We start from the raw sequence: 56,119 nt of genomic DNA, 5'->3' as shown, positions 1-56,119 counted from the left end.
CCCGCGCTTCCCGTCTCGACGTTCGAACCGCCTGTCAGACGCCGCTGAGATCAAAGATCACGTGGACTTCCATTCCGGGGGCCACGGCATCGTAGTCAAACTCGCCCGGCAGCACGTAGCTGGTCCCGTCGGCGAAGGTCAGGAGCGCACTGTCCCGGTCGATCGCGGCGATGACGCCGCTCTTTTCTTCCGACCGGGCGGGGATGGTCAAAGCGACGCAGAGGAACGAGCTGGCGAAAAAAGCGATAATCTGTCTGGTCACGGAAAAGTCCCTGTCTTCATGTCTGCCGCAAGGCCGCGAATGCCCCCACATCCGACGGGCCGTCCCGTTCCCGGACACGAGGGTGTGACCCTCCCGTCCGGAAATTCAACTTCGCGTCGGATTGTGTCTTTTGCGCGCCGCCGGCTGGAACCATCGACCGGAAGGGTCTGCGTCTGACGATTTGACCCGGTACCGCACCGTGACATAAATCGCTGACGAATCCGATCCCTCCGGCGCCGCACGGACTGTTCATGTCGCATAATACTTACGGACATCTTTACCGTGTCACCAGTTGGGGCGAGAGCCATGGTCCGGCGATCGGCTGTGTCGTCGACGGCACACCGCCGGGCATCCGCTTTTCCGAGGCCGGCATCCAGTCTTTTCTCGACAAGCGCCGGCCGGGCCAGTCGCGCTTCACCACGCAGCGCCAGGAGCCGGACGCGGTGCGCATCCTCTCGGGGGTGATGCCGGGCGAGGTCGAGGGCGAACTGATCTCCACCGGCACGCCGATCGCCATGGAAATCCAGAACGTCGACCAGCGCTCGAAGGACTATTCCGACATCGCCCGGCGCTACCGCCCGGGACACGCCGACATCGCCTACGACATGAAATATGGCGTTCGCGACTATCGAGGCGGCGGCCGCTCCTCGGCGCGCGAGACGGCGACGCGCGTCGCCGCCGGAGCGCTGGCCCGGCTGATCGTTCCCGGCCTGAAGATCCGCGGCGCCTTGGTGCGGATCGGCGAGATCGAGATCGACCGCTCGCGCTGGGACGACGCGGCGATCGACGCCAACGCCTTCTTCTGCCCGGACGCCGAGACGGCGCTCCTGTGGGAGGACTATCTCGACGCCATCCGCAAGCGCGGCTCCTCCGTCGGCGCCGTCGTCGAGATCACCGCGACGGGCGTGCCGGCCGGGCTCGGCGCGCCGGTCTACGCCAAGCTCGACCAGGACATCGCGTCCAACCTGATGTCGATCAACGCGGTGAAGGGCGTCGAGATCGGCGACGGCTTTGCCTCCGCCATGCTGTCTGGCGAGGAGAATGCCGACGAGATCCGCATCGGCGCCGACGGAAAACCCGAATTCCTGTCCAACCATGCCGGCGGCATTCTCGGCGGCATCTCCACCGGCCAGCCGATCACCGCCCGCTTCGCCGTAAAGCCGACGTCGTCCATCCTCACGCCGAAGCGCTCGATCGACGCCGCGGGCCAGGAGGTCGACGTGATGACCAAGGGCCGTCACGACCCCTGCGTCGGCATCCGCGCCGTGCCGATCGGCGAGGCCATGGTCGCCTGCGCCATCGCCGACCACTATCTGCGCCATCGCGGCCAGACCGGACGCGGCTGACCTGTGCGGCGCGAATTGACCTTCCCTCTGGCAACGCTAGGTCGGCTGGCATGAGCACGCGCCTCTACCACCATCCCATCTTCGCCGAACACCTGACCGGGCCCGGCCATCCCGAGCGGCCGGAACGGATGCAGGCCGTGGCGGCGGCGCTGGAGGCCGAGGCGTTCCAGCATCTCGACCGGCAGGAAGCGCCGGAGGGGCTGCTGGAGGCCATCATCCGCTGCCATCCCGAGCAGCATGTGCGCCGCATCGCCAAGGCGGTCCCGGCCGACGGCATCGTGCGCATCGAAAGCGACACGGTGATCAGCCCGCGCAGTTTCTCCGCCGCCTTCCACGCCGTCGGCGCGGCCTGCGCGGCGGTCGACGACGTGGTCTCCGGCGAGGCCGCCAACGTCTTCGTCGCCGCCCGGCCGCCCGGCCATCACGCCGAGCGCGAGACGGCGATGGGCTTCTGCCTGTTCAACACCGCCGCCATCGCCGCCCGGCACGCGCAGGCGGTGCACGGGCTGGAGCGGGTGGCGATCGTCGATTGGGACGTGCACCACGGCAACGGCACGCAGGACATCTTCCTCGCCGATCGAAGCGTGCTCTACGCCTCGACGCACCAGATGCCGCTCTATCCCGGCACCGGCGCGAAGAACGAGACCGGCGCCGGCAACATCGTCAACGCGCCGCTGTCCTCGGGCGACGGCAGCGAGGCGTTCCGCGAGGCCTTTACCAGCCGCATCATGCCGGCGCTGAGGGCGTTCCGCCCCGACCTCGTCATTATTTCCGCCGGTTTCGACGCGCACTGGCGCGATCCCCTCGCCGGCCTGCAGCTCGTCGAGGACGATTTCGACTGGGCGACGGGCGAGCTGATGGACATCGCCGACCGCTTCAGCGCCGGCCGTCTGATCAGCCTGCTCGAAGGCGGCTACGATCTCGTCGGCCTGAGCACCTCGGTCGCCGCCCACGTCAAGCGCCTGATGACCGGCTGACCGGTAGAGGCTATAGGAAAAGCATGGCCATCGAATCCACCCAATCCGCCCCCGCCGACGATTCCGACATCAAGCGCATGAGCTTCGAGGAGGCGCTGGCGGCCCTCGAGAAGATCGTCTCGGACCTCGAGCACGGCGATGTCGCGCTGGACGTGTCGATCCGCATCTACGAGCGCGGCGAGAAGCTGAAGAACCATTGCGAGAGACTGCTGTCGTCGGCGGAGGACAAGGTCGAGAAGATCAAGCTGTCGCGGGCGGGAAAGCCGGTGGGAACCGAGCCGCTCGACCCTGCTTGATGCCGCGCCCGGTGGATTTTCACCGGCGTCGGGCGCAGCGATTGTGCGCAACAGGCTTGCACATCTGCCACATTATCCAATTTAAAGGCATGCGCGCCGGCCCTCAGCAGGGTCTGGCCGCATGCTCGCACGGCGTGCCCCCGCATGGGGACGCTGACCAGACAGCCTGAAAGGTGTGGGATTTCGTGTCAGACCAGCCCAAGACGCCCCTGCTCGACCTGATCGAATCCCCGGCGGATCTCAGGCGCCTGCGCGAGAGCGAGCTGCGCCAGGTCGCTGACGAGCTGCGCACCGACTTGATCGACGCGGTGTCGCGGACCGGCGGGCATCTCGGCGCCGGCCTCGGCGTCGTCGAGTTGACGGTGGCGCTGCACTACGTCTTCGACACCCCCGCCGACCGCATCATCTGGGACGTCGGCCACCAGGCCTATCCGCACAAGATCCTGACCGGCCGGCGTGCGCGCATGCGCACCGTGCGACAGGAGGGCGGGTTGTCGGGCTTTGCCAAGCGTACCGAGAGCGACTTCGACCCGTTCGGCGCCGGCCATTCCTCGACCTCGATCTCGGCCGGCCTCGGAATGGCCGTCGCCCGCGACCTTTCCGGGGGCAAGAACAACATCGTCGCGGTGATCGGCGACGGCGCGATGTCGGCCGGCATGGCCTATGAGGCGATGAACAATGCCGGCGCGCTCGACGCCCGGCTGATCGTCATCCTCAACGACAACGACATGTCTATCGCCCCGCCGACCGGGGCGATGAGCGCCTATCTCGCGCGCCTCGTCTCCGGCAAGACCTATCGCGGCCTCCGCGACCGGGCGAAGACCCTGTCGAAGATCCTGCCGGACTTCATGCGCGAGGGCGCCCGCAAGACCGAGGAGTTCACCCGCGGCTTCTTCACCGGCGGCACTTTGTTCGAGGAGCTCGGCTTCTACTATGTCGGCCCGATCGACGGCCACGACCTCGACCATTTGCTGCCCGTCCTGAAAAATGTCCGCGACGCCCAGAACGGGCCGATCCTCGTCCATGTCGTCACCCGCAAAGGCAAGGGCTATGCGCCGGCGGAAAGCTCGGCCGACAAGTATCACGGCGTCGCCAAGTTCGACGTCGTCACCGGCACGCAGGCGAAAGCCAGCTCCAAGGGCAACGCGCCGAGCTACACCACGGTCTTCGCCGAGAGCCTGATCCAGGAAGCGCGGGACGACGACAAGATCGTCGCCATCAATGCCGCCATGCCGAGCGGCACCGGTCTCGATCTCTTCGGCGAGGCGTTCCCGACCCGCACCTTCGACGTCGGCATCGCCGAGCAGCATGCCGTGACCTTTGCCGCGGGCCTCGCCTCGGAGGGCTACAAGCCATTCGTCGCGATCTACTCGACCTTCCTGCAGCGCGCCTACGACCAGATCGTCCACGACGTCGCCATCCAGCACCTGCCGGTGCGCTTCGCCATCGACCGGGCCGGCTTCGTCGGCGCCGACGGCCCGACGCATGCCGGCTCCTTCGACACCGGCTTCCTCGTGCCGCTGCCGGGCATGGTGGTGATGGCGGCGGCCGACGAGGCGGAACTGCGCCACATGGTGCGCACCGCCGCCCTCTACGAGGACGGGCCGATCTCCTTCCGCTATCCCCGCGGCAACGGCGTCGGCGTCGAGATGCCCGCGCGCGGCGAGGCGCTTGCCATCGGCAAGGGCCGCGTCCTCGTCGAGGGCACGAAGGTCGCCATCCTCTCCTTCGGCTCGCGCCTCGCCGACAGCCTCGCGGCCGCCGAGGAGTTGGAGACCTTCGGCCTGTCGACGACGGTCGCCGACGCCCGCTTCGCCAAGCCGCTCGATGCCGAGCTCATCACCCGCCTCGCCCGCGAACACGAAGTGCTGCTCCTCGTCGAGGAAGGCGCCACCGGCGGCTTCGCCAGCCAAGTTCTGCATCTGCTCTCCGAACGTGGCCTGATGGAGCACGGCTTGAAGGTCCGCTCGCTGATCATGCCCGACCTCTTCGTCGACCACGCCAGCCCCGACGCCATGATCAAATCCTCCGGCCTCGACAAGGCCGGCATCGTCGACGCCGTGTTCAAGGCGCTCGGCAAGGGCGCGACGCGGGTGATGCAGGCTTAAGGCGCCACAGAGCGAGGCGCCATTCTTCTCCCCTCCGGGGAGAAGGTGGCCGCGAAGCGGCCGGAAGAGGGGAGCGCTCCCCTGTCACGGTTGCCGCCTTCGGCGCCCCTCATCCCGCTGCCGCGACCTTCTCCCCGGAGGGGAGAAGAAACCTCGCCGCGACCGTCTGGGACACACGTCCCCACCGATCCCGCTTGCCATTTGCGCGCCGTACCCGCATGACCTGCCGATGGCCGCTACCGAAGAACAACACCTGTCGCGCATCAGGCTCGATATCCTCGTCGCCGACCGCGGCCTCGCCGCAAGCCGGGCGCGCGCCCGCGACGCGATTTTGCGCGGGCACGTCAAGGTCGACGGCCTCACCGTCACCAAGCCGAGCCTCAACGTGCCGCCGGAGAGCGAGATCACCCTCGACGATCCCGCTGCCGATTATGTCTCGCGCGCCGGGCTGAAGCTCGAGGCGGCGCTCGACGCGTTCAAGATCGACGTGACGGGGCGCACCGCGCTCGACGTCGGCGCCTCGACGGGCGGTTTCACCGAAGTGCTGCTCCGGCGCGGCGCAGCGCATGTCGTCGCCATCGATGTTGGCCACGGCCAGATCCACCCGCGCATCGAAGCCGACGAAAGGGTCACCTCGATCGAGGGGCTGAACGCCCGCGACCTCGAGGAAGAGAATCTTGAAGGCCGCGCCTTCGACGTCCTCGTCTGCGATGTCAGCTTCATCTCGATGAAGCTGGCGCTGCCGCCGGCGCTGGAGCTGGCCGAGCCCGGCACCGACGGCATTTTTCTGATCAAGCCGCAGTTCGAGGCGGGGCGCCTCGCCATCGCCAAGAACGGCCTCCTGCGCGATCCCGAGTCCGCCCCCGCCGTCGCCGCCGACCTCTGCGCCTGGCTGAACGCGCAGCCGGGCTGGACGGCTGGTGACCCGATCCCCTCGCCGATCGACGGCGGGGACGGCAATCACGAATTTCTGATGGCGGGGAAGAAGGCATGAGCCTCTCCCTCACCATCGAGGCGCTCGGCGCCAAGGGCGACGGCGTCGCCCGCCCCGATCACGGCGAGCCGCTGTTCGTGCCCTTCACCCTGCCGGGCGAGCGCGTGTCGGTCGAGCGCATCGGATCGCACTATGCGGCCGAGGAGATCCTCATCGCCTCGCCGGAGCGCCAGGTGCCCCCCTGCCCGCATTTCGGCGTCTGCGGCGGCTGCGACCTGCAGCATGCGAGCGAGCCGCTGTACCGCAGCTTCAAGCGCAACCTCGTCGTCGAGGCTTTTGCGCATGCCGGGCTCGAACCCGAAGTCGGCGACCTCATCCCCTGCGCCCCCGCCTCCCGCCGCCGCGCCGTCTTCTCCGGCCTGCGCGAGGGCAACAAGGTCGTCTTCGGCTTCTTCGAGAGCCAGACGAACCGCATCGCCGACATCGACGTCTGCCTGATCGTCGTGCCGGCCATCGCCAGCCGCCTCGCCGACCTGAAGGCGCTGGCGCTGATCGTCGCCGACCGCAAGCGGCCGATGCGCATGAGCGTGACGGCGACCGATGCCGGGCTCGACATCGCGCTGTCGGAAACCGCCAAGCTCACCGACAGCCTGCGCCAGTCGCTGACCGCCTTCGCGCTTCGGCGCGATATCGCGCGGCTGACGCTCGACGGCGAAATCATCCTCGAATCGCGCCGGCCGACGATTCAGGTCGGCGGCATCCAGGTCGGCCCGCCGCCCGGCGCCTTCCTGCAGGCGGTCGCCTCCGCCGAAGGCGCGATGGCGGCGCTGGTCGCCGAGCATCTCGCCCCCTGCAAGGCGACGATGGACCTGTTCTGCGGCATCGGCACCTTCGCCCTCAGGCTCGCCTCGACCGGTGCCGTGCATGCCGTGGAGACCGAGGCCTCGGCGCTCGCCGCGCTCGATCTCGCCCGCCGCGGCGTCGACGGGCTGAAGCCGATCACGCTGGAAAAGCGCGACCTCTTCCGCCGCCCGGTCATGGCCAAGGACCTGTCGAAATTCGCCGGCGTCGTCTTCGACCCGCCCCGCGCCGGCGCCGAGACGCAGGCCCGCGAACTCGCCGCCTCCAAGGTCAAGCGCATCGCCGCCGTCTCCTGCAATCCGGCGACCCTCGCCCGCGACGCCCGCATCCTCGTCGACGGCGGCTACAAGCTCCTCTCCGTCACCCCCATCGACCAGTTCCTCTGGTCGCACCATGTCGAGGCCGTGGCGCTGTTCCAGCGGTAGGCTTTTCGGCCGTCTTGCACTCTGCGGGACGTTTGACGGTCGTCATCCTCGCGCGAAGCGCGGACCCGGGCCCAGGGCCCCGAGGATGACGAAGGAAAGGCATCGTTCTGAGGCCGAGCGTCCACAGCGCGACCGCCACACCCCTCGCATTGCCGCCGACGGGGCGCGTTGCTAGAAGGGCCGGCCGCAGCCCTCCCGAAAGCCCCGATGCTCGACCAGCTGATGAACTTTCTCGCCGACTACGGCGTCGTGGTGGTCTTTGTCGGCATCCTGATCGAGTCCTCCGGCCTGCCGGTGCCGGGGGAAAGCCTGCTGGTGGCGGCCGGGGTGCTGGCGAGCCAGGGGCGGCTCGGCTTTCTCGAAGTGTTCCTGGCGGCCTGGGCCGGCGGCGTCCTCGGCGACAATGTCGGCTATGTCATCGGCTACCGCTACGGCCGCGGCTTCGTCTATCGCTGGGGCATGAAGATGGGGCTGTCGCGCCAGCAGATCGCGCGGATGGAGCAGCGCTTTCTCGACCGCGGCCCGCCGATCGTGCTCATCGCCCGCTTCATCCTGATCCTGCGCCAGCTCTGCGGCTTCATCGCCGGCACGACGCGCATGCCCTGGCTGAAATTCTCGTTCTACAACGTTTTGGGCGCCGCCCTGTGGACCGGCGCCTACAGCGGCGGCGCCTATCTCCTCGGCACGGCGGTCGAGCGCTATCTCTCGGCGGGGCGCTGGGTGTTCGGCGCCGTGGCGCTCGTCTTCGTCATCGCCAGTGCGACGACCATCCTCGGCTTCATCCGCGAGGCGCGCCGCGACGGCGAGGATGCCGGCGACGCCGAGCCGCCGACGCGCTGATGCGTCTCAGCGCGTCATGAAGGCCTGGAAGGCGGCGCGTGCCTCCTTCGACGACAGCCGCGCCTTGAACTGGCGCAGCTCTTCCTCGATCCGCTCGATCACCGGCGCGCGCGGCCCCCGCACGAAATCACGCGCGATCGCCATCGCCTCCCGCGGCTTGGCCGCCAGGGTTTTCGCCGCCTTGGTCGCGGTCTCTTCCAGATCGGCGCTGTCGACGATGCGGTAGACGAGGTTGGCCTCGCGCGCGGCCTCCACGTCGAAGCTTTCTCCCATCGCCAGCAGCGCGAAGGCCCGCTGCTGTCCCATCAACTGCGGCGCGAGCAGGCTGGAGCCGGCCTCCGGCACGAGGCCGAGATCAAGGAAGGGCGTGCGGAAGATCGAGCCGGGGGCGGCGAAGACGAGGTCGCAGTGCATCAGCAGCGTCGTGCCGATGCCGATGGCGAGGCCATCCACCGCGGCGACCAGCGGCTTCTGCGACCGCGCCAGCGCGTAGAGAAAGGATTCCACCTCGTCGCCCTCCCCGCCGCTGGCGGCGAAGGCGATGAAGTCGGCGATGTCGTTGCCGGCGGAAAACGCGCCGGGAACGCCGAGGATCAACGTCGCGCCGATCGTGTCGTCGCCGTCGGCTCGCTCGAGCGCGGCCGTCAGCGCCCGGTACATCGGCCGGTCGATGGCGTTCTTCTTCTGCGGCCGATTCATCCGGACGGTGAGGACGCCGTCGTCGACGGAAGTGGCGATGAAGTCGCTCATGGCAGCTTTCCCGAAAAAGATGTCATGCCGGCACCGCGGCGGATGCCGGCCAGAGGTGATCAGGCCAGCACGATGCGCGCCGCGGCAAGACTGGCGGCACCGTTCGTCACCCGGCTCTTCAGCGCCGCCGTCTCGCCAAGGAGATTCTCCGCCATGAAGCGGGCGAGCGCCATGCGGTCCTCGCGGGCGGGATCGGCGAGCGCGCCCTTGGCGAGATAGACGGCGCCGGCGGCGAGGCCCGCGAGCCGGAGATAGGGCGTCGCCCCGGCGAGCGCCGTTTCGCTGTCCTTGCCGGCCAGCGCGGCCAGCAGGAAGTCGGTGGCGGCGACGAGATCGGCGAGCGCTTCGGTGAGTGCCTCGGCGGTGCGGCCGAAACCGGGATGGTTGGCGCCGCGAACCGCCTCGACCACCGTTGCGAGCTCGGTGACATACGAGCCCATCGCGGTCCCGCCGGCCAGCGGCAGCTTGCGCAGGACGAGGTCGATGGCCTGGATGCCGTTGGTGCCCTCGTAGATCGGCGCGATACGGGCGTCGCGCAGGAGTTGGGCGGCGCCGGTCTCCTCGATGAAACCCATGCCGCCGTGGACCTGGATGCCGAGCGAGGCGACGTCGACGCCGACATCGGTGCCGAAAGCCTTGGCGATCGGCGTCAGCAGATGCGCCCGGTCGCTCCAGGTGCGCTGGGCCTCGTCCTCGCCATGCGCGCGGTCGATGGCGTGACCGCAGGCGAAGGTGATGGCGCGGGCAGCGCCGGTCAGCGCCTTCATGGTCAGGAGGGTGCGGGCGACATCGGGATGCTCGACGATCGGGCTCATGCCCTGCGGCGCCGCCTCACCCTGGCCGAGGCGCGTGGCGCGGCCCTGGCGGCGCTCGCGCGCATAGGCGAGCGCTTTCTGGTACGCCGCCTCGGCGACGCCGACGCCCTGCGTGCCGACGTGCAGGCGGGCATTGTTCATCATCGTGAACATGCAGGCGAGGCCCTTGTTTTCCTCGCCGACCACCCAGCCGATGGCGCCGGCTTCCCCCGTCTCGCCGGTGCCGTCGCCATAGATCATGGTGCAGGTCGGCGAGCCGTGGATGCCGAGCTTGTGCTCGAGCGCATGGCATTTCACGTCGTTGCGGGGCCCGAGGCTTCCGTCTTCCTGCACCAGGAATTTCGGCACGAGGAAGAGCGAGATGCCCTTCACCCCGGCCGGCGCGTCCGGCAGGCGGGCGAGGACGAGGTGCACGATGTTGTCGGTGAAATCGTGCTCGCCATAGGTGATGTAGATCTTGGTGCCGAAAATTCGGTAGCTGCCGTCGTCGCGGCGTTCGGCACGGGTGGTCAACGCCGAAAGGTCCGAGCCGGCCTGCGGCTCGGTGAGGTTCATCGTCCCCATCCAGGCGCCGGAGACGAGCTTTTCGAGATAGATCCGCTTCATCGTGTCCGAGCCGTGAGCGGCGATCGCCTCGACGGCGCCGACGGTCAGCATCGGCCCGAGCGCAAAGGCCATCGACGCGCCGTTCCAGATCTCGAAGACCGCCGCCGACAGCGCCACCGGCAGGCCCTGGCCGCCGAAATCGGCCGGGCCGGTCAGCGCGTTCCAGCCGCCGTCGATCCAGGCGGCATAGAGGTCGCGCCAGCCTTCCGGCGTGGTGACGACGCCGTTCTGGGCGGTTGCGCCCTGGCGGTCGCCGACGGCCGCCAGCGGCGCCATCTCCTCGCTCGCGAAGCGCCCCGCTTCCGTCAGGATGGCATCGAGCAGATCGAGCGTCAGGTCGCCGCTCTCCCCCGTCCGCATCGCCTCTCCGAGTCCGGAAACGGCGGTCAGGGCAAAGACAATATCCTCGACCGGTGCAGTGTACATTCGACTCTCCTCCCCGATGTCGAACCCTTTCCCCGCAGCGCGCGGGAGCAAGGACGGCTACGCACTATTTACGTAATCGTCAATCGCGCTATCCTTCGCGATGGTCCTGGAGCGTTGCGTCGCCTCCCATCCCAGCGCCCGTCCCATCCCAGGTGAATGATCAGCCAAGCTTCCAGTTTTAGGAACGATTTCCGGATCGGGACATTTCTGCTGATCTGTTCAGGAGGAGTTCAGCATGCGCCTGGTGCGCTTTGGTGACCGTGGCTCGGAGAAGCCCGGACTTGTCGATGCGCTTGGCGCGATCAGAGACCTCTCACGTCACGTCCCGAGCCTTTCGGGCACGGCTCTCGAGCCCGAGAGGCTCGCCGCCCTGCGGGATCTGGATGTCGACGACCTGCCTTTGGCGCCGCGCGGTGCACGGCTGTGCGCTCCCGTGTCGCGGATCAACAAGATCATCGGCGTCGGCCCGAATTTCCAGGAAAGCGCCGCGCTGGCCGGGTTCAAGATCAACCCGGAGCCGACCGTCTTCATGAAGGCGCCGTCGGCCGTCAGCGGCCCGAACGATCCGATCGAGATCCCTCGCCTGGCCACCCGCACCGACTGGGGCGTGGAACTGGCGGTGGTGATCGGGCGCACGGCGAAATACGTCCGTGTCGAGGATGCGATGAGCCATGTCGCCGGCTTCACCCTGGCCAACGACATCACCGAGCGCGCTCTGCAGCTGCAGCGCGGCGGACAATGGTTCAAGGGCAAGTCGCACGATACCTTCGCGCCTCTCGGTCCCTGGCTGGTGACGCCGGACGAGTTGAAAAACTACGATGACCTGACCCTCTGGCTCGAGGTCAACGGCGTGCGGCAGCAGCAGGGCAGCACCGCCGACATGATCTTCAAGGTGCCCTATCTCGTCTCCTACATCTCCCGCTTCGCGCGACTGGAACCGGGCGACGTGATCCTCACGGGAACGCCCGGCGGCGTCGGGCTGTCCTACGATCCGCCGCGCTTTCTCGGCGTGGGCGACCGCATGCGGGTCGGGGGCGACGGCCTCGGCGTCCAGGAATATGTCTGCGTGAACTGCTGACAGAGACGCTGCGGCGCGGAGCCGCAGCGTCCCTCCCCTCTTGCGGGTGCCGGACTATTCGGCGGCGTCCGCCCGGCGCTCATCGCCGTCTCTTCCGTCATCGCGCTGGTGCTGCCCCGAAATCGGCGAGACCCTCGCCATCGCGAACGCGTCGACGGCGACGACCCGCGCCACCGCCTGGCGGATCTCGGCGAGCTCGCCGAAATCGGCAGCCGTGATGATGCCCTGATCGAGGGCCGCCTGCGGGTCTCGGAGCTTTGCCTCGCGCATCTTCCGGTCGATCGAGGCGGCAGCGCTGAGGCGTTCGAAAGCCGCCTCGAGATCGGCGACGGCATGATCCTCGCGCCCCTCGCCGAGATAGAGATCGGGTGTCAGCCGGTCGCGCTGACTGGAGGGCCGCATCAGGATCTCGGCGAGTTCCGTGATGACGTCGTCGGTCGGCGCGGGAAGCGGAATGCCATAGGGGAAGCACAGAAGCCGCACCGTCAGCGCCGCCCAGCGGGCGGGCAGGTTTTCCAGGACGCCGTTGAAGGCGACGCCCATCCGGTAGAGGCCCTTGGCGAAGATGTAGTCGATGATCGGCCTGTCGGCTTCCGGCCGTCCCTCGTCCTCGAAGCGCTTGAGCGCCGCGGCCAGCAGATACAGCTCGGCCAGGATGTCGCCGAGCCGCGCCGACAGCATCTCCTTGCGTTTCAGCCCGCCGCCGAGCGTCAGCAGAGCCAGATCGGACAGGAGCGCGAAGGCGGCGGAATAGCGCGACAGCTGGCGCCAGTGGCCGGTGAAGGCGGCGCCATCCGGCGCCGGCGCGGCCAGCCCGCCGCTCCAGCCCCGGAGCGTCGCCCGCGCCGCATTGACCACGGCATGCCGGGCATGCGCCCAGAAATGCCGGTCGAAAGCGTCGAGGCCCTTTTCCGCATCCGGATCGGCGAGGGCCTGCATCTCCTTCAGCAGGTAGGGATGCGCCCGGATCGCGCCCTGGCCGTAGATCATCAGATTGCGCGTCAGGATATTGGCGCCCTCGACGGTGATGCCGATCGGCACCGACTTGTAGAGATTGCCGAGATAGTTCTTCGGCCCGTCCATGATCGCCTTGCCGCCATGCACGTCCATGGCGAGATCGACCGATTCGCGCATGCGGTATGTCGCATGCGCCTTCATAATGGCCGAGATCACCGAGGGACGGTGCCCCTCGTCGAGGGCGGCGACCGTCAGGCGCCGCGCGGCGTCGATCTGGTAGGCATGGGCGGCGAGCTGCGCCAGCGGCTCCTGGATGCCCTCGAACTGGCCAATCGGCAGGTTGAACTGCTGGCGCACGCGCGCATAAGCGCCGGTGACGCGGGCGCAATAGGCCGCGCCCGCGGCCGACTGCGAGGGCAGCGAGATCGAGCGGCCGGCGGCGAGCGCCGTCATCAGCATGGTCCAGCCCTGGCCGATCTGCGCCTCGCCGCCGAGAATCCAGTCCATCGGAATGAAAACGTCCTCGCCGACGAGCGGACCGTTCTGGAAATAGGTGGAGAGCGGCACGTGCCGGTCGCCGACGGTGACGCCCGGCGTCGTCGTCGGGATCAGCGCCACGGTGATGCCGAGCGAAGCGCCCCGCTTCAGGTGGTTTTCGGGGTCGAACAGCTTGAAGGCGAGGCCCATGACGGTCGCGATAGGGCCGAGGGTGATGTAGCGCTTGGCAAAATTCAGGCGGATGCCGAGGACTTCCTGTCCCTCGTGCTGGCCGTAGGCGACGACGCCGCGATCGGTCATCGCCGCGGCGTCCGAGCCGGCTTCCGCCGAGGTCAGGCCGAAACAGGGGATCTCGCGCCCGTCGGCGAGACGCGGCAGCCAGTGGTCGCGCTGCGCCTGGGTGCCGAAATGCACCATCAACTCGCCTGGCCCGAGCGAGTTCGGCACCATGACGGTGACGCCGGCGGCGACGCTGGCGGAGGAGACCTTGCGCACGACCTCGGAATGGGCGGTGTGCGAGAAGCCGAGGCCGCCATATTCCTTCGGGATGATCATGCCGAAGAATTTCTGGCTGCGCATGAAATCCCAGACCTCGCGGGAGAGGTCGTGGTCTTCGGCGGACAGCTTCCAGTCATCGATCATGGCGCAGAGCGTATTGACCGGCCCGTCCATGAAGGCCTGCTCGTCCGGCGAGAGTCGCGCCGGCTTCATCGCCAGAAGCCTTGCCCAGTCCGGGTTGCCGGAGAACAGCTCGCCGTCCCACCACACGGTGCCCGCGCCGATCGCCTCGGACTCCGTCGCCGACAGCTGTGGCAGGACGCCCTTGGCCCATTTGAAGATCGGCCGCGTCAGTTTCTCCCGGCGAAAAGACATGTGCTCAGCTCCCATCCGTCCCATGACAAGGATATGTATGGCAGAGATCGCCGATGTCCTGCGACCAAGGGAAGCCGCAGCGACCGTTCCCGCCGGCCGGCCTCAGCCTTCCTCGCGCTCGATCGCGCGCCGGCCGATGTCGGTGCGCCAGAAACCCTCGGGCCAGTCGATCTCCGCCGTAGCGGCATAGGCCTTCACCGCGGCTTCGCCGACGCTGGCGCCCGAGGCGGTGACGCCGAGGACGCGCCCGCCATCGGCCACAAGTTTCTCGCCCGCGCGCCGCGTGCCTGCGTGAAAGACAATGGCGCGGTCGTCGTCCGCGGGCAGCGCCCGGATCTCGCTGCCCTTGGGATAGCTGCCGGGATAGCCGGAGGTCGCGACGACGACGCAGAGCGCCGGATCCTCGTGCCATTCGGGCCGGCAGCCCGAAAGATCGCCCTCGGCCGCCTGTCGGAGGATCGGCAGGAGGTCGCTCTTCAGGCGAAGCATCAGCACCTGGCACTCCGGATCGCCGAAGCGGGCATTGTATTCGATCAGCTTCGGCCCCTCCGTCGTCAGGATCAGGCCGGCATAGAGGACGCCCTGGAAGGGGGTGCCGGCCGCGCGCATGCCGGCGAGCGTCGGCTCGATGATCTCCGCCATCGCGCGCTCGGTCAGGGCCTCGGTCATCACCGTCGCCGGCGAATAGGCACCCATGCCGCCGGTGTTCGGGCCGACATCGCCGTCGAAGGCGCGCTTGTGGTCCTGCGCGGTGCCGAAGAACACGGCCCTGTCGCCGTCTGCGAGGCAGAAGAGGCTCGCCTCCTCGCCCTCCATGAATTCCTCGATCACCACCTCGCTGCCGGCAGGCGCCCCGGCAAAGCAGTCGTCGACGGCGGCGAGCGCCTGCTCGACGGTCTCCGCCACGGTGACGCCCTTGCCGGCGGCCAGCCCGTCGGCCTTGACGACGATCGGCGCGCCCTCGCGGCGCACATGGTCCTTGGCGGCCTCGGCGTCGGAGAAGCGGGCATAATCGGCCGTCGGGATCCCCATCTTCCGGCAGAGATCCTTGGTGAAGCCTTTCGAGCCTTCCAGCTGGGCTGCCGCGGCGGAGGGGCCGAAGACGGCGATGCCGTGCGCCCGCAGCGCGTCGGCGATGCCATCGACGAGCGGCGCCTCCGGTCCGACGACGACGAGATCGACGCCCCTGTCGGTGCAGAAGGCAGCGACCGCCACATGGTCTGATATGTCGAGATCGGCGAGTTGCGCATGCGCGGCGATGCCGGGATTGCCCGGCGCGGCGTACAGCGTTCCGAGCTCGGGCGACTGGGCGATCTTCCAGGCCAGAGCATGCTCGCGGCCACCGGCGCCAATCAGGAGAACATTCGTCGTCATCGGGCACCCGTCCATTTCCATTGTTGCGGCGATTACGGGGGCGGAGGGCGCCGGGTCAAGGGCGCGGCGAGCGAAGCCACCGGTTTCATCTTGACGGCGGCGGCTTTCGGGTCAACTTGGCATCTATGCCGCATTCGAGAGACAGCCTTGCCGGCGATCCAGCGCAGGATCGCGTTTCGGACGCTCCGTCCGACAACTGGGTCTACAGGATCCTGCCGGCACGGCTATGGCCGCATGCGCAGCTGGCCCGCTGGGACCGGCCGATCGGCTGGCAGCTGCTCCTGTGGCCATGCTGGTGGTCCGCGGCGCTGGCACCGCAGGCGATGCTGCCGGGCGCGGCGACCACGGGCCTGCCCAATCTCTGGCACCTGATCCTGTTCCTGGTCGGCGCCGTGGCGATGCGCGGCGCCGGCTGCACCTACAACGACCTCGTCGACCAGACGATCGACGCCAAGGTGGCGCGCACGCGCTCGCGGCCCTTGCCGTCCGGGCGCATCAGCCGCGCCAGCGCCCGGCGTTTCCTCGTCGCGCAAGCGCTGGTCGGCCTGCTCGTGCTGTTGCAGTTCAACACCTTCGCCATCCTGCTCGGAATGGCCTCGCTTGGAGTCGTCGCCGTCTACCCCTTCCTGAAGCGGGTGACCGACTGGCCGCAGCTCGGGCTCGGCTTCGCCTTTTCCTGGGGCGCGCTGATGGGCTGGGCTGCGGTCTGGGGCTCGCTGGCCCTGGCGCCGGTGCTGCTCTATGCCGGCAGCGTGCTGTGGACGATCGGCTACGACACGATCTACGCGCATCAGGACAAGGACGACGACGCCCTGGTCGGCGTGCGCTCGACCGCCCGGCTGTTCGGCGACAAGACCAGGCCGGCGCTGGTCGTCCTCTATGGCGCGGCGTTGGCCTGCTTCGCTCTCGCCTATCTCACCACCGGCCCGGTCACCGGCCCGCACTGGCCGGCCTATCTCGGGCTCGCCATCGGCGCCGCGCACATGCTGTGGCAGATCCTGATGCTCGACATCGATGATCCCGACCAGTGCCTGTCGCTGTTCAAGTCGAACAATCTGTTCGGCTGGATCCTGTTCTTCGGCCTGGTGTTTTCCGGCCTCTGGTCGCTGCTGTTTCCCTTGGCGGCCTGACCGCGGGAGCCGGACGGACGAGACCGGCGGACCCGCGAGGGATCAGTGGCGGGCGATGATCTCGGTGCCGGAGATGACCATTCGCATGCCGAGGCCACCCGGCTTGCGGCGGGCGAGGAAGCGCGGCCGGCGGGCCCGGTGGGCGCTGGCGCTGGCCCGGCGCGGCGCAGTGCGGGCGGCGCGCAGCTGGCCGAGCGTCTCCTCCAGTGGCGTCACGGCGCCACTGGCCTCCACCATCAGCATCGGCAGGTTGAACAGGTCCGCCCAGCCGCGCCAGTCGGCGGCGACGTCGAAGAGGTCGGAGGCGACGAGCAGGGGAACGCAGAGCTTGGCGTCCTCGTGGAACAGCTCGAGCGTGACCGTGACCTCGCCGGCCTCGTTCTCCATCGCCCGGGCGGCGACGCCCTTGAAGGCCCGGGGCGGCAGCGCGATCGACATCGGCAGGCCGGACTTCTGCAGAACCCGGCCGATGACGGCGCCACGGCGGTCGACGCGGTAGCTGACCCGCTCGCCGTCGTCGACGAGCTCGTAGCTCTGCTTGCGGTCGGCGGCCGCCGGGTCGAGGCGGATCGGCATTTTCGCCCATTCCGGCTTGGAAGAAGCGGCGTTGATGGCAGTGTTCATGATGGGCGCCTCTGTGTGTCTGTCGCGACCTCGAACCGGGTCGCCTTGACCGATGTCTCCCGGCCTTTTGATAAGCTGACACTACAGCTCCCTTCTTGCAGTCGGGCTAAGAAAGGCAGTTAAGTGATTGTCACTATTCACAGGGCTAATGAATTGAAGACTTGAATAGAGTTTTAAACGACCTTTCCAGGGTTGAGGATCTGGTAAGGATCAAGGGCCTGCTTGAGGCTGCGCATCAGCGCCATTTCGACCGAATTCTTGGTGCGGGCGAGCTCCAGCCGCTTCAACTGGCCGATGCCGTGTTCGGCGGAGAAGGTGCCGTCCATCCCGTCGACGATGCCGTGGACGATGGCGTTGATTTCCGTCCAGCGGGCGAGGAAGGCCGCCTTGTCGGCGCCCAGCGGCTGCGAGATGTTGTAGTGGATGTTGCCGTCGCCGAGATGCCCGAAGGCGACGATGCGCGCCTCGGGAATCGCGGTCAGGACGGCGGCGTCGGCCGCCGCCAGGAATTCGGCCACGCGGGCGACGGGCACGGCGACGTCGTGCTTGATCGAGCCGCCCTCCGGCTTCTGTGCCCAGCTCATCGCCTCCCGCATCTTCCAGAAGGTGGCGGCGTCGGCGAGCGACTGCGCGATCGCGGCATCCTCGATCAGCGCCTCTTCCAGCGCGGCGGCAAGGATCGCCTCCATCGTCTCGCGGGCATCCTCGGCCGAGCGCTGCGAGGAGATTTCGACGAGGAGATACCAGGCATGGGCAGAGGACAGCGGATCGCGCGCGCCCGGCGTGTGGCGAAGGGTGAACTCCATCCCGCGCCGGCCCATCAACTCGAAGGCGGTCAGCTGCCGCCCGGCCCGCGCCTCGGCGCGGCCGAGGAGGCGCAGCGCCTTTTCCGGTGATCTCAGGCCGACATAGGCGACCTCGCGCCCGGCGGGTTTGGGGAAAAGCTTCAGCACGGCGCCGGTGATCACCGCGAGCGTGCCCTCGGCACCGATCAGCAGGTCCTTCCAGTCGTAGCCGCGATTGTCCTTCTTCAGGCGCCTGAGGCCCGGCAGGATCTCGCCGGAAGGCAGCACCGCCTCGAGGCCGAGGCACAGGTCCCGAGCATTGCCGTAGGCCAGCACCGACGTGCCACCGGCATTGGAGGAGAGATTGCCGCCGATCTCGCAGGACCCTTCCGACCCCAGCGACAGCGGAAACAGAAGGCCCGCCTCGTCGGCCGCCGCCTGGACATTCGCCAGGATCGTCCCGGCCTCGACCACCATGGTGCGGCCGACCGCGTCGACATCGCGGATCCGGTTCATGCGCGACAGCGACAGGACGATCTCGGCCTCGGAGCGCGGCGACTGGCCGCCGACGAGGCCGGTATTGCCACCCTGCGGCACGATCGGCGTGCGCGTCTCACTGGCGAGCTTCATGATCGCGGCAACTTCCGCCGTCGAATCCGGGCGCAGCACGAGGCGCGTGCGGCCCTTGAACAGGTCGCGCGGCTCGGTGAGGTAGGGGGCGAGGAGGTCGGGCGCGCGGAGCGCATGGGTTTCGCCGACGATTGTCGCAAAACGCGCGATGGTCTCGTCGGTGGCGGGGAGAGGGGGAGCGTGGTTCATGCGGCTAGAATAGACGCAGGCGCCGGGTTCCGTCGAGGTCGCCCGGGATCAGCCGCGCGGGGCCGCCGCCCGGCGCAGGCGGTCGTTGATCGCCTCGCCGAGGCCGGTTTCGGGAATCGGCATCACGGCGATCTCGGCAACATCGGGCCGGTCGAGCAGCGTCAGCGCGGCGAAAAGGTTCGAGGCCGCTTCACGAAGGTCGCCCGCGGGGCTGAGGTCGATGATGCCGGCGGCGGCGCCCTCCCCTTCCACCGCCCGGCGTCCGAACTTCAGGAGCCACTCCCCGGGCCGGACCGACAGCGCGTCGAGCCGAACTTGTCCATGCGGCGCGTAGTGCGAGGCCAGTTGCCCCGGAGACTGGATGGCGGCGCCGGCCTCCGGCCGGACGACGGCGAGCCCCAGGGCGGCCTCGATGTCGTCCGCGGTGATGCCGCCGGCGCGGAGCAGTACGATCTTTCCCGGCACCGGCATGACGATCGTCGATTCCAGCCCGACCACGGCCGGCCCTGCATCCAGGATGAGATCGATCCGGTCGCCGAGGCTGCGTGCGACATGGGCCGCCGTCGTCGGGCTGACCTTGCCCGAGCGGTTGGCGCTCGGCGCGGCGACCGGGCGGCCGACGCCGGCGATGACGTCGCGGGCGATTCCCTGCGGCATGCGCAAGGCCACCGTCGTCAGGCCGCCGAGTGTCAGGGGGTGGATACCGCTTTCCGCCGCCAGGGGCAGCACGATGGTCAGGGGGCCGGGCCAGAACGCGTCGGCCAGCCGGCGCGCCACTGGATCAAAGACGCCCGTGGCCTCGGCCATCGCCCTGTCGCAGACGTGGCAGATGAGCGGATTGAAGCGCGGCCGGCCCTTGGCCTCGAAGATCGCGGCAACGGCGGCGCCCTGGGTCGCGTCGGCGCCGAGGCCATAGACGGTTTCGGTGGGAATCGCGACAAGACCGCCGGCCAGAAGCACGGCTACGGCGTCAGCGACGGCTTCGGGTGATTGGGAGGAAACGAGACGGGCCATGCCGCCTTGTGCCGACATCGGCCCGAAAATGCAAAAAGGAGCAGCGGCCCGAGGGGGGGGTGGCCGCTGCTCCTCTTTATGATGACGTCCAGAGGGGAACTGGACGCTCTCTCGGCGCCGGCGCACGAAAGATCCGAGGGGAGCAGATCTTTGGTGCGGCAGTGAATGCTGGGCGCTCAGTTCATCAAAGCGCTCGACGCGGTCGATGGTTCCGTGCCAGCGGAAAATAATTCTTGCGACCCGAATTTCCCATCGGGCTGCGGCGTCACGCCTGGCCGGACGGAGCGAAGACGGTCCTACGGCTGTTCCGCCTCGGCGGACGCGGCAAAGGCGCCGGCCTGCGCACCGCTGGCACGCGCTCGGCCGGCCGGCATCGGCGCCTTCAGCGCGTGGACAGGAAGGCCGTCGCGATCCGCTGATCGAGGGCCGGTCCGACCGGGAGGCCCGCTGGCCGTGAGGCGACCAGGCGCGGCCCGCGGCCGGCGGCCGGCGCGGCCGAGGCGACCTCTTCCGCCGGTGCGGCCTGCGAGGCCTGCGAGGCCTTGAGATCGTCATTGGCCTGCCGCAACCACAGGCGCAGGCGCGACTTCCCGGTCTCGCCGAGCGCCGGCGCGGGGGGAATGGCGGTCACGGCGTCGCCCGCCTCGGGGACGATGGCTGCCACGCGCTGCATTTCGTCTTTCAGCCCACCAAAAACCCCCAGCCCGGCAGCCTGGGCCGGCTGGCCAGGCGAAATCGTGCGGAGGGCAGCCCGCGGCGATGCGGCGTGACTAGGCGCCTCCGGATGGCGCGCCAGTTCAGTGAGGAGCTGCAAGGGATCGATCCGGGCGGCGGGGTGGCCGGAAGGGCCGTAGGCTGCCAGAAGCGTGGCATCGCCGCCGATCGCGGCCGATCGGGTAGCAGGCTTGGCGTCGGCATCGGCGACTTTCGCCGCCGCTGCCGGCGGCGTCGGCGCCGGCGCGGCCGACTTCGCCGTGCGCGTCTCGCCGATCAGCGACAGGTCGCCGACGAGCGAGCCGATTGCCCGTCCGGCCTTCTGCTTCAGCTCGGCCAGGAGCGTCGGCGCCTCCGGCTCGTCCAGCGGGCGGACCAGTTCGTTGAAGGGCCAGGCGGCGCGCAGGCTGTCGACGTCCATCGAGGCGACGTTCACGTCGATGTCGTTCTTGGCGCCCTTCACCCGGTAGGGGCACTCGGACTTCGAGCAGTTGTGCATCGAGGAGAACTGCCAGAGCGCGTAACTCGGCCAGGTCGTCTCGGGGAAGAGGCCGGTGATGTCCTCGCGGTAGCGGGCGTACCAGAGCGGCAGGCGCGACAGCAGCGGGTAGGTCTCCTTGTAGTCGGAGATCCATTTGGCGGTGGAGCCGTTGGTGTAGAGGACGGGATAGCGGCCGGTGCGGATGAAAATCTGGTTGGAAAAGATCTCGGCATCTTCGAGCGACATCCACTCGTCGGTGTTGTCCTCGATGTCGATGGCGATGAGGTCGTCCGCCTCCGGCTCGGCGAAATCGATGAAGTGATCGGCCTGCTCGCGCGGATTACCGGGGCGGGCGAGATGGTAGGCGCCCCACTTCAGACCCAGCGTCTTCGCCATCAGGCGACGGGTGAGGTAGAGTTCCTTGGTGACGGTGTATTTCCACCAGCGGTTCTTGCAGAGCAGCGCCTCGTCGCCCGATTTGCCGCTGCAGTCCCATTCCGGCGGCAGGCCGTCGGACGCCTTGTTGATGAAGCCGGCGATGCGCTTGTCGGAGGTGAGTTCCTTCCAGTCGATCGGATTGAACTCGTAGGCGTCGATGACCAGAGCCCGGTCCTCGTCCTTCCATGGCTTGTCCCAGGCGGCGTTGGCCTCGTCGGCAGAGATCAGGATCAGCCCGGCAGTCAGTGCACAGGCGAGCGTGATGGCTGCCGCAAAGGCGGCGCGCATGACCGGCATTCAGAACTTCCCCTCGTCGTCGCTGTCGTCTTGCGGGTCTCGCGAACGAGCCCGTTACCCCTTGGCGGCTGGAGACTTCATGACGGTGCAATCGGGCAGGTTCCGGGCAGAGTTGATCACATCACGCAACAATTCGAAATATTACGTGATAATTTCTGCGATTGGATGGTTAATCAACTGAAAAGGATAGCTGTTTCCCATCTTGCGTGAAACTGACCTCGCGCCCGAAAAAACGTTTGGACGGGAAAATTTCGCGTCTCTGCCGCGCAGTTTTGGTGCGATTTCGCCACATTGGGGCAGAAAACGGGCGATCGGCCCGATGGCGAGACGACAGCCGGAGCGGCCGTCTCGCCCGGATGGGGTGGATCGTCTTGCCGCCGTCAGCCGGCGATCTTCGAAAAGTCCGCCACCTGCCGGGTCGCGGCGCGGATGCGGGTGAGGAGCGCCAGACGGTTGGCACGCAATCCCTCGTCCTCGGCATTGACCAGCACCTTTTCGAAGAAGGCGTCGACGGGGATGCGCAGGCTCGCCAGCGCGCCCATGGCCTGGCCGTAGTGCTCGGCGCGGAGCGCGGCGGCCAGTTCCAGCTCGGCGCGGTCGATGGCGGCGGCGAGCAGCTTCTCCTCCGGCTCGGCGAGCAGCGCGAGGTCGACGTTTCCGGCGATGCGCGTGCCCTTCTTCTCCTCGGCGGCGAGGATGTTCGCGGCGCGGCGCGTGCCGGCGAGCAGGTTGGTGCCGTCCTCGCTGGCGAGGAAGGCGCCGAGGGCTTCGACGCGGCGGGTGATGTCGAGGAGGTCGTCATTGACGGCATCAGATTGGCCGATCTCCCCCCTTGAGGGGGAGATGGTCGGCAGACCAGAGGGGGGTGTCGTGGCACCAAGCGTTGCAGACGAAACGGAAGCGTCGCTACCCCCCTCTGCCTTGCCAGGCATCTCCCCCTCAAGGGGGGAGATCGATGCTTTCCCGTCCTGCACACCAGACAGCACCGCATCGACGAGATCGTGCCGCGCGCCCTGGTCGCGCAGCTGGCCCTTCAGGCGGTCGTGGAAGAAGGCGAGAAGGTCGGCATCCGCAACGACCTGGCCAAGATGGAACTCGAGCGCACGATCCAGCACGATCCGGATCACGCCCAAGGCCGCGCGCCGCAGCGCATAGGGGTCCTTCGACCCCGTCGGCTTCTCGTCGATCGCCCAGAACCCCACCAGCGTGTCCAGCTTGTCCGCCAAAGCCACCGTAACCGCGACCGGATCGGTCGGCACCGCATCGCCCGGTCCCTGCGGGCGATAATGCTCCTCGATCGCCGCCTGCACGGACGGGTGCTCGCCCTGCAGCGCCGCGTAGTAGCGGCCCATCAGGCCCTGCAGCTCGGGGAACTCGCCGACGGCCTCGCTGGTGAGGTCGGCCTTGGCGAGGAGTGCGGCGCGCTTCGCCAGCGCCGGGTCGGCGCCGACCATCAGCGCGATCGTCTGGGCCAAAGCGGCGATGCGCTGGACGCGGGCGCCCTGCGTGCCGAGCTTGGCGTGGAAGGTGACGCCGAGGGCGTCGAGTTTCGCCATGCGCTGGTCGAGCGGCTTCGACAGGTCGAGGCCGAGCTTTTCCGCGGAGGCCTGCAGACCGGCGATGTCAGGGAGGTCCGCCTGGTCGGTCTGCCAGAAATACAAAGCGTCGGAGAGCCGGGCGCGGACGACCTTGCCGTTGCCGCGGGCGATCTCGGCGCCGCCGTCGGAGGCCTCGATATTGGCGACGAGGACGAACTTGTTCGACAGGCCCGTGGCGCCGGGCGCGCGGGTGACAAAACATTTCTGGTTGGTCTTGATGGTGAGGCGCACGACTTCCGGCGGGATGGCGAGAAACGCTTCCTCAAAAGTGCCCATCAGGACGACGGGCCATTCGACGAGGCCCGAAACCTCCTCCAGCAGCGCCTCGTCCGGCACGACTTCCAGCCCCTGCGCGAAGGCGAGGTGCTCGGCGTCGGTGCGGATGATGTCCTTGCGGCGGTCGGCGTCGAGGACGACGTAGGCGCGCTCGAGGCTCGAGACATAATCGTCGAAGCGCCGCACCTTGATCGCGTCCGGCGCGTGGAAACGGTGGCCGTAGGTGAGATTGCCGGAGCGGATGCCGCCGACCTCGAAGTCGACGACGACCGGCTCGGAGGTCTCGGGGCCGAAGGTGCAGAGGATCGACTGCAGCGGGCGCACCCAGCGCAAGCTTCCCGGCTCGCGCGAGGCCTTGCCCCAGCGCATGGATTTCGGCCAGGGGAACTCGCGGATGATTTTGGGCATCAGTTCGGCGACGATGTCCTCCGCCGCCTGGCCGGGCTTGCGCATATGCGCGACGTAGAAATCGCCCTTCTTCGGATCGGAGTGGACATGCGCCTCCTCGATCGACGAAAGGCCCGCGCCCTTCAGGAATCCCTCGATCGCCTTGGCCGGCGCGTCGGTGCGCGGGCCCTTGCGGTCCTCGACCTGGTCCTTGGAGCGGGCGTCGACGCCGCGGATGTCGAGGGTGAGGCGGCGCGGCGTCCAGTACTCTCGCGCGCCCTCATAGGTGAGGCCGGCGGCAACGAGACCGTCGGTGACCAGCTTCTTCAGGTCGCCCGCCGCCTTGCGCTGCATGCGGGCGGGGATCTCCTCGGAGCGCAGTTCGATCAGAAGGTCGGGCATCGGTCTCTCCACCCTTCAGAAAAGGGCTTTCCGGCCGGCGGACGGCCTCATCGTTTCGGTCGCGGGCAGCGCTTGCCCGGCGCGGGCGCCGGCTCCGGCACATCGCGGCGCGGCAGCCTGCGCCGCTCTTCGACCACGGCGCGGATGCTGTCAAGAACGGCGGCCGGATCGGCGCGCACCGCGGCGTTGGCGAAGCGCAGCACGTGAATTCCTTGTGCGGCCAGCCAGTCATCGCGCGCCGCATCCTTGGCGAGTTGGTGCGGGGTGTGGTGCTGGGCCCCGTCGAGCTCGACGATCAGGCCGAGCGGCTGCGAGACGAAGTCGCAGAGATAGGCGCCGATGCGGACCTGGCGGCGGAAATGCTGGCCTTCGCCGGGAATGGCTCGGAGAGAAGGCCAGAGCAGGTCTTCCAGACCCGTCGAGGTGCTGTCGACGGCGCGCCGCGCGCGCTGCGCCTTCAACTGCAGGCGAGTCAGCGCCATGGAGAAGCTGTCTGCCGGCTGTTGGAAAAGTCGAGGGTGTCGCGCCCCCCTCTGCCTGCCGGCATCTCCCCCTCAAGGGGGGAGATCAGGAGCGTCACCCTTTGCGACAAGCCGATCTCCCCCCTCGAGGGGGAGATGGCCGGCAGGCCAGAGGGGGGCGAGCGCCGCCGCCCTACCAGGACTGCCATTTTCGTCATGCCTCAGATGTCGCCCTGCGACGTATCGCAGGCTGCGACGCTGCCCTCTTCGAAGCCGCGCCTGAACCAGGTCTGGCGCTGCGCCGAGGTGCCGTGGTTAAAACTGTCGGGCACGACATAGCCCTGGCTCGCCTTCTGCAGCGTGTCGTCGCCGATCTGCTCGGCGGCGTTCAGCGCTTCGTCGATGTCGCCCGCTTCGACATAGCCCGCGGCCTGCGTGTCGTGCGCCCAGATGCCGGCATAGCAGTCGGCCTGCAGCTCGATGCGGACCGACAGGGCGTTGGCCTCGGCCTCGCCGACGCCCCGCCGAGCCTGGTCAAAGGCCGGCAGGATGCCGGTGATGTTCTGGATGTGGTGGCCGACCTCGTGCGCCACGACATAGGCCTGGGCGAAATCGCCGCCGGCATTCAGCTGATCCTTCAGCTGCCGGAAGAAGGACAGGTCGATGTAGAGCTTCTGGTCCGAGGGACAGTAGAACGGCCCGCTCGCCGAACTCGCATTGCCGCAAGCCGAGGCGATGGAATTGTTGAACAGGACAAGGGTCGGCGCCGGATACTGCTCGCCGGCATCGGCGAAGCGCTTGGTCCAGACGTCCTCGGTGTCGGCAAGGACAGTGGCGACGAAATCGTCCGTCTTGTCAGACGTGCCCTGCACGCCAGGGCCGCTCGCTGTCTGCGACTGCTGGGTCTGGCTGCCGCCGTCCATGCCGAACAGGAACATCGGGTTGACGCCGAAGCCAAACCACAGGACCGCGCCGACGATGATCAAGCCGACGAGGCCCAGGCCGCCGCCGCGCCCGGCGCGGATCGGCGTCCGCATGCCACCGCCGCCGAAGCCGCCGCCACCGCCGCGACGGTCCTCGATATTGTCGCTCTGCCGCCGACCTGTCCAACGCATGGATGCATGCTCCTCATGATGTCCCGCACCGCAACGCGGCTGGCAGGCTTTGGTGCCGTGGCGGCAGTAATAAGAGCGAGCTTAGTTCAGGCAGCCTGCGTCGGCATCCGATAATCAAAGCCGCCGCCCTCGGTGGCCAGGAACGCCTCGCCACAGGCCTTCGCCAGCGTGCGGACGCGAAAAATGTAGCTCTGGCGTTCGGTGACGGAGATCACGCCGCGGGCGTCGAGCAGGTTGAAGACGTGGCTCGCCTTGATCGCCTGGTCATAGGCGGGCTGCGCCATCAGGTGCCGCCCTTCCCGGGCGTCCGGCCTCGCCGCGCCGGCGGCGAGCAGCGCCCGGCATTCGGCCTCGGCCTCGTCGAAATGGCGCAGCAGGACGGCGGTGTCGGCGTGCTCGAAATTGTAGCGGGAATATTCCTGCTCGGCCTGCAGGAAGACGTCGCCATAGGTGACCTTCTCCTCGCCCTCGCGGCCGTTGAAGTTGAGGTCATAGATGGAGTCGACGTTCTGCACGTACATCGCCAGACGCTCGAGGCCGTAGGTCAGTTCACCCGCGACGGGCGCGCATTCGATGCCGCAGATCTGCTGGAAATAGGTGAACTGCGAGACTTCCATGCCGTCGCACCAGCACTCCCAGCCGAGACCCCAGGCGCCGAGCGTCGGGCTCTCCCAGTCGTCCTCGACGAAGCGGATGTCGTGGAGGGCGGTGTCGATGCCGATGGCCTTCAGGGAACCGAGATAGAGCTCCTGCAGGTTCGGTGGGTTCGGCTTCAGGATCACCTGGTACTGGTAGTAGTGCTGCAGCCGGTTCGGGTTCTCGCCGTAGCGGCCGTCCTTGGGGCGGCGCGAGGGCTGGGCATAGGCGGCGTTCCAGGGTTTTGGCCCGAGCGCGCGCAGCGTCGTGCCGGGATGGAAGGTGCCGGCGCCGACCTCCATGTCGTAGGGCTGCAGGATCACGCAGCCATAGTCGGCCCAGTAGCGGTGCAGCGTCAGGATCAGCGCCTGGAAGGAGCGCTCGGGGCGCATATGCGGCGGCAGGTCGGACATATCGGGGCTCTCGGTGCGGGCGCCGGCCGGCGCCACGGATGCGGGCGAGGTGCCATGACGGGCCGGGAGCGTCAAGCGCGGGGGCGGACGCGCCAGTCCCGGGGTGGCCGGATCAGTCCTTCTTGACGCGGTAGATTCCGTCGTCGCCGCGCACCAGGGTCCCCTGTGCGCCGGTGCGCTGCTCGGCCTCGGCTCTGCGGCTGCGCTCGGATAGGCGCAGCGCGTCATCCTTCAGCCGCTTGAAGCCGTAGTAGGCCGCAGCCCCGACGAAGCCGAGAAGCAGGAATTGGGGCATCAGATCGACCATCGTAACGGAGTGCAATCAATGGGGCCGCGGGAAGGAGCCAGTAGAGCACAGGTGCTGCGTCTTCGATACGCCGGATCCGGGCGGACGGTTCCCGCGTGCGGCGATATACCCCAAGCCGCATAGCCCGACCGGGATGCCCGTTTGCGGTGCCGGAGGCCTGGCGGCAAGGGCACCGCGTGCGGCGCCTGCGCCACCGATCAGAGACCGAAGCGCGCCCAGGCGAGTCTCTCCTCGGCCATCACGGCGAGCTGCTCGGCAGCCCCCGCGCCGATGCGGGCGGGATCGAGCATGCCGCCCGCGGTGCCGATGCCGGTCGCCGGCCGTCGGCCGAAGAGGCCGCGGTTCGGCTGCACCAGGGTCGGCTTCACCTTCACGCCATAGCGCTCGCGCAGGACCGCGCGCAGATCGCCGAGACCATCGACGAGACCGAGCGAGAGGCCGCGTTTGCCCGACCAGAACTGGCCGGTGAAGAGATCGGGATCGTCGACGAGGCGATCGCCGCGGCTCGCCTTGACGAGGTCGATGAAGGTCTCGTGCACTTCGGCCTGCAGCGCCAGGAGATGGGCGATGTCCTCCGGCCGCTCCGGCTGGAAGGGATCGAGCCGCGCCTTGTTCTCGCCGGTCGAGTGCACGCGGCGCTCGATGCCGAGCTTGTGGATCATGTCGACGAAGCCGAAGCCGCCGGAGACGACGCCGATCGAGCCGACGATCGAGGAGGGATCGGCGATGATCTCGTCGCCGGCGCAGGCGATCATGTAGCCGCCGGAGGCCGCGACATCCTCGACGAAGACGAGCACGGTCTTGTTCTTTTCGGCGGCGAGATCGCGGATGCGCTGGTAGATCAAGCGCGACTGCACGGGCGAGCCGCCGGGCGAATTGACCAGGATCGCCACCGCCGGCGCCTTCTTCACGGCAAAGGCCTTGTCCAGCGCACCGGCGACGCCCGCCAGCGACAGGCTCTGCCGCAACGGCCCGGACGAGGCCATGATCGTGCCGCTCAGCCGCACCACCGGGACGATGATCGCATCCGAGCGGAAGCGCTTGGGGAGATATTTCTGCAGCGGAAAGGCCAAGGCGTCTGCTTTCGGGAAGAGGATCCGGAGCCTCCATGTAGGCACCCGCCGCGTCCGCGCAATTGCCCGGCGAGGCGGAAGCGGTGTCACCGCGGGAACTGCCGGCGAGGACGCGGCCTCAGGCGAGGCCGAGATCGATCGTGGCGTCTCCCGTTCCGATGCCGGTTCCCGCCGCCGTCAGGCCGCCGTCCGCGCCGTGCAGCACCAGGCCCGGCAGCAGCGACAGCGGCGCCCGCGAGCCCTTGCGGGCGTGCAAGAGCAGGCGCATCGCCGGAGCGCCGGCATGGGCGTGCACCGGCAGGAGGCGGATGTCGCCGAGGCGCCGCTCGCAGGCGTTCAGGATATCGGCCAGGCTGTCGGGCCGGGCGATCATCGCAAACAGGCCGCCATGGGCGAGCAGGGCCGCGCCGGAACGGATCCAGCGGATGAGAAAGTCTTCGTTCGTCGCCGCCCGCGCCGCGTGGCGCAGCGCATCGGGCGAGGCGCGGCCGCCGGGGGGATGGAAGGGCGGGTTGGTCACGACCGTGGCATAGTCGCCATCGGCGAGCCCCGCCGCTTCGCGCGCCGCCCGTCGTCCGAGGACGTCGGCCTCGACGACGCGGAGCCGCGGCGCCAGCGCCGCATTGCCGGGGAGCGCCACCGACCGGCGCGCGAGCGCCGCCATCACGTCATTGTTTTCGACCAGCGTCATCGCCAGGGCCGGACAGCGCGCCACCGCGGCAAAGCCGACGGCCCCGGCCCCGGCACCAAGATCCACGGCGGTGCCGCCTCGGCCCGCCGGCAGGCTCGCGGCCAGGAGCAGCGCGTCGAGCCCGGCGCGAAAACCCTGCCCCTGCGGCTGCACGAGGTGGAAACGGCCGGCATAGAAACTGTCGACCGAGGTCTCGGCCGCAGGCTCCGCCGACGCCGCCCGCCCCTCACCGACCGCATCGGGTGCCAGGTCCGGCAGCGGCACGGCCCCCTCCCCGCTTAGCGCGACAGCTCGTGGCCGAGCTCGGCGTCGCGCAGCAGGCGGCGCGCCTGGTCCAGCCGGTCGGCCTCCACCATGATCCGACGCGGCAGGACGCCGATCGAGCCGTCGAGAATGCTCATATGCGCGTCCGCGACGAAATGGCCGATCTCGGCATCCTTCAGGAGCGCGTCGACAAAGGAAATCAGGACCGCGTCATTGGAGCGCATCAGTTCGATCATCGGGCTTACCAACCTTCCAGTCTTCCGGCCTTGCGGGCAGAGGCCGCGCCGGATGCGGCCCCTCCACAGACGGGCCGCCGAACCGCGATCATCGCATCTTGGCCGGCGCCGCAGCAATCCCTGCTCCGTCCGCGGCGCCACGGCGTGTCCCGATGCGGCCCGCGTCGAGACGGGCGAGGACCCCTCGACCCTTCCACTCGGCGTCCGGCGCGCCATCTTCCGGCTTGCCGCCCACGCGTCCCCGTGTTTAGTCCCGACCATTGAACGGAGTGAATCTCGTGAGTGTTGCCAGTCCCGTCCGGGAGACATCCTCGAAGGCCTCGATCGACGCCATCGTCGCGCTGACGGCGCCGGCCATGGGCGAGGTCAATGCTATGATCCTGGCGATGGCCGGTTCGAACGTGGCGCTGATCCCCGAGATCGCCGAGCATCTGATCTCCTCGGGGGGCAAGCGCCTCAGGCCGATGCTGACCATCGCCTCGGCGCTGGCCTATGGCTATCGCGGTAGCGATCATGTGAAGCTCGCCGCCAGCGTCGAATTCATGCACACCGCGACGCTCCTGCACGACGATGTCGTCGACGAGAGCGATCTGAGGCGCGGCAAGCAGTCGGCGCGGATGATCTGGGGCAACCAGGCGAGCGTCCTCGTCGGCGATTTCCTGCTCGGCCAGGCCTTTCGGATGATGGTCGACGTCGGAGAGCTGTCGGCGCTGCGCATTCTCTCCACCGCCTCCGTCGTCATCGCCGAGGGCGAAGTCTGGCAGCTTTCGGCGGCCAAGCGGATGACGACCGGCGAGGCGGACTATCTCAAGGTGATCGAGGCGAAGACGGCGGCGCTGTTCGCCGCGGCGACGGAGGTGGGCCCCGTGCTCGCCGAGGCCGGCCCCGAGGCGCAGGCGCAGATGCGCGCCTATGGCCTCAACCTCGGTCTCGCCTTCCAGCTCGTCGACGACGTCCTCGACTATCGCGGCACCGCCCAGGCGCTCGGCAAGAACACCGGCGACGATTTCCGCGAGGGCAAGCTGACCCTGCCGGTGATCCTCGCGCACCAGCGCGGCAGCGAGGCGGAAAAGGCGTTCTGGCGCGGTGCGCTGGAGGGTGGCGAGAACGACGATGCGGCGCTGCTCGAGGCCAAACGCCTGCTGGAACGGCACGGCGCACTGGAGGCGACGGTGGCGCGGGCGCGCGGGTTCGGCGAAAAGGCGTTCGGCGCGGCCAGCGCGCTGCCGGCCTCGCCCAGTCGCACGGCGCTGCTCGACGTCGTCGCCTTCTGCATCGACCGGGTGAACTGACGACAGCGGAGCCGGCGCAATCTGGCGCCGTGGCCGCAATCTGGTCATTCTGGCAAGACATTGAGAAACTAAGAGCGATTGCGGCCTGGCGGCACCCGTCGCCGCCATCGCTCCGCCCGTGCGTCGACCTTTCCGGACGCACCGGTCGGGGCGAGCGCCGCAGAAGAGAGGATTTCATCGTGCAGACTCAGCGGATTTTCCCGATCGCGTTCCTCCTGGCCCTGTCGGGCGCGGCGATGATGCCGTCGGCGGGCCTGGCGGCTGGGACCGAGGCGGCCGCGCCGCAGCCTCTGCCGCCGCTCATCCAGTCGCTCTCGGGCGCCTATCTCGCCGCCAAGTCGGCCCAGCTCGACGGTGACCTGAAGGCGTCCACCAGCTATTTCGGCCAGGCGCTCGACATCGACCCGACCTCGGAAATGCTGCAGCAGGAGGCGATGTTCGCCTATCTCGCCGCCGGCCAGTTCGAAGACGGCGTCGACCTCGCCGCCAAGCTTCGCGAATCGCCCGATGCCGGCAAGGTCGCGCGGATCGCGCTCGGCGTCGACATGCTGCGCAAGGGACAGTACGCGCCGGCCATCGCCGAGTTCGACATCCTCGATCCGAGCGACCTCGACGGGCTGCTGCTCGCCCATCTTTCTGCCTGGGCGGATGCCGGCGACAAGCGGGTCGACGACGCGCTGTCGCGGATCCGGGAACTCGACGGGGCGGAATGGTACCCGATCTTCAACAACCTCCAGGCCGGCCTGATCGCCAGCCTTGCCGGCCGCAACGACGTGGCCCGCGGCTTCTTCGGCAACATTCTGGCCGACAAGGCCAATGCCCAGACCTCGCCCGACGCCTATCTCGCCGCCGCCGAGGCGCTGGCGCGGCTGGAATCGCAGGCGGGCGACAAGGATGCGGCGCTGGCGGCGCTCGACACCGGCCTCGAACTGGCCGCCAATTACGATCCGCTGACCTTCCTGAAGGCCAAGCTCGAAAAGGGCGAGACGCTCAGCCCCGCGATCGCCGACGTGCGCGAGGGCGCGGCCGAGACGCTCTACATTCTCGGCCAGGCGATCAACCGCGGCGACGGGCAGCAGGTCGCCATGCTCTATTTCCAGCTGGCGCGTGCCCTTGCGCCGAAGGATCCGAGCCTCCTGACGGCCCTTGCCGGCATTGCCGAACGCAGCAAGCGTTTCGACGACGCCATCGCCTACTACCGCGACATCCCCGCAGATTCCGCGCTGCGGCGCACGGCGGATCTGCAGACCGGGCTCGACCTCTGGTATTCCGAGAAGAAGGACGCGGCCAAGCAGCACCTGCGCCGGGCCGTGGCCGACTATCCGGACAATCTCCAGTCCTATCTGGCGCTCGCCGACGTGCTGTCTGCCGACAAGGACTATGCCGAGGCGGCCAAGGCGCTCGACAAGGCCGTGGAGATCGCCGTCCCGACGAAGCAGGAGACCTGGAACCTCTACTACCAGCGCGGCATCGCGCACGAGCGGCTGAAGCAGTGGGACAAGGCCGAGCCCGACTTCAACAAGGCGCTCGAGCTCTCGCCGAACCAGCCGCAGGTGCTGAACTATCTCGGCTATTCCTGGGTCGACATGAACCGGAACCTCGAAAAGGGGCTCGGCATGATCAAGACCGCCGTCGATCTCCGGCCGAACGACGGCTACATCATCGATTCGCTCGGCTGGGCCTATTTCCGCCTGGCGCGCTATGACGACGCCGTGGAGCAGCTGGAGCGGGCGGTGCTGATCAATCCCGTCGACCCGACGATCAACGACCATCTCGGCGACGCCTACTGGCGCGTCGGCCGCACCCGCGAGGCGGAGTTCCAGTGGAGCCGGGCCCTGGTCGGCATTCCCAAGCCCGAGGCGGCCGAGGTGGAGAAGATCGAGGCCAAGCTGAAGAACGGGCTGCCGGAGGACGACCGCAAGGCGGAGATGAAGAACGGCGAGCCGACCAAGGCGGGCGTCGCCGCGGCAGACCCGGCAGGCGACGGTGCGCCCACCGCCGCGCCCACTGCACCGGCCGTGACCCCGAACTGACGATGGACGGCGCGTCCCGCTTTGTTCCGGTGAGCACGCCGGAATGGCACGCGACGGCGCCGGCCAAGCTCAATCTCGCTTTGCACGTAACCGGGCAGCGCGCCGACGGCTATCACACGCTCTCCAGCCTCGTCGCCTTCACCGAGGCGGGCGATGGCCTGACCGTCCGCCCGGCCGAGCTCGACGGCCTGACGCTTTCCGGCCGCTTCGCAAACGCGCTGAGCGACGGCGCGGCGGAGGAAAACATTCTCGTCAAGGCGGGGCGCATGGCCCGCGCGATCGTCGATGCGTCCGGCGAAGAGCTTCCGCCGCTCGCTCTGCATCTGGAAAAATCACTGCCGGTGGCCTCCGGCATCGGGGGCGGCTCGGCCGATGCCGCTGCGCTGCTGCGCATCGTCGCCGACCTCTTCCCCCGCTGCCGCGAAAGCCTGCGCTCCGCGGCACTGGCGCTGGGGGCCGACGTGCCGATGTGCTTCGACGGCTGCCCCGCGCTGGTGGAAGGGCTCGGCGAGATCTCCTCGCCGCTCCGCCGCCTCCCCGCCGTGGACTGCCTGCTCGTCAATCCCGGTCTCGCCGTTTCGACGCCCGCGGTGTTCCGGCAGCTTTCGTGCCGGAGCAACCCGCCGCTGCCGCCGGTACCGGCCGCGGGCTTTGCCTCGCTCGCGGCGCTCGTCGACTATCTCCAGGCAAGCCGCAACGATCTGGCCGCGCCGGCAGGACAGCTCGCGCCGCCGATCGCGGCGATCGAAGCGGCGCTCGCCCAAGCCGGCGCCGCCTTCGCCCGGATGTCGGGATCGGGGGCGACGGTCTTCGGCCTGTTCGCCTCGTCGGCCGCGGCAAGCCGAGCGGCCGAGATCATGGCCCGGCAGCATCCGGACTACTGGGTGATGCAGACCCGGCTGAGGCCGGCAGACCCCGAGGATTTCCAGACATGACCGACCGTGCCTTCGTTCCCCTGTCGATCGCAGTGCTGACCGTGTCCGATACCCGCAGCCTCGACGACGACAAGTCCGGGGCGACCCTCTCCGAGCGGCTGACGGCGGCCGGCCACCATCTGGCCGATCGGGCGATCGTCGCCGACGACATCGAGGCGATCCGGGCGACGGTGCTGGGATGGACGGGCGATCCCGGCATCGACGTGGTGATCACCACCGGCGGCACCGGCTTCACCGGCCGCGACGTCACGCCGGAGGCGCTGGAACCGCTGTTCGACAAGCGCATGGAGGGGTTTTCGGCGATCTTCCACCGCGTCTCGTTCGAGAAGATCGGCGTCTCGACGATCCAGTCGCGCGCGACCGGCGGGCTGATCCAGACGACCTTCGTCTTCGTCCTGCCGGGCTCGCCGGGCGCCTGCCGCGACGCCTGGGACCTGATCCTCGCCGCGCAGCTCGACTATCGTCACCGCCCCTGCAATTTCGTCGAGATCATGCCGCGGCTGGACGAGCACCTGCGCCGCGGCGCCAAGGCGGTCTGAGCCGGTTTAGCCGCGCGAAGCGGGAAGCCGCGGCCGGACGGTCGCGGCCAGGCGCGTCGTCGCGAGGCCCTTGGCCATCTCCTCCAGCGTGCCGGCGCCCTTCGCCAGCCCGATGGCCTGCGGCTTCGGCACCAGGAGACCCTCCACCAGCGCCGTGCGCCTTCCGGTGAAGCGGGCGAAGAACCCCGGCTGATCGCGCTTGGCGCGCGAGAAGCGGGCCGCCCGCGGCGTCAGCGCCCGGCCCTCGACATCGCCGATATGGGTCGCTACCGCTTCCGTCCAGTCGATCGACAGCCGCGCGCCTGCCTCCAGGAGCAGCAGCCAGTTGCCGCGCGACAGACCGATGATGGCAGCAAGGCTCTCGCCCGCCGCGATCCGGCAGCCGGCATGATCGGCGACCTTGCGGGTGGCGGCGTCCAGCCCGCGGTCGATGACCACGACCTCGCGCACCATGCCCTCGACGGCGCCGGAGACCAGCGTCGACAGGCTGGCAGCCAGGGCATGCGGGTCTTCCCCAGCTTCGATGATTACCGACACCATGGTCTGGCTCTAGCCGATGCAACCGGCGCCCGCCAGTGCGACCAAAGTTCCGCCATGTTTGTTCTTGTAATGTTCTCATCACGACATTAGGTTTTCGTTCATACACGGGTCGGACGAGATCGGAAGGACACCAGCATGCAGGACGTCAGCATCGCCGACCGGGCCGCGTTTTCCGGCCCCAACGGCATCGACATCGCCCAGCACGTCATCGCCGAATCCGGCCTGCGCATCGGTTTCGAGCGGCGGCGGGGTCGCGGCTCGGGCGTCAACCCGACGGGTCGGTTCGAGCCATTCGCGCGCAGTGCCTATGACGACGGCTGGAACTCGCTCGACGAACTGCCGGCGTTCAAGACCGACGTCCAGGTCGAGAAGCCGAAGACGATCATCTCGCGCAACGCCTCGCCGGACATCTCCTTCGACCGCTCGGTCAATCCCTATCGCGGCTGCGAGCACGGCTGCGTCTACTGCTTCGCGCGGCCGAGCCATGCCTATATGGGCATGTCGCCCGGCCTCGATTTTGAGACAAAACTCTTCGCCAAGCCGAACGCCGCGGAACTCCTGGAACGCGAGCTGTCGAAGCCCGGCTATGTGCCGAAATCGATCGCCATCGGCACGAACACCGATCCCTATCAGCCGATCGAGAAGAGCTGGCGGATCATGCGCGAAGTGCTGGAAGTGCTGGAGGCGGCGAACCACCCGGTCGGCATCGTCACCAAGTCGGCGCTGGTCACCCGCGACATCGACATTCTCGCGCGCATGGCGGCCAAGGGCCTCGCCAAGGTGGCGCTGTCGGTGACGACGCTCGACCGCACGCTGGCGCGGGCGATGGAGCCGCGGGCGGCGACGCCCGCCAAGCGGCTCGAGGCGGTGAAGGCGCTCTCGGAGGCCGGCATCCCGACCATGGTGATGACGGCGCCGATCATTCCCGGCCTCACAGACCACGAGATCGAGCGGCTGCTCGATGCCGCCCATGCGGCGGGCGCGCGCGAGGCGGGCTGGGTGCTGCTGCGGCTGCCGCTGGAGGTGAGCCCGATCTTCAAGGAATGGCTGCTCCGGCATTATCCCGGCCGCTACCGCCACGTCCTGTCGCTCTTGCGTTCGATGCGTGACGGCAAGGACTACGACGCGGAATGGGGAAAGCGCATGCGCGGCACGGGCCCCTACGCCTTTCAGATCCGCAAGCGCTTCGAGCTGGCGGCGCGGCGGCTCGGCCTCAACGCCGAACGCGCCGTTCTGCGCACCGATCTGTTCACGCCGCCGCGGCAGGACGGGGTGCAGCTCTCGCTGCTTTAGTCCCCGCTGGCGAAAGCGACGGCGTGACGCCTTGTTATGACTGCCTTCCTATCGCCGGTTTTGCTCCGCAGACCGGTGTGGTGTCGGTCACTCTCCCCCCGGAGTGATTCGGTGCCTTGTGGAGAATCGGAGAATGCGCGAGTCTGGCCGCACCATGGCTCGTCATTCCTCCGATTCTCCCTCCCCTTTCGCCGACGGCGCGTCCGTCTCGATCGCCAGCGTGTCGGTGCCGGATTTCGGCATCGAAGCCGCGCGGTTCGAGCGTGGCGCGCTGCTGGTCGCCGGCATCGACGAGGCGGGTCGCGGACCGCTGGCGGGGCCGGTGGTGGCCGCGGCGGTGATCCTCGATCCCGCGCGCCTTCCCGATGGCCTGAACGATTCCAAGAAGCTGACGGCGGCAGACCGCGAGCGGTTGTTTGTGGAAATCCTCGCTCTGGCGACGGTCTCCGTCGCCTCCGCCAGCGCCGCCGAGATCGACCGCATCAACATCCGCCAGGCGACGCTGCTGGCCATGCGCCGCGCCGCGCATGGCCTCGCGCAGACCCCCTGCCACCTCCTGATCGACGGCAACGACGTCCCGCCGCTCCTGCGCGACCGGGCGACCGCCGTGGTCCAGGGCGACGCGCGCTCGCTGTCGATCGCCGCCGCCTCGATCATCGCCAAGGTGACGCGCGACCGGATGATGACGCGGCTCTGCCAGGTCCATCCGCATTACGGTTTCGGCCAACACATGGGCTATGCCACGCGCCAGCATCTGGCCGCGATCACGCTGCACGGCCCCTGCCCCCACCACCGCCTGAGTTTCAGCCCGATGCGACAGGGCGAGCTGCTGCTCGTCTGAGAACACGGTCCTTGGCGCCGGCGGCGCACCGGGTGGCGGCGGAGTGATCAAAGGAAAGGTGGGGCTTCGACGCTGCTTCTTCTCCCCTCCGGGGAGAAGGTCGCGGCAGCGGGATGAGGGGGGCTCCGACAGGAGCGACCACGCGCCGCTGCGCGGCTCCCCTCTTCGGCCTGCCGGCCACTTCTCCCCGGAGGGGAGAAGAACGCGCGTCCTCAATGGCTCGGCGGAATGATCGCCCGTACCAGCGTCAGTTCGGTACTGCTGGAATGGCGATAGCGGTGCACGCGGCTCACGAGCGATCCGCAGCGTTCTTCCACTGACAGGTTCCGGTGCATCTGCTGGGTCTTAAAGCCCAAACGAAAGCGCCGCCTCGTTTCCGGGCGGCGCTTTCATTGTCTCGGTGATGGATCGGTCAGTTCAGGCGGCTGCGCACTTCGCCGATGGACTGGTCGATGAGACCGGCATTGCCGTCGCTCGCATTGCGCTCGCCGAGGATCTTGGCGGCCGCGGCGACGGCGATGTCGACGGCGGAGGAGCGGACGGCGGCGATGGCGTCGTTCTCGGCCTGCGCGATCTTCTGCTCGGCCATGGCGGTCCGGCGGGCGACGTATTCCTCGCTCTTGGCCTTGGCGTCCTGCAGAAGCGCGGCAGCTTCGCGCTCGGCGCCGGCGACGATGTCCTTGGCTTCGACCTCGGCCTCGCGGCGGCGGCGCTGATACTCGGCGAGCTGCTGCTTGGCCTCTTCCTTCAGCGCGCGCGCCTCGTCGAGTTCACGCCGGATCCGCGCGCTGCGGGCGTCCAGCGCCTTGTTGATCATGCCAGGCACTTTGAAATAAGCGACGATGGCGAAGAAGATGATGAGGCCGATCAGGGCCCAGAACGTGTTGTCCATGACGGTCGTCCTCAGCTGCGCACGGCGCGAACGGCACCGGCGATGTCCTCACGCGGCAGGTCGAGGCCGGCGATGGCCGACAGCATCTCCGCGGTCGCGGCTTCGGCGATCTGCCCGACATCGGCCAGGGCCGCCTGCTTGATCTCGGCAATGCGCGCCTGTGCCGTCTCGAGCTGGCGGTCGAGACCGGCTTCGACCTCGGCCCGCTCGGCGTCGGCATCGGCCTTGGCGGCGTCGCGGGCTTCGGTGGCGATCTGGTGCGAGCGCGCGCGTGCCGCGGCCAGGTCCTGCTCGTAGGCGGCCAGCGCCTCGTCGGCGTCGTGCTTCATCCGCTCGGCGGCATCGAGATCGAGCGCGATGCGATCGCGGCGGTTCTCGAGGATCCCGCCGATACGCGGCAGGATGGCCTTCTGCAGCACCCAGTAGAAGAGGCCGAAAGTGATCGCGAGCCAGAGCAGCTGCGAGGGGAAAAATTGGGTATCCATCGGCGGGAAGACGCCGGTATGGGCTTCGCCGGGAACGCCGACGGCCGTGCCGTGAGCGGCGTCGCCGTGAACCGGGACAGTCTCGCCCGCAACCGGCGCCACGTCCGTTGCCGGGGTCTCGGTCTGGGCATGGGCTTCAGTGACGAACATCGTTCTCTCCGGCAGAAGGAACCGGCCGCCCTCGGGCGAGGGCGACCGGCGACAGGATCGTCGTCGCGGGTCTTAGACCGCGAAGAGGAGCAGCAGCGCGACCAGCAGCGAGAAGATGCCGAGCGCTTCCGTCACGGCGAAGCCGAAGATCAGGCGACCGAACTGGCCGTCGGCGGCCGACGGGTTGCGCAGCGCGCCCGAGAGGTAGGCGGCGAACATGTTGCCGAGGCCGAGGGCCGTTCCGGCCATGCCGAAGCAAGCGAGGCCGGCACCAATGTACTTTGCAGCTTCCGCGTCCATGGTAATCTCCTTTGGTGGAACGTGCGGTGGGGAGATCGCGACCCCTGGGGGAAGCGACGTCGGGGATTCAATGATGAGGATGGACCGCATCGTTGAGGTACATGCAGGTCAAGACCGCGAAGACGTAGGCCTGCAGGAAGGCGACCAGGAATTCAAGCCCGGTCAGGGCGACGGTCATGAACAGCGGCAGGATCGCACCGCCGATGCCGACGGCGCCGAGCGCGCTCAAGGACACGATGAAGCCCGCGAACACCTTCAGGGTGATGTGGCCGGCCAGCATGTTGGCGAAGAGACGAACGGAGAGCGAGATCGGCCGCGACAGGAACGAGATCACCTCGATCAAGACGACGAAGGGCAGGATCACCATCGGCACGCCCGAGGGCACGAACAGCTTGAACCAGGAAAGGCCATGCTTGGAGATGCCGTAGATCACCACGGTCGCGATGACGATGATGGCCAGCGCGAAGGTGACGATGATGTGGCTCGTCACCGTGAAGAAATAGGGGAACATGCCGAGGAGATTGGCCACCAGCACGAACATGAACAGCGAGAACACCAGCGGAAAGAAGCGCATGCCGCTGGTACCGGCCGAATCGCGCAACATGTTGGCGATGAACTCGTAGGACATTTCCGAGACCGACTGCAGCCGTCCCGGCACCAGGCTCTTGGCGCTGGTGGTCCAGTACAGGAAGGCCGAGGCGACCGCGACCGTCAGCAGCATGAACAGCGCCGAATTGGTGAAATCGAAATGCAGGCCGGCAACCTCGATCGGTACCAGCGGCTGGATTACGAATTGGTGCAGCGGATCGTTCGCCAAACTCTGAAGCCCTTCAACATAGCCTGCCCTTTTGGAGGGGCCGCCTTGCCATAGCGGCTGGAAATCAGGATCGCAACAGCTGTTCGCTCATTCTTCCGGCGGATTCTCGCCCTTTATGGCATCTTTCGGCGCAGGGACGACCGGAGTGCTGGTCTTGCCCACGGAGCGCAGGACGTTGAGGACGCCGGCGACGAAGCCGAGGATCAGGAAAACCACGAGGCCGAAGGGGCTGGTGCCGAGGATGCGGTCGAAGAGATAGCCGATTCCGGCGCCGGCCAGGATGCCTGCGACAAATTCGCTGGCCAGCTTCATGCCGTCGGCCGCCCCGGTGAGGCCGTTGCGCCCGCCCGCCGACGCGGCGGGAGTGGACCGTTCACGCTGGGCGAGTTTCTCCGCGAGCGCCTCGCGCCGTCGCCGCCATTCCTCGGGCGAGACGTCGGCCTTGGCCGCGTCCGCGTCGTCCCGATCTCTGTCCGTCATGCCCACTTCTCCCGATTGGCCGCATCAAGACCCGATGCGGGGGATCGAGGCAAGGAGGCATGCACAGCGCGTTAGTTCCAGCCACCGCCGAAGGTGCGGTAGAAGATGTGACGGCCGATCTTGTCGACCTTGCTCATCGCATTCGCCCAACGCGGCGCGACATAGGTCGCATGGTAGTGCGTGGCCGAGCCGACTTCCGCGATCCAGGTGTCGCCGCGCGTCACTTCGCCGGCGATGCGCTTGGCCGTGGAATAGGAGCGCTTGTTGGTGATCTTGTCCTTCTGGCCGTCGCAGGCGAAGGAGAATTGGCAACGGTTGCGCCAGTTCTTGTTCTGGTAGACGACGCCGCAGATGGATTTGGGATAAGAGGGCGCGCGCACGCGGTTGAGGATGACCTGGGCCACTGCGGCCTGGCCGAGCTCGGGCTCGCCCCGCGCCTCGAAATAGATGCCGGTGGCCAGGCACGTCTGTTCCTTGGCGGTGTAGGCCGAGATCGGCAGCGGCGTCGCCGCCCAACCGTGATCCTTCTCGCCGAGCGGCGGGATGAAGCTTTTCGGCACCGCCTTCAGGATCTTGCCGAAGAGCGTCGCGGCACGGCTTTCGAGGCCGGATTCGGCGGGCGCATAGCCGAGGGCGGTCGCGCCGGCGGCAGACGCGCCGACGGCGGCGTCGGCATCGAGCGAGGCCAGCATCACCGTCGCCTCGGCGTCCGGCACGTGGTCGGGCCGCTTCGGCGCGAAATTCATCGCCACCTCGATCGCCTTTTCCGGCGCGGCCGGGCGGGCGAAGGCCGAGCGGACGTCGGCGCCGCCGATATTGGCGCCGGGCCTGAGCAGGCTCTGGCGTTCCAGGATCGAGCCGGCGCTGAAAGCCTTCGGCGGTGCCTGCGGCGTCACGGCGATGACCCGCCCGCTTTTCTGGCTGCGCGTCACGCGGGCTTCGTCGGGGCTGTCGCTGACCGGACGGCCGTTGTCCATGGTGTAGATGGTGCCGTCGGCGCCGTGCAGGCCGGCGCCGCGCGGTAGCCTGGACCGGGCGGACGGCTCGACAAAGGCCAGTTCGGCCTTCTCGATCGACCCGGCGGGAGAGGGAATGAAGAAGGCCTGCCAGCGCGCCTGCGCCTTGCCGCCCTCGAGCAGGCTGGTCATGTCCTGGAGCGCCACTTCGCTCGACAGAGCGGGCAGAAGGCAGAGGCCGGCCAAGAGAGTCAGCGACAGATGCCGGAGCCGACGCGACATGCGTGAGGGGGGCCCAGCGGCGCCGCGTCTCGTCCTCTCGGTCATACTCTCTACCCGCCTCATTCATCCAATGAGGAGGATCATCGATCATTAACCTTGTTTCTTGGTTAACGACCCTTGAATTCGTTCAGAAATTCCGGCGAGAGCTTGGGGCGGCCGGGACGGGCCGAAGTCCCCGCCCCGCCGGCGCCGGCCTCAGGTGTACTTCTTCGCCCGTCCGGCAAAGGGATTGTCGGTCTTGCGCAGGTTCAGCCGGATCGGCACGCCGCCGAGCTTGAACGCCTCGCGCAGGCCGTTGGTGAGGTAGCGCGTGTAGGAGGCGCCGAGCGCCTCGGGGCGCGACACGGACAGGACGAAGGTCGGCGGCCGGCTCTTCACCTGCGTCATGTACTTGATGTTGACGCGGCGACCGGCGACGGCCGGCGGCGGGTGATGGCCGGTGACCTTGGCCAGCCACTGGTTCAGCTTGGCGGTCGAGATGCGCTTGTTCCAGGTCTCGTGCGTCTCGGTGATCGCCTGCATCAGCCGGTCCAGGCCGTCGCCGGTCTCGCCGGACACCGGCACGGCGCGGATGCCGCGGGCCTGCGGCAGCAGACGCTCGGTCTTCTCGCGCAGATCGGCCAGCACTTCCTGCCGGTCCTCGATCAGGTCCCACTTGTTGAAGGCGATGACCGGCGCCCGGCCCTCGCGCATGATGAGGTCGGCGAGCGTCAGGTCCTGGCGCTCGAAGGGGATGGTGGAATCGAAGACCACCACCACCACTTCGGCAAACCGGATGGCGCGCAGCGCATCGGCGACCGAGAGACGCTCGAGCTTTTCCTGAACCTTGGCCTTGCGGCGCATGCCGGCGGTGTCGAACATCTTGATGCGGCGGCCGCGCCACTCCCATTCGACCGAGATGGAATCGCGGGTGATGCCGGCCTCGGGCCCGGTCAGGAGCCGCTCCTCGCCGAGAAAACGGTTGATGAGGGTCGACTTCCCGGCGTTCGGGCGGCCAACGATGGCGATGCGCAGCGGCTTGGTGGCGTCGTAGAGCTCGATCGGCTCCTCTTCCTCGTCGTCCCCTTCGCCCGGCGCCAGAATGGTCACGTCCGGATCGCGGGCGAAGACGTCTTCCTCTGCTTCCACCGGATCGGCGAAGGCCGCCTCGCCGAGGGCGGCGACGATGGCGTCGCGGAGGTCCCCCATGCCCTCGCCGTGCTCGGCCGAGATCGGCACGGGCTCGCCGAGGCCGAGCGTGTAGGCATCGTAGAAGCCGGCCGAGGAGTTCTTCGCCTCGGCCTTGTTGGAGACGAGCACCACCGGCTTGTTCTTGCGGCGGAGAACCTCGCAGAAAAAACTGTCCTGCGGCGTCAGGCCGGACTTGGCGTCGACCATGAACAGCGACAGGTCGGCCTCGTCGATCGCCGTCTCGGTCTGTTGGCGCATGCGGCCTTCCAGACTGTCGGCCGCCGCCTCTTCGAGGCCGGCGGTATCGATGATCTCGAATTCGATGTCGAGGAGGCGCGCGTCGCCGTTGCGGCGATCGCGGGTGACGCCCGGGCGGTCGTCGACAAGGGCGAGCTTCTTGCCGACCAGCCGGTTGAACAGCGTCGACTTGCCGACATTGGGGCGGCCGATGATGGCGATGGTGACCATGGAAACGAAAATCCGGTCCGGACTTGGAAAAGACAAGGCCCTCGGACCGGCGCCGAAGGCTCTACGCCGACACTATACGGCAATTCAGGCGCAAACCGTCAGCCCCCTCTCACGCGGGGCATGGCGACAGGCGGAAGGGCGCGCGCTCAGTTCGCGGGAGCGGCAGTTCCGGCGGGAGCGGCCGGGCTGGCCGGAGCCGGCGTTACGGGCGCGGCGTCGCTCGCCGGCGGCGCGGCGGCATCGGCCGCCGGTGGCACGGCGACCGGAGCCGCGGCTTCGGGCGCTTGATCGGCGGGCGCCGTCGCCTCCGGCGCAACGGGCTCAGACGGCGCGATGGGAGCGGCTGGCGCGATGGTCTCAGCCGGCGCAGTCGTCTCTGCGGGCGCAGCGGGAGCGGCCGGCGCTGCGGGAGCAGCTGGTGCAGACGCGGCCGGCGCGCTCGTCGCGGTGGGCGCCGCCGGGGCGGCGGTGGCCGGCGCAGGAGCGGCCGGATCGACCGCGATCGGACGGCTGCCCGCCTCGATCAGTTCCAGCATCAGCCGGGCGCGGATGGCGATGCCGCTCGGCGTGCTCTGGTCGTCGCGCAACTGGCCGAAATAGCGTTTGGCGTCCTCGGCGTCGCCGGCCTTCCAGGCCGCCAGGCCGAGCACTTCGCGCGCGGGGTGGCGCAGCGGCTGGTCGTCACCCGACAGCTGCACGACGCGCTGGCTGACATCGTCGAGGCTGCCGGTATCGACCAGGATATAGGCGGCACGGATCGCCGCCATGTCACGGATCGGCCGCGGGACGCTGCTGTCGCCGGCCACCGCGTCGAAGCCGGCAATGGCGTCGGCCTTGGCGCCCTGCTTATCCTGCAGCGCTGCGACGCGCATGCGGGCGAGATCGCGATAGACGCCATGCCCCTCCTCGACCATGGCACCCAGGGCGGCCAGCGCCTCGTCGGGCTTGCCGGTGGCGGCCAGATCGAGCGCGGCGATGAAGCGGTCGCCGGACTGGTTGGCCTGGCTGATCGAATATTCGCGCCAGGCGACGTAGCCGCCGGTGGCGATGACGGCGAGAACGGCCAGCGCGATGATGACCCGGCCGTAGCGCGCCCAGATCTGCCGCGTGCGATCCTGGCGGATCTCTTCGTTCACTTCACGAAAGAAACTCTCGTCACTCATCCCGGGCGTCACCTTGGCGTGCGAGCGGGCGCACAAGGGCAGGCACCGGCGCAAAAACAGCTGTGAGGTCGCTTTCTAACGATTTTTGCCGGAAGCGAAAGGCCCCGCGCCCGAATGCGGCATCCGGGACCGGCCTCAGCCGAGGGGCGAGACGCCGATCAGCCAGCGGTGCAGCCCTCCCAGAAAGGCGAGCGCGGCGGCCAGACCGATCGCGACGGCCAGGATGTCGCCCTTGCCGCCGAGGCTGCGGCGAACGACGCCGTCACGCCGGTCACGGGCCAGCGAGGCGGCGTAGTCCAGAGCCGCCCAGACCAGGAAGGCGCCGAAAAGCAGGACATTGGCGGTCTCGCCATTGGCCAGGATGTGACCGAGCGCCCAGAGCGCGACGCCCAGAACCATGGGGTGGCCGACCATCGCCTTGATCCGCCCCGTCGGCACATAGGCGGCGACCACGAGGACGAAGCCGGCGGGCACGAGCAGCAGTGCCAGATGCGCGGCCGCGGCCGGCGGCTGCCAGAGGGTACCGGCGCCGGCGAGGGCATCGCCATAGCCCCGGCCGACCAGCACCAGGCCGAGAAGCGACAGCAGCGAGTAGACGCCCTTGTAGGCGTTCTCGCCCATCCGTCCGACGAGGGCGGAGCGCGTGCCATTGGCGACGATGCGCACCGAATGCAGGCCGAGGAAAAGCACCAATCCCAGGATCAGAAGCGTCATGCGGTCCTCCGGCTGGTCGTTGGCGGCTTGCGGTGTCGCCGCGGGGCCAGACTAGCGCAGCTTTCCCGGCAAATCTTGTCCTTCGCAGGCCGTCCATGGTTTTCTCGGCTGCGGCGAAATCCCTCGCCCGGACCGAAGGACGCGTTGATGACATCCTCTGCAGTGGCGGCGCTGTCTCTCTATGCCGGGCTGAACGCCCTCATCCTGTTCTGGCTGATGGTCGAGACCGGCCGGACGCGGATGCGCGAGAGGGTAGCCATGGGCGACGGCGGCAATCCGAGACTGATCCGGGTGATGCGCGGCCATGCCAACGCCATCGAGATCGTGCCCGTGGCGCTGATCCTGCTGCTGGTACTCGCCCTCCTCGGCGCGCCGGCCTGGGCGATCCACCTCCTCGGCCTCGTCCTCACACTCGGCCGGCTGTTCCACGCCATGCATTTCATCGCCGCCGATGCGCCGCGCTGGCAGCGGGCCGCCGGCGCCCTGTCCTCGGCCGTGCTCCTCGTCGTCGGCGGCCTCTGGGCGATCGTGGCGGGACTGGCGCACACGTTCTGATCCGCGCCGCGCCTGCCTCCTGACGCGGCAACGTTCAGCGGAAGGCTCGGCAACCGGGGCCTTTTGGGCAGCGCCGAATGCAGCTCGCTTGACACCCTCCGACTTCTATGTTCACGTTATGTTCTGACGCGAACATGCCGGTAAAGCGCAGCTGACACGGGGCGCGCGCAAGGTCGCCCCGATCTTGGGGAGGCATGCATGCATTTCTCGCCCACGCCATCCTTCTTTCCCGTCTTATGCCGGTGGCTCTGGCTGCTCGTCCTTCTGGCCGTCGATGTGGCGCCCGCCCGGGCGCAGGCGCCGCCCTTTTCGGATGGCTTCGACGAGCCGGCGCTGGTGGGGCGCGTGGCGGCTGCGCTGGAGAACATCACCCGCCGCATCAGGCCGGGACAGATCGGCTATGCGACCCTCTGGGACGGCAATTTCTACGTCCAGTGCCGGCGCCTGGCCGATCGCAAATTCGGTTGCGAAGCGGCGGGGCCGGCGATGCAGCCGTCGCTCGCCCGCGTTTTGACGGAGGAACGACGCGGCCGGATGGCGTCCTCCGGATGGGTCGTTGATCCCCGCTTTGGCAACTATGTCCGCACCTTTGCGGCCGAGACGCCGGTCTCCGTGCTCGCCGCCGATCTTCTGGCCGTCATCGCCCGATCCTACGGGGGCGATCTGTCGAGGATCGAGACAGAGACCGAGTGGATCGCCGATACGCCCTGCCCGCCGCGCAACGGCTACTCGCAGAACCTCGCCGGCCGGGTCAGCGACGCGCCATCGATGCGGGCCACGGCCGTGCACGACTGCTTTTTCACGCCCGAGCCGCCGGCGCCGGAGGCGCGTTCGGCAGGCGAACTCAGCGCACTCTACGGCGCCGAGGTCGCGGCGGAAATCCAGCGCCTCCGTGTCAACAGCGCCAGACGCGTCTACGCCGTCTTCAGCGCCGGGATCGGCTATGTCCAGTGCATGCCGGAGTCGCCGGAAGCGCTGTACTGCGAGGCCCAGTCGGCCGAAAGCTGGCCGGCTCTCTCGGCACTGCTGACGCCCGAGCGGGTCGCCCTCCTGCACCAGGCCGGCTTCGAGGATCCCGGCTACGCGCCGAACTATGCCAGGCGCTACCGGTTCGACGAATTCGACGACGGGGCCCTCGCCGCCATCATCCTCACGCTGCTTCATGACGTCTACGGCTATACGGGTGCCGAAGCGCTGGAGATCTCGACGGAGCAGTAGATGGCATCGTGCTCGTCCCGAGCCGCCCCGCCGCACCGGCCAGCCGCCGGTGGCGTCCTGGACCAGCCGCGGCTCGCGCCATAGACGGTGCGGCGCAGCTTGAGCCGAACGTTCCGCCGGGCGACGACCTGTCCGGGTCAGTAGTCGATGATGCCGCTCAGGGCGTAGTGCTTCACGCTCTTGCGGTTCTCGATCAGCTGCTCGATCGTCGGCTCGCCCTTGATCGCGCGGCCGATGGCAATCTTCGTCGCTTCATAGTTGCAGCGATAGAGATCCTTCTTGTCGAGGTTCTCGTCCGTCGCGCAGCGCGGGTCGAGCCAGATCATGATGATCATGCAGAGGTCGTCGGCGATGTCGCGCGGGATGATGCCCTCGATCAGGCAGTCGACGATGGCGTCGCCGGTCGCGGCCTGCACCACGCCGCCGAGGAGGTTGACATAGGCAAGGTCGTGAATCGTCGCCTTGGTGGTCATGATCGTCGCCGGCTTCACCAGCTGGTTGATGTCGCGAATCACGAACATGCGGGTATGGCCGGCGGTCTGGCCCATCATCGAGGCGAAGGCGGTGCCGACGGGGCCGCGGACCGAGCCGATCGCCACCTCGGGCATGGCGTCGGTGAACTGTCCTTCGGCGGCGAGCACGGTGGCCTCGCCGGTGCGCATCCAGATCTCGGTCATGTCAGGTCCTTCGGTTTACGGGAAAAGGATGCCGGCCGGAGCGCATGGCGCCCCCCGGACCGGCCGGCAGGATGGAGGAGGAATGGAGCGTCAGGCGATGCGCTTCTTCGGGCTGCGCTTCATATCTTTCAGGATCTCGCGCGCGGCATTGGCGCCGGGAATGCCGGAGACGCCGCCACCGGGATGCATGGACGAGCCGCAGATGTAGAGACCCTTGATCGGCGTGCGGTAGTCGGCATAGCCGGAGACCGGCCGCTGGAAGAACAGCTGGTCGGCCGACAGCTCGCCGTGAAAAATATGGCCCTGCGGCATGTTGACGACGTTTTCGATGTCCGGCGCGATGATGAGGTTCGCCTGGATGATGTCGGCGCTGAAGCCCGGCGCCCATTCGTCGATAGTGTCGAGCACGACTTTCTTGAACGCCTCCTTCTCGTCCGCCCAGCTCTTGCCCTTCAACTCGTAGGGCGCATGGCCGCCGAACAGGTTGACGACGTGTTTGCCGGGAGGGGCCAGCGTGTCGTCGACGATGGTCGGCACCACCGGGGTGATGAAGGGGCGCCGGGAAAAGCCGCCATGCTTGGCGTCATCGTAGGCGCGCTCGAGATAGTCGATGTCCGGGGCGATGTGCATGTAGGTCGGATAGGGGAATTTCCCGAGCGCGCCGTCCGACCTGACCTTGTCGAGGATCGTATATTGCGGCGGCCGCTCGCAGGCGATGTTCATCTTGAAGGCGGTGGAGAAGGTCCGGTAGTTGTCGATCTCGCGCTTCACCCCGCCTGGCACCAGCGCCGGATCCAGCATCTGCTGGTAGACGATCTTGGCATTGGCATTGGAGGCGACGGTCTTCGCCGCATAAGTGTCGCCCTTCGCCGTGATCACCGAGGTCACCTGGTTGCCGCTGACGCGGATCTCCTTGATGTCGGCATCCAGCACGATCTCGACGCCGAGCTTGCGCCCGGCCGAGGCGAGCGACTGGGTGATCATGCCCATGCCGCCCTTGATGAAGCCCCAGCCCCCTGCCCCTTCGTGCTCGCCCATCACGTGGTGCATGATGACATAGGCCGAGCCTGGCGTTTTCGGGCCGGCGAAGGTGCCGATCGAGGCGTAGTAGGCCAGCACCGCCATGATGCGGTCGTCCTCGAACCACTCCTTCAGAAAATCGTAGGCGCTCATCGTCATCAGATCGACGATGCGGTGCATCTTGTTGCCGACCTTGCGGTATTTCCACAGCAGCTGGGCGCTGTCCTTGAACGACTTCCAGTCGCCCTTGGACGGGTCGACCGGCGTCTCCCACAAGAGTTTCCGCACGATCGCCGCCGATTCCATCAAGTACTTGTCGAATTCGGGATAGGCCGCCGCGTCCTTCGCCGAGAACTTTCCGAACGAGCCTTGCGTCTTCTTCATGTCGTCGGAGAAGAGAATGTAGTCGTCCTGGCCAATCGGCGAGATCATGTCGGAGCAGGGCAGAACTTCCAGCCCGTGGCTCTTCAGGTCGAAGTCGCGGATGATGCGCGGGTGCAGGAGGCTCATCAGGTAGGAATAGGTCGAGGCCTTGAAACCGGGGCAGATCTCCTCGGTCACCGCCGCGCCGCCGACCACCTTGCGCCGCTCCAGGATCAGCACCTTCAGCCCGGCCTGGGCGAGGTAGTTGGCGCAGACGAGCCCGTTATGGCCGGCCCCGATGATGATCGCGTCGTAGACCTTCGACATGGACTGCTTTCCTCGACATGATGGGAGGTCGTTGCAATTTCATACCTGTGAAATCAATAAGCCATTCCAACGGTGCAGATGCAAGCGGCCGAGCGGCGGCCGCAGCGGATTATCTTGCCGCCTCTGCGGCCGTGCGGGGATGCCGTTGAGCCTCTCATCCGGAAGCGGCCCTGGGCGCCCCGGCCCTACCCCGGCCGCGGCGGGTGCTTGCAATCCTCTCCGGCGAACCGCAGAATTCATTTCACCCCCGTGAATGCCCTCTCCGCGAGAACCGAGCCATGCCGCGCCCTTCGACACGCCGCCGATGACCGGGCCTCTGATCGCCGTCCAGGTGGAGGATGACCTGCTGCCGCTCTGGCAGTCTGTCTTTTCGCAGGAAATGCCCGGCGCGCATCTCCTCGGTTTCGACGGGGATGTCGGCGGCGCCGACGCCGCCGTGGTCTGGGCGCCTCCGCCGGCGGCGCTGCACGACATGCCGCGCCTGCGCTTCGTGATGTCGCGCGGCGCCGGCGTCGACGGCCTTGTCGAGGGCCTGCCGCCGGACGCCGTGCTGCTGCGCATGCGCGAGCCCGGCATCGCGGCTCGGATGGCGGAATTCGTGGTGTTGTCGGTGCTGCATCTCCACCGTGGCTGGCAGAGCCTGCACCACCGGCAGACATCGGGTGAATGGCGCGGCGACATGCCGTCGCTGCCGGCGGCCGAGCGCCGGGTCGGCATCATGGGCCTCGGCGCTCTGGGCACGGCAGCGGCCGAGCGGCTGGCGCCTTTCGGCTTCCCGCTTTCGGGCTGGAGCCGCAGCCCGAAAGCGCTTCCCGGCATCGAGACGTACCACGGCGAAGCGGGCCTTGAAGGTTTTCTGCCGCGCTGCGACATCCTAATCTGCCTGCTGCCGCTGACGCCCGAAACGCAGGACCTGATCGACGCCGAACTGCTGGCGAAACTGCCGGCCGGCGCGATGCTGGTGAATGCCGGCCGCGGCGGCCATCTGGTCGAGCCCGACCTCCTGGCCGCCCTCGAGTCCGGCCATGTCGCCGGCGCCGTGCTCGACGTCACCCGCACGGAGCCGCTCCCGGCCGGGCACGGCTTCTGGCAGCATCCGAAGATCACCCTCACGCAGCACGGTGCGGCGGTGCAGGGCCGCGACGAAGAGGCCCGCGCCGCCGCCTGCGTGCTGCGCGCCGCCTTCGCCGGAAAGGACCTGCCGCACCGCGTCGAGCCCGGCCGCGGCTACTGAAGCGGGATGACTTTTCTTCCGGTCGCCGCCCCGCTGTCGCTCTCTGTTTCCGGGTGATCCCCCGCCGAAAGCGGGAAGCCATCGTTCGGGATCACGCCTTGCCTTTGCCGGGGACCTCGGCTCCAAGACGGCCACGCAGACCAGACGGACAGGATTTTCCATGCGCTTTTCCCCCCTCGTCGAGCGGATCGACGGCCCCGGCGTCGCCGCCTGGAAGATCCACGAGGCCGCCACAGCAGCGCAGCGGCGCGGCGAGGACGTCATACTCCTCACCATCGGCGACCCCGACTTTGCCACGCCCGAGCCGGTGATGGAGGCCGCCGTCGCGGCCCTGCGCGCCGGCGACACGCACTATACCGACGTGCCCGGCCGCCCGGCGCTGCGCCAGGCGCTGGCGGACCTCGTCGGCCCCTCGCTCGGCCAGCCGGACCTTTCGCCCGGCCATGTGATCCTGATGGCCGGCGCGCAGAACGCGCTGTTCTCCGCCTCGCTGTGCCTGCTCGCCGAGGGCGACGAGGTGATCGTGCTGGAGCCGGCCTATGTTACCTACGAGGCGACGCTGCAGGTGGCGGGCGCCAGGATCGTGCCCGTCCCGATGCCCGCCGGGAGCGGGTTCCACCCCGACCCCGCCGCCATCCGCGCCGCGGTCACCCCTCGCACCCGCGCCATCATCTTCGCCACGCCCAACAATCCGACCGGCGCGGTGATGCGGCGCGAAGAACTGGCGGCGATCGCCGCGATCGCCATCGAGCACGACCTGACGGTGATCGTCGACGAGGTCTATGCCGCCCTCGCCTTCGACGTGCCGCATGTGTCGATCGCCTCGCTGCCGGGCATGGCCGAGCGAACGGTGACGATCGGCAGCCTGTCGAAGACGCATGCGATGACCGGTTGGCGGGTCGGCTGGGTCGTCGCCAATGCCGAACTCGTCCACCACATCGAGCGCCTGGCGCTGTGCATGCTCTACGGCATGCCCGGCTTCGTGCAGGAGGCGGCGATGGTCGCCATTTCGAGCTATGCCGAGGTCACCGCCGACATGCGCGAGCGCTACCGCGCGCGGCGCGACCTCGTCGTCGCCGCGCTGTCGGCCGTGCCGAACATTTCGGTGCTGACGCCGGAGGCCGGCATGTTCGTGCTGGTCGACGTGCGGGCGACGGGCCTCACGCCCTACGATTTTGCCTGGCGGCTGTTTCGCGAGACCGGCGTTTCGACCCTCGACGCCACCGCCTTCGGCGCCCCCGCTTACGGGTTCCTGCGCATCGCCTTCACCGCCGGCGAGGCGACCCTGGCCGAAGCCTGCCGCCGCATCGACCGATTCTGCCGCAGCCTGTAGGGCGTTGTGCCGAGGGTTTGGCCGGCAAATTTAAAGGAAAGTGCGGCCAGCCCGCAAAGCTTCGTCATCCTCGCGCGCAGCGCGGGGATCCATGCCGAGGCGTGTATGATGGGTTCGGCGGCAGGCGGCCGGCCTCTTCCGGAACCGGAGCGGCGGTGGACACGGGACGGCATGGATCCCCTGGGCCAGGGCCCCGAGGATGACGACCGTTCAGGCTTGCGCCATTCGACTGTTCAGGCTCGCGCCATCCGACTGGCCAGGCTTGCGCCATTCGATTGGTCAGACTTGCGCCATTCGAAGACAGGCCGATCTCGGGATGCCGGTGCAGCGCGTGCCGCAGCGCGACCATGTCGGAAACGGCGTTGGAAGCCAGATCGGCATCAGGCGCCTTTGCCGGGAAGGCGGTTTTCGAGCAGCCGGAACAGGCCGACCAGAATGCCGGTGAGGAGGAGGTAGATCAGCGCCATCAGGAGCAGCGGCTCGTAGGTGATGTAGGTGTCCTGCCGGATGCGGGAGAACACGGCATAGATGTCGACGACCGTGATGGTCGCGACCAGCGGCGTCGACTTCAGCTGCAGCACCGTCTCGCCGGCCAGCGTCGGCAGCGCCCGCTGGATGGCGCGCGGCAGCCAGATCCGCCGCAGCAGCGTCGTGCGGCCCATGCCGAAGGCCCGCCCCGCCTCCAGCTCACCGCGGGACACGCCGGCCAGCGCGCCGCGCATCACCTCGCCCTCATAGCCGGCGAAGGAGAGGCTGAGCGCGAGCACCGCATAGGGCCAGGCCTGACGAAGATACGGCCAGAGGAAGGAGTCGCGGATCTCGGGGATCAGCGGAAACAAGGAACCCAGGCCGTAATAGAGCAGCCAGAGCTGCAGGAGCAGCGGCGTGCCGCGGATCACCGTGCAGAAACTGCGGGCCGCGACGGCCAGCGGCCAGGGGCCGGCGGCTTGCGCGAGGCCGAGCGGCACGGCTATGAGGAAGCCGAGAACGGCGGTGGCGAGGAGGAGGAGCAGCGACTGCCCGACGCCGGCAAAGATCATGCCGCCATAGCGCGGCAGCCAGTCCCATCGCCCGACGAGCGCCGCCGCGAGCACGATGCCGGCACCACACAGCATCAGGACGATGCGGTGTGGCTGCAGGAAGGCCCGGACATCGACCCGGTTCGGCCCGAGCGGCGCAGTGACAGGCGGCGCGACGATGGCCGGGAGGTCGCTCATGCCGGCATCCGCGTCAGCCCGCGCCGCGCGCGTTTCTCGATCCGCCGGATCAAGAAGTTCGAGCCGAGCGTTAGGGCGAGATAGAGGAGGCCGGCGGCGGTGAAGAACAGGAAATAGGCCTTGGTCGTCCCGGCCGCCTGGCGCGTCGCCAGCGTCAATTCGGCGAAGCCGACGACGGCCAGAAGCGCCGTATCCTTGGTGGCGATCAGCCAGAGGTTCGACAGCCCGGGGATGGCGTGCGGCAGCATGGCCGGCAGCGTGATCCGCCGCAGCATCAGGAAGGGCGACATGCCGTAGGCGCGTGCCGCCTCGAGTTGGCCCTCCGGCACCGCCCTTATCGCGCCGCGCAGCACCTCGGTCGAATAGGCGCCCTGCACCACGGCGATGACGAAGATGCCGGCGACGAGGCCGGAGATGTCGACCGGGCCGAGCGAGACGAGGGCGAGCACGGCGTTGAGCAGGTCGCCGCCGGCATAATAGAGCAGGACGATCAGCACCAGTTCCGGCACCGCGCGGATGATGGTGGTGTAGCAGGCGAGGAGATCGCGGGTGACCGGCCCGCCATAGAGTTTTCCGAAGGCGCCGCCGATGCCGAGCAGCAGGCCGAAGCCGAAGCCGCCGACCGCCACCTGGAGGGAATTCCAGAACCCCCAGAGCAGCGTCGCCCCCCAGCCGGGGGGAAAGGGCGACAGCAGCGCCAGGTCGCCGAACATCCCTGCCCTCCTATCGCCCGGACGCCGCTCGATCAGCCGCCGTACATGTCGAAGGCGAAGTAGGGTTTGGTGATCTCGTCATACTTGCCGTTGGCGCGGATCGCCGTGATTGCGGCGTTCAGCTTGTCCTTCAGCTCGGTCTCGCCCTTGCGCAGGCCGAAGCCGACGCCGGGACCGAGCACCTCGACATCCGGCGCGACATTGCCGGCGAGCTTGCAGCAGGCCTTGCCGTCGGCGGACTGGACGAAGGCATCGAGCGCGATGGAATCGGCCTGCGTGGCGTCGATGCGACCGGCGACGAGATCCTGGTTCGCCTCGTCCTGTGTCTGGTAGACTTTTACCTCGGCGGCGTCAGTGAAGTGCTTGCGGACGTAGACTTCGTGGACGGTCGACACCTGCACGCCGATGATTTTGCCGGCCAGACCCGCGGGCGTCGCGGCGATGTCGGAATCCTTGGCCACGGCCACCGCCGTCGGGGTGTTGTAGTACTTTTCAGAGAAGTCGATGGTCTTCTCGCGCTCGGCGGTGATCGACATCGAGGCGGCGATCATGTCGATCTTCGACGAGGTCAGCGCCGGGATGATGCCGTCCCAGGCCACCGGGGTGATGACGCAGTCGAGCTTGGCCTCGGCGCAGACGGCCATGGCGAGATCCACTTCCCAGCCTGTCCATTTTCCGGAGGAATCGGGCGAGGCGAAGGGCGGATAGGGCTCCGCGGCGATGCCGACGCGGACGGGATCGGCGAGCGCCGGAGCCAAGGCGGCGGCAGCGAGAACCGCGGCGAGACCGATCGACTTCAGAAGAGAGCTCATGGCGTTTCCTTCGAGGCGGGCCGCGGCGGGCCCTTTTGTTGCGATCAGTGGATGGAGCGGATGAAGCGCTGCAGGCGCTCTGATTTCGGGCTGCCGAAGAGGTCTTCGGGCGGCCCCTCTTCCTCGACCATGCCGGCGTGCAGGAAGACGACGCGGCTGGCGACTTCCCGCGCAAACGTCATCTCGTGCGTGACGAGGATCATCGTCCGCCCTTCGGCGGCAAGATCCCGAATCACCGCCAGCACCTCGCCGACGAGTTCGGGATCGAGGGCCGAGGTCGGCTCGTCGAACAGCATCACCTCCGGCTGGATCGCCAGCGCCCGGGCGATTGCCGCCCGCTGCTGCTGGCCGCCCGAGAGAAAGGCGGGATAGGTGTCGCGCTTGTCGAAGAGGCCGACCCGCTTCAGCAGCGCCTCGGCCACGGCGCGGGCCTCATCCCGGGGCGTCTTCAGGACATGGATCGGCACCTCGACGACGTTCTGGATCAGGGTCAGGTGCTGCCAGAGGTTGAAGCTCTGGAACACCATGCCGAGCCGCGTGCGGATGCGCTGCACCTGGCGCCGATCGGCCGGCAGCAGCCCGCCGTGACCGTCGCTCTTCATCCGCAGCGGCTCCCCGTCGATGGCGATCTCGCCGCGGGTCGGGTTCTCCAGGAGATTGATGCAGCGCAACAGGGTCGACTTGCCGGAGCCCGACCCGCCGATGACCGCCACCACGTCGCCGCGCGCCGCGGTCAGGGACACGCCCTTCAGCACGTCGAGCTGGCCGAAGCTCTTGTAGAGGTCGGTCACGCGGACAGGATGCGCGGCGGAACCGGCGCCGGAAGCGGCCTCGGGGGGAGAACTGATGGCAGACATCGACGTCATCCAATCTCCGCCGGCTAATCGCACTGCACAATCGTGAGCCAAATCTAGCCCATGCCTGATTTATGCACTTGCCATGGTCGGATGCAATCGGGCAATTTCATCGGAATGAAGGGCAGCAAGGCGAAAAGTCGTATCGATCTGATGGTCGATATAGCCTTCATCGCAGTGGCCGGGACCGGGCGACCGCGACGCGGGTATCTTCGCCCCAACGGGGAGAAGTGGCCGGCAGGCCGATGAGGGGGCGCCGAAGCCGCTCTCCGTCCGAGGCCTCGTAGCATCCGTCGACGCTGCCCGGCTTCGCCGCCCCTCATCCCGCTGCCTGTCCAGCGGATTGATGAGTAACAGAACTGCCCGGATGGATGGGTTACACTTCTTCGGCTTTGGAAGGGTCCCGGTCTGCGTCGGTCGGGAGTTTTAGTTGTCTGGGGCGGCGGAGTTTTCGGTGGGTCTGGTCGATGATGCCGAGCGGCACGTCGAAGAAGCGGACCTGCCACTCGCCCGCTNCGCAACGAGGCCCGGTAGAGGCTCGCCGGTGGCTTCTGGCCGAGCGCCTGGTGCGGTCGCTCGCTGTTGTAGTCGGCCTGGAAGGCGTCAAAGCGTTGCTGCTGCTCGGCCCGGTCCGCCGCCGGCGGCCGCATGGCTTCCAGGAGCGTCAGGTGGAAACGCTCGTGCCGGCCGTTCTGCTGCGGGACGCCGGGATCGATCCGCTCGTGCCGGATGCCGAGCTTGATCCACCAGGCCTAGAGCTGCGTCAGCCCGGTCGGCCCGGCCGCGGCGAAGGGCGTGCCATTGTCGGAGCGGATCACCTCGGGCAGCCCGTGTTCGGCGAACGCCCGCTCAAACAGCG

The 56,119-nt window shown here is 68.3% G+C and carries 52 protein-coding genes and 1 pseudogene; 19 read left to right on the top strand and 34 right to left on the bottom strand.

Annotated elements, in window-relative coordinates; translation table 11 throughout:
- Positions 1 to 34: 34 nt before the first annotated feature.
- Complete coding sequence (locus tag IEX88_RS04325; protein WP_188849363.1) at positions 35 to 262, bottom strand: DUF1344 domain-containing protein; 228 nt, start codon at positions 260 to 262, stop codon at positions 35 to 37.
- Positions 263 to 513: 251 nt separating this feature from the next.
- Here IEX88_RS04325 and aroC point away from each other — a divergent pair, with 251 nt between their 5' ends.
- From aroC to IEX88_RS04290, 7 genes are all read left to right on the top strand, one after another.
- Positions 514 to 1,608, top strand: a complete 1,095-nt coding sequence (gene aroC / locus IEX88_RS04320; protein ID WP_188849362.1) for a chorismate synthase — start codon at positions 514 to 516, stop codon at positions 1,606 to 1,608.
- A gap of 50 nt (positions 1,609 to 1,658) precedes the next feature.
- Complete coding sequence (locus IEX88_RS04315; RefSeq protein WP_188849361.1) at positions 1,659 to 2,585, top strand: histone deacetylase family protein; 927 nt, start codon at positions 1,659 to 1,661, stop codon at positions 2,583 to 2,585.
- 23 nt (positions 2,586 to 2,608) lie between these two features.
- The gene (locus IEX88_RS04310; RefSeq protein WP_188849360.1) at positions 2,609 to 2,881 is read left to right on the top strand and encodes an exodeoxyribonuclease VII small subunit; all 273 of its coding nucleotides are present in this window, start codon (positions 2,609 to 2,611) and stop codon (positions 2,879 to 2,881) included.
- Between the two features lie 185 nt (positions 2,882 to 3,066).
- Positions 3,067 to 4,989: a 1-deoxy-D-xylulose-5-phosphate synthase gene (dxs, locus tag IEX88_RS04305; RefSeq protein WP_188849359.1), complete on the top strand. Its 1,923-nt coding sequence runs from the start codon at positions 3,067 to 3,069 to the stop codon at positions 4,987 to 4,989.
- 229 nt (positions 4,990 to 5,218) lie between these two features.
- A complete protein-coding gene (locus tag IEX88_RS04300; protein WP_188849358.1) occupies positions 5,219 to 5,983 on the top strand; it encodes a TlyA family RNA methyltransferase in 765 nt (254 codons plus the stop codon).
- Positions 5,980 to 7,209 carry a class I SAM-dependent RNA methyltransferase gene (locus tag IEX88_RS04295; protein WP_188849357.1) on the top strand — a complete coding sequence of 410 codons (1,230 nt, stop codon included), beginning with the start codon at positions 5,980 to 5,982 and terminating at the stop codon, positions 7,207 to 7,209. The genes IEX88_RS04300 and IEX88_RS04295 overlap by 4 nt, the downstream gene beginning before the upstream one ends.
- Before the next feature lie 207 nt (positions 7,210 to 7,416).
- Entirely contained in the window at positions 7,417 to 8,049 is a 633-nt protein-coding gene (locus IEX88_RS04290) for a DedA family protein (protein ID WP_188849356.1), read from the top strand.
- A 6-nt stretch (positions 8,050 to 8,055) separates the two neighbouring features.
- Here the strand turns inward: IEX88_RS04290 and IEX88_RS04285 are convergent, their stop codons facing one another.
- Together IEX88_RS04285 and IEX88_RS04280 are read right to left on the bottom strand one after the other, a co-directional pair.
- Positions 8,056 to 8,799: a crotonase/enoyl-CoA hydratase family protein gene (locus tag IEX88_RS04285; RefSeq protein ID WP_188849355.1), complete on the bottom strand. Its 744-nt coding sequence runs from the start codon at positions 8,797 to 8,799 to the stop codon at positions 8,056 to 8,058.
- A gap of 59 nt (positions 8,800 to 8,858) precedes the next feature.
- Positions 8,859 to 10,646 (bottom strand): acyl-CoA dehydrogenase family protein, encoded by a 1,788-nt coding sequence (locus IEX88_RS04280; RefSeq protein WP_188849354.1) that lies wholly within the window; start codon positions 10,644 to 10,646, stop codon positions 8,859 to 8,861.
- Between the two features lie 235 nt (positions 10,647 to 10,881).
- Here IEX88_RS04280 and IEX88_RS04275 point away from each other — a divergent pair, with 235 nt between their 5' ends.
- Complete coding sequence (locus IEX88_RS04275) at positions 10,882 to 11,724, top strand: fumarylacetoacetate hydrolase family protein (RefSeq protein ID WP_188849353.1); 843 nt, start codon at positions 10,882 to 10,884, stop codon at positions 11,722 to 11,724.
- Positions 11,725 to 11,778: 54 nt separating this feature from the next.
- Here IEX88_RS04275 and IEX88_RS04270 read toward each other — a convergent pair whose 3' ends face one another.
- The gene (locus IEX88_RS04270; RefSeq protein WP_274604574.1) at positions 11,779 to 14,067 is read right to left on the bottom strand and encodes an acyl-CoA dehydrogenase; all 2,289 of its coding nucleotides are present in this window, start codon (positions 14,065 to 14,067) and stop codon (positions 11,779 to 11,781) included.
- Between the two features lie 87 nt (positions 14,068 to 14,154).
- Entirely contained in the window at positions 14,155 to 15,426 is a 1,272-nt protein-coding gene (gene purD / locus IEX88_RS04265) for a phosphoribosylamine--glycine ligase (protein WP_188849351.1), read from the bottom strand.
- 125 nt (positions 15,427 to 15,551) lie between these two features.
- Between purD and ubiA the strand changes: the two genes are divergently transcribed.
- A complete protein-coding gene (gene ubiA, locus IEX88_RS04260; protein ID WP_188849350.1) occupies positions 15,552 to 16,556 on the top strand; it encodes a 4-hydroxybenzoate octaprenyltransferase in 1,005 nt (334 codons plus the stop codon).
- Positions 16,557 to 16,598: 42 nt separating this feature from the next.
- Here ubiA and IEX88_RS04255 read toward each other — a convergent pair whose 3' ends face one another.
- The 12 genes from IEX88_RS04255 to IEX88_RS04200 all read right to left on the bottom strand — a co-directional run bounded on the left by IEX88_RS04255 (position 16,599) and on the right by IEX88_RS04200 (position 29,587).
- On the bottom strand, positions 16,599 to 17,180 hold the full coding sequence (locus tag IEX88_RS04255) for a DUF6101 family protein (protein WP_188849349.1): 582 nt from the start codon (positions 17,178 to 17,180) through the stop codon (positions 16,599 to 16,601).
- A 173-nt stretch (positions 17,181 to 17,353) separates the two neighbouring features.
- A complete protein-coding gene (locus IEX88_RS04250; RefSeq protein ID WP_188849348.1) occupies positions 17,354 to 18,784 on the bottom strand; it encodes an FAD-binding oxidoreductase in 1,431 nt (476 codons plus the stop codon).
- A 48-nt stretch (positions 18,785 to 18,832) separates the two neighbouring features.
- Positions 18,833 to 19,798 carry an L-threonylcarbamoyladenylate synthase gene (locus IEX88_RS04245; protein WP_188849347.1) on the bottom strand — a complete coding sequence of 322 codons (966 nt, stop codon included), beginning with the start codon at positions 19,796 to 19,798 and terminating at the stop codon, positions 18,833 to 18,835.
- Between the two features lie 382 nt (positions 19,799 to 20,180).
- Positions 20,181 to 21,728: a glycoside hydrolase family 25 protein gene (locus IEX88_RS26775; protein WP_244639830.1), complete on the bottom strand. Its 1,548-nt coding sequence runs from the start codon at positions 21,726 to 21,728 to the stop codon at positions 20,181 to 20,183.
- 380 nt (positions 21,729 to 22,108) lie between these two features.
- Positions 22,109 to 24,391, bottom strand: a complete 2,283-nt coding sequence (gene glyS / locus IEX88_RS04235) for a glycine--tRNA ligase subunit beta (protein ID WP_188849346.1) — start codon at positions 24,389 to 24,391, stop codon at positions 22,109 to 22,111.
- A 47-nt stretch (positions 24,392 to 24,438) separates the two neighbouring features.
- Positions 24,439 to 24,873 carry an endonuclease domain-containing protein gene (locus IEX88_RS04230; protein WP_188849345.1) on the bottom strand — a complete coding sequence of 145 codons (435 nt, stop codon included), beginning with the start codon at positions 24,871 to 24,873 and terminating at the stop codon, positions 24,439 to 24,441.
- Between the two features lie 200 nt (positions 24,874 to 25,073).
- On the bottom strand, positions 25,074 to 25,967 hold the full coding sequence (gene ypfJ, locus IEX88_RS04225; protein WP_188849344.1) for a KPN_02809 family neutral zinc metallopeptidase: 894 nt from the start codon (positions 25,965 to 25,967) through the stop codon (positions 25,074 to 25,076).
- An 86-nt stretch (positions 25,968 to 26,053) separates the two neighbouring features.
- Positions 26,054 to 27,016, bottom strand: a complete 963-nt coding sequence (locus IEX88_RS04220; protein WP_188849343.1) for a glycine--tRNA ligase subunit alpha — start codon at positions 27,014 to 27,016, stop codon at positions 26,054 to 26,056.
- Between the two features lie 112 nt (positions 27,017 to 27,128).
- Positions 27,129 to 27,311, bottom strand: coding sequence for a hypothetical protein (locus tag IEX88_RS04215; RefSeq protein ID WP_244639829.1), 183 nt, complete (start codon positions 27,309 to 27,311; stop codon positions 27,129 to 27,131).
- A 209-nt stretch (positions 27,312 to 27,520) separates the two neighbouring features.
- On the bottom strand, positions 27,521 to 28,396 hold the full coding sequence (locus tag IEX88_RS04210; protein WP_188849341.1) for a S49 family peptidase: 876 nt from the start codon (positions 28,394 to 28,396) through the stop codon (positions 27,521 to 27,523).
- A 118-nt stretch (positions 28,397 to 28,514) separates the two neighbouring features.
- Entirely contained in the window at positions 28,515 to 29,351 is an 837-nt protein-coding gene (locus tag IEX88_RS04205; RefSeq protein ID WP_244639828.1) for a tRNA1(Val) (adenine(37)-N6)-methyltransferase, read from the bottom strand.
- Between the two features lie 14 nt (positions 29,352 to 29,365).
- Positions 29,366 to 29,587, bottom strand: a complete 222-nt coding sequence (locus tag IEX88_RS04200) for a putative signal transducing protein (RefSeq protein ID WP_188849340.1) — start codon at positions 29,585 to 29,587, stop codon at positions 29,366 to 29,368.
- A 278-nt stretch (positions 29,588 to 29,865) separates the two neighbouring features.
- On the opposite strand from IEX88_RS04200, the gene IEX88_RS04195 reads away from it, so the two are divergent.
- The 4 genes from IEX88_RS04195 (at position 29,866) to moaB (ending at position 34,386) form a co-directional block, all read left to right on the top strand.
- Positions 29,866 to 30,879, top strand: coding sequence for a polyprenyl synthetase family protein (locus tag IEX88_RS04195; RefSeq protein WP_188849339.1), 1,014 nt, complete (start codon positions 29,866 to 29,868; stop codon positions 30,877 to 30,879).
- 179 nt (positions 30,880 to 31,058) lie between these two features.
- On the top strand, positions 31,059 to 32,912 hold the full coding sequence (locus IEX88_RS04190; protein WP_244639827.1) for a tetratricopeptide repeat protein: 1,854 nt from the start codon (positions 31,059 to 31,061) through the stop codon (positions 32,910 to 32,912).
- A 2-nt stretch (positions 32,913 to 32,914) separates the two neighbouring features.
- Positions 32,915 to 33,847: a 4-(cytidine 5'-diphospho)-2-C-methyl-D-erythritol kinase gene (locus IEX88_RS04185; protein WP_188849338.1), complete on the top strand. Its 933-nt coding sequence runs from the start codon at positions 32,915 to 32,917 to the stop codon at positions 33,845 to 33,847.
- A complete protein-coding gene (moaB, locus tag IEX88_RS04180) occupies positions 33,844 to 34,386 on the top strand; it encodes a molybdenum cofactor biosynthesis protein B (RefSeq protein ID WP_188849337.1) in 543 nt (180 codons plus the stop codon). The genes IEX88_RS04185 and moaB overlap by 4 nt, the downstream gene beginning before the upstream one ends.
- A 6-nt stretch (positions 34,387 to 34,392) precedes the next feature.
- On the opposite strand, the gene IEX88_RS04175 is transcribed toward moaB, so the two are convergent.
- Positions 34,393 to 34,926, bottom strand: coding sequence for a glycosyltransferase family protein (locus IEX88_RS04175; RefSeq protein ID WP_188849336.1), 534 nt, complete (start codon positions 34,924 to 34,926; stop codon positions 34,393 to 34,395).
- 135 nt (positions 34,927 to 35,061) lie between these two features.
- Here IEX88_RS04175 and IEX88_RS04170 point away from each other — a divergent pair, with 135 nt between their 5' ends.
- The gene (locus IEX88_RS04170) at positions 35,062 to 36,219 is read left to right on the top strand and encodes a PA0069 family radical SAM protein (RefSeq protein ID WP_188849335.1); all 1,158 of its coding nucleotides are present in this window, start codon (positions 35,062 to 35,064) and stop codon (positions 36,217 to 36,219) included.
- A 133-nt stretch (positions 36,220 to 36,352) separates the two neighbouring features.
- Positions 36,353 to 37,060: a ribonuclease HII gene (gene rnhB, locus IEX88_RS04165; protein WP_188849334.1), complete on the top strand. Its 708-nt coding sequence runs from the start codon at positions 36,353 to 36,355 to the stop codon at positions 37,058 to 37,060.
- A gap of 412 nt (positions 37,061 to 37,472) precedes the next feature.
- Here the strand turns inward: rnhB and IEX88_RS04160 are convergent, their stop codons facing one another.
- The 9 genes from IEX88_RS04160 to IEX88_RS04120 all read right to left on the bottom strand — a co-directional run bounded on the left by IEX88_RS04160 (position 37,473) and on the right by IEX88_RS04120 (position 44,937).
- Positions 37,473 to 37,952 carry a F0F1 ATP synthase subunit B gene (locus IEX88_RS04160; protein ID WP_188849333.1) on the bottom strand — a complete coding sequence of 160 codons (480 nt, stop codon included), beginning with the start codon at positions 37,950 to 37,952 and terminating at the stop codon, positions 37,473 to 37,475.
- An 11-nt stretch (positions 37,953 to 37,963) separates the two neighbouring features.
- Complete coding sequence (locus IEX88_RS04155; RefSeq protein ID WP_188849332.1) at positions 37,964 to 38,587, bottom strand: F0F1 ATP synthase subunit B; 624 nt, start codon at positions 38,585 to 38,587, stop codon at positions 37,964 to 37,966.
- Between the two features lie 72 nt (positions 38,588 to 38,659).
- Positions 38,660 to 38,887, bottom strand: a complete 228-nt coding sequence (locus IEX88_RS04150) for a F0F1 ATP synthase subunit C (protein WP_188849331.1) — start codon at positions 38,885 to 38,887, stop codon at positions 38,660 to 38,662.
- A 67-nt stretch (positions 38,888 to 38,954) separates the two neighbouring features.
- Entirely contained in the window at positions 38,955 to 39,704 is a 750-nt protein-coding gene (locus IEX88_RS04145) for a F0F1 ATP synthase subunit A (RefSeq protein ID WP_188849330.1), read from the bottom strand.
- An 87-nt stretch (positions 39,705 to 39,791) separates the two neighbouring features.
- A complete protein-coding gene (locus IEX88_RS04140; protein ID WP_188849329.1) occupies positions 39,792 to 40,184 on the bottom strand; it encodes an AtpZ/AtpI family protein in 393 nt (130 codons plus the stop codon).
- 71 nt (positions 40,185 to 40,255) lie between these two features.
- On the bottom strand, positions 40,256 to 41,422 hold the full coding sequence (locus IEX88_RS04135; RefSeq protein WP_188849328.1) for a cell wall hydrolase: 1,167 nt from the start codon (positions 41,420 to 41,422) through the stop codon (positions 40,256 to 40,258).
- Positions 41,423 to 41,617: 195 nt separating this feature from the next.
- On the bottom strand, positions 41,618 to 43,060 hold the full coding sequence (gene der, locus IEX88_RS04130; RefSeq protein ID WP_188849327.1) for a ribosome biogenesis GTPase Der: 1,443 nt from the start codon (positions 43,058 to 43,060) through the stop codon (positions 41,618 to 41,620).
- 146 nt (positions 43,061 to 43,206) lie between these two features.
- A complete protein-coding gene (locus tag IEX88_RS26770) occupies positions 43,207 to 44,223 on the bottom strand; it encodes a tetratricopeptide repeat protein (protein WP_188849326.1) in 1,017 nt (338 codons plus the stop codon).
- Positions 44,224 to 44,358: 135 nt separating this feature from the next.
- On the bottom strand, positions 44,359 to 44,937 hold the full coding sequence (locus IEX88_RS04120) for an NnrU family protein (RefSeq protein WP_188849325.1): 579 nt from the start codon (positions 44,935 to 44,937) through the stop codon (positions 44,359 to 44,361).
- Positions 44,938 to 45,084: 147 nt separating this feature from the next.
- Between IEX88_RS04120 and IEX88_RS04115 the strand changes: the two genes are divergently transcribed.
- Both IEX88_RS04115 and IEX88_RS04110 read left to right on the top strand, forming a co-directional pair.
- Positions 45,085 to 45,492, top strand: a complete 408-nt coding sequence (locus IEX88_RS04115) for an MAPEG family protein (RefSeq protein WP_244639826.1) — start codon at positions 45,085 to 45,087, stop codon at positions 45,490 to 45,492.
- Between the two features lie 198 nt (positions 45,493 to 45,690).
- Positions 45,691 to 46,710 (top strand): TY-Chap domain-containing protein, encoded by a 1,020-nt coding sequence (locus IEX88_RS04110; RefSeq protein ID WP_244639825.1) that lies wholly within the window; start codon positions 45,691 to 45,693, stop codon positions 46,708 to 46,710.
- Positions 46,711 to 46,847: 137 nt separating this feature from the next.
- Here the strand turns inward: IEX88_RS04110 and IEX88_RS04105 are convergent, their stop codons facing one another.
- Entirely contained in the window at positions 46,848 to 47,387 is a 540-nt protein-coding gene (locus IEX88_RS04105; RefSeq protein ID WP_188849323.1) for a formaldehyde-activating enzyme, read from the bottom strand.
- A 90-nt stretch (positions 47,388 to 47,477) separates the two neighbouring features.
- Complete coding sequence (locus IEX88_RS04100; protein WP_188849322.1) at positions 47,478 to 49,097, bottom strand: phytoene desaturase family protein; 1,620 nt, start codon at positions 49,095 to 49,097, stop codon at positions 47,478 to 47,480.
- 304 nt (positions 49,098 to 49,401) lie between these two features.
- Here IEX88_RS04100 and IEX88_RS04095 point away from each other — a divergent pair, with 304 nt between their 5' ends.
- On the top strand, positions 49,402 to 50,331 hold the full coding sequence (locus IEX88_RS04095; protein WP_188849321.1) for a 2-hydroxyacid dehydrogenase: 930 nt from the start codon (positions 49,402 to 49,404) through the stop codon (positions 50,329 to 50,331).
- 160 nt (positions 50,332 to 50,491) lie between these two features.
- Positions 50,492 to 51,664, top strand: a complete 1,173-nt coding sequence (locus IEX88_RS04090; RefSeq protein ID WP_188849320.1) for a pyridoxal phosphate-dependent aminotransferase — start codon at positions 50,492 to 50,494, stop codon at positions 51,662 to 51,664.
- Between the two features lie 380 nt (positions 51,665 to 52,044).
- Here IEX88_RS04090 and IEX88_RS04085 read toward each other — a convergent pair whose 3' ends face one another.
- From IEX88_RS04085 to IEX88_RS27240, 5 genes and pseudogenes are all read right to left on the bottom strand, one after another.
- Positions 52,045 to 52,779 carry an ABC transporter permease subunit gene (locus IEX88_RS04085; protein WP_244639892.1) on the bottom strand — a complete coding sequence of 245 codons (735 nt, stop codon included), beginning with the start codon at positions 52,777 to 52,779 and terminating at the stop codon, positions 52,045 to 52,047.
- A 98-nt stretch (positions 52,780 to 52,877) separates the two neighbouring features.
- A complete protein-coding gene (locus IEX88_RS04080) occupies positions 52,878 to 53,594 on the bottom strand; it encodes an ABC transporter permease (protein ID WP_188849318.1) in 717 nt (238 codons plus the stop codon).
- A gap of 32 nt (positions 53,595 to 53,626) precedes the next feature.
- A complete protein-coding gene (locus IEX88_RS04075) occupies positions 53,627 to 54,406 on the bottom strand; it encodes a transporter substrate-binding domain-containing protein (RefSeq protein ID WP_188849317.1) in 780 nt (259 codons plus the stop codon).
- Positions 54,407 to 54,450: 44 nt separating this feature from the next.
- Positions 54,451 to 55,263, bottom strand: coding sequence for an ABC transporter ATP-binding protein (locus IEX88_RS04070; protein WP_244639824.1), 813 nt, complete (start codon positions 55,261 to 55,263; stop codon positions 54,451 to 54,453).
- A gap of 518 nt (positions 55,264 to 55,781) precedes the next feature.
- Positions 55,782 to 56,119: pseudogene (locus IEX88_RS27240) on the bottom strand (integrase core domain-containing protein); the annotation flags it as partial.

The sequence above is a fragment of the Aureimonas glaciei genome (assembly GCF_014643375.1).
In the GTDB taxonomy this organism is placed as follows: Bacteria; Pseudomonadota; Alphaproteobacteria; order Rhizobiales; family Rhizobiaceae; genus Plantimonas; species Plantimonas glaciei.
Note: the sequence above shows the minus strand (reverse complement) of the source record. Positions and strands in the feature narration are given on the sequence as shown.

Bases quoted from the DNA above. Each gene is read 5' to 3' on its own strand.
- ypfJ (WP_188849344.1), bottom strand. From the start codon at position 25,967: ATGCGTTGGACAGGTCGGCGGCAGAGCGACAATATCGAGGACCGTCGC.
- IEX88_RS04230 (WP_188849345.1), bottom strand. From the start codon at position 24,873: ATGGCGCTGACTCGCCTGCAGTTGAAGGCGCAGCGCGCGCGGCGCGCC.
- IEX88_RS04170 (WP_188849335.1), top strand. From the start codon at position 35,062: ATGCAGGACGTCAGCATCGCCGACCGGGCCGCGTTTTCCGGCCCCAAC.
- IEX88_RS04100 (WP_188849322.1), bottom strand. From the start codon at position 49,097: ATGTCGAAGGTCTACGACGCGATCATCATCGGGGCCGGCCATAACGGG.
- IEX88_RS04290 (WP_188849356.1), top strand. From the start codon at position 7,417: ATGCTCGACCAGCTGATGAACTTTCTCGCCGACTACGGCGTCGTGGTG.
- IEX88_RS04275 (WP_188849353.1), top strand. From the start codon at position 10,882: ATGCGCCTGGTGCGCTTTGGTGACCGTGGCTCGGAGAAGCCCGGACTT.
- IEX88_RS04080 (WP_188849318.1), bottom strand. From the start codon at position 53,594: ATGTTCGGCGACCTGGCGCTGCTGTCGCCCTTTCCCCCCGGCTGGGGG.
- IEX88_RS04070 (WP_244639824.1), bottom strand. From the start codon at position 55,263: ATGTCTGCCATCAGTTCTCCCCCCGAGGCCGCTTCCGGCGCCGGTTCC.
- IEX88_RS04150 (WP_188849331.1), bottom strand. From the start codon at position 38,887: ATGGACGCGGAAGCTGCAAAGTACATTGGTGCCGGCCTCGCTTGCTTC.
- IEX88_RS04115 (WP_244639826.1), top strand. From the start codon at position 45,085: ATGACATCCTCTGCAGTGGCGGCGCTGTCTCTCTATGCCGGGCTGAAC.
- IEX88_RS04095 (WP_188849321.1), top strand. From the start codon at position 49,402: ATGACCGGGCCTCTGATCGCCGTCCAGGTGGAGGATGACCTGCTGCCG.
- IEX88_RS26775 (WP_244639830.1), bottom strand. From the start codon at position 21,728: ATGCCGGTCATGCGCGCCGCCTTTGCGGCAGCCATCACGCTCGCCTGT.
- IEX88_RS04220 (WP_188849343.1), bottom strand. From the start codon at position 27,016: ATGTCCGACCTGCCGCCGCATATGCGCCCCGAGCGCTCCTTCCAGGCG.
- IEX88_RS04315 (WP_188849361.1), top strand. From the start codon at position 1,659: ATGAGCACGCGCCTCTACCACCATCCCATCTTCGCCGAACACCTGACC.
- der (WP_188849327.1), bottom strand. From the start codon at position 43,060: ATGGTCACCATCGCCATCATCGGCCGCCCCAATGTCGGCAAGTCGACG.
- IEX88_RS04120 (WP_188849325.1), bottom strand. From the start codon at position 44,937: ATGACGCTTCTGATCCTGGGATTGGTGCTTTTCCTCGGCCTGCATTCG.
- IEX88_RS04250 (WP_188849348.1), bottom strand. From the start codon at position 18,784: ATGAACCACGCTCCCCCTCTCCCCGCCACCGACGAGACCATCGCGCGT.
- IEX88_RS04140 (WP_188849329.1), bottom strand. From the start codon at position 40,184: ATGACGGACAGAGATCGGGACGACGCGGACGCGGCCAAGGCCGACGTC.
- glyS (WP_188849346.1), bottom strand. From the start codon at position 24,391: ATGCCCGACCTTCTGATCGAACTGCGCTCCGAGGAGATCCCCGCCCGC.
- IEX88_RS04215 (WP_244639829.1), bottom strand. From the start codon at position 27,311: ATGCCCCAATTCCTGCTTCTCGGCTTCGTCGGGGCTGCGGCCTACTAC.
- IEX88_RS04280 (WP_188849354.1), bottom strand. From the start codon at position 10,646: ATGTACACTGCACCGGTCGAGGATATTGTCTTTGCCCTGACCGCCGTT.
- rnhB (WP_188849334.1), top strand. From the start codon at position 36,353: ATGCGCGAGTCTGGCCGCACCATGGCTCGTCATTCCTCCGATTCTCCC.
- IEX88_RS04090 (WP_188849320.1), top strand. From the start codon at position 50,492: ATGCGCTTTTCCCCCCTCGTCGAGCGGATCGACGGCCCCGGCGTCGCC.
- purD (WP_188849351.1), bottom strand. From the start codon at position 15,426: ATGACGACGAATGTTCTCCTGATTGGCGCCGGTGGCCGCGAGCATGCT.
- ubiA (WP_188849350.1), top strand. From the start codon at position 15,552: ATGCCGCATTCGAGAGACAGCCTTGCCGGCGATCCAGCGCAGGATCGC.
- IEX88_RS04310 (WP_188849360.1), top strand. From the start codon at position 2,609: ATGGCCATCGAATCCACCCAATCCGCCCCCGCCGACGATTCCGACATC.
- IEX88_RS04085 (WP_244639892.1), bottom strand. From the start codon at position 52,779: ATGCTGTGTGGTGCCGGCATCGTGCTCGCGGCGGCGCTCGTCGGGCGA.
- IEX88_RS04135 (WP_188849328.1), bottom strand. From the start codon at position 41,422: ATGTCGCGTCGGCTCCGGCATCTGTCGCTGACTCTCTTGGCCGGCCTC.
- aroC (WP_188849362.1), top strand. From the start codon at position 514: ATGTCGCATAATACTTACGGACATCTTTACCGTGTCACCAGTTGGGGC.
- IEX88_RS04255 (WP_188849349.1), bottom strand. From the start codon at position 17,180: ATGAACACTGCCATCAACGCCGCTTCTTCCAAGCCGGAATGGGCGAAA.
- IEX88_RS04245 (WP_188849347.1), bottom strand. From the start codon at position 19,798: ATGGCCCGTCTCGTTTCCTCCCAATCACCCGAAGCCGTCGCTGACGCC.
- IEX88_RS04110 (WP_244639825.1), top strand. From the start codon at position 45,691: ATGCATTTCTCGCCCACGCCATCCTTCTTTCCCGTCTTATGCCGGTGG.
- IEX88_RS04295 (WP_188849357.1), top strand. From the start codon at position 5,980: ATGAGCCTCTCCCTCACCATCGAGGCGCTCGGCGCCAAGGGCGACGGC.
- IEX88_RS04200 (WP_188849340.1), bottom strand. From the start codon at position 29,587: ATGATCGAACTGATGCGCTCCAATGACGCGGTCCTGATTTCCTTTGTC.
- IEX88_RS04155 (WP_188849332.1), bottom strand. From the start codon at position 38,587: ATGTTCGTCACTGAAGCCCATGCCCAGACCGAGACCCCGGCAACGGAC.
- moaB (WP_188849337.1), top strand. From the start codon at position 33,844: ATGACCGACCGTGCCTTCGTTCCCCTGTCGATCGCAGTGCTGACCGTG.
- IEX88_RS04270 (WP_274604574.1), bottom strand. From the start codon at position 14,067: ATGGGAGCTGAGCACATGTCTTTTCGCCGGGAGAAACTGACGCGGCCG.
- IEX88_RS04160 (WP_188849333.1), bottom strand. From the start codon at position 37,952: ATGGACAACACGTTCTGGGCCCTGATCGGCCTCATCATCTTCTTCGCC.
- IEX88_RS04175 (WP_188849336.1), bottom strand. From the start codon at position 34,926: ATGGTGTCGGTAATCATCGAAGCTGGGGAAGACCCGCATGCCCTGGCT.
- IEX88_RS26770 (WP_188849326.1), bottom strand. From the start codon at position 44,223: ATGAGTGACGAGAGTTTCTTTCGTGAAGTGAACGAAGAGATCCGCCAG.
- IEX88_RS04075 (WP_188849317.1), bottom strand. From the start codon at position 54,406: ATGAGCTCTCTTCTGAAGTCGATCGGTCTCGCCGCGGTTCTCGCTGCC.
- IEX88_RS04105 (WP_188849323.1), bottom strand. From the start codon at position 47,387: ATGACCGAGATCTGGATGCGCACCGGCGAGGCCACCGTGCTCGCCGCC.
- IEX88_RS04300 (WP_188849358.1), top strand. From the start codon at position 5,219: ATGGCCGCTACCGAAGAACAACACCTGTCGCGCATCAGGCTCGATATC.
- IEX88_RS04285 (WP_188849355.1), bottom strand. From the start codon at position 8,799: ATGAGCGACTTCATCGCCACTTCCGTCGACGACGGCGTCCTCACCGTC.
- IEX88_RS04185 (WP_188849338.1), top strand. From the start codon at position 32,915: ATGGACGGCGCGTCCCGCTTTGTTCCGGTGAGCACGCCGGAATGGCAC.